Below are 54,740 nucleotides of genomic sequence, written 5' to 3' on the forward strand. Positions count from 1 at the left end.
GACTCGCGGGGGCAGCGGCCGCGCCGCGCGCCCGTCGGGCAGGCGCGCCGTGCCGGCCGCGCGGCGGCGTTTCGCGCTGCGCGCCGCTTCGTGTACGAGACCGGGCTCCGCGTTCCGTCGCGCGGTCGACGGGCCGCCCGCCCGTGGGACGACGGCAGAGACCTCGACATGGCAGTGACCGATCACGACGCGGCACCGGTCTCCACCGGGGTGACCGGCCTCGACCACATCCTGGCCGGCGGCTACGCGTCCCAGCGCTCGCACCTCATCGAGGGGCGGCCCGGCTCCGGCAAGACGACGCTGGCGATGCAGTTCCTGCTCGACGGCGTGAGGCGGGGCGAGCGCTGCCTGTACATCACGCTCTCGGAGAGCCGGCGCGAGCTCCTGAACGTCGCGGAGCGCCACGGCTGGTCCCTCGACGGCATCGAGATCTGCGAGCTCGTCGCGCCGGAACTCAGCCTCGACCCCGGGCAGCAGCAGAGCCTCGTCCACTCGTCCGACCTCGAGCTCGGCGAGACCATCCGGATGGCGATCGCCGAGATCGAGCGGCTCAAGCCGGAGCGCGTGGTCTTCGACAGCCTCTCGGAGATCCGGCTGCTCTCGCAGGGATCGCTGCGCTACCGCAGGCAGGTCCACGCCCTGCGCAGCTTCCTGCTCATCCAGAACACCACGGCGCTGCTCCTCGACGATCTCACCGCCGAGACGGACGACCTGAACCTGCACAGCCTCAGCCACGCCGTGATCCGGCTGGAGCAGCTCGCGCCCCTGTACGGCGGCGAGCGGCGGCGCCTGCGCGTGATCAAGATGCGCGGCACGCCGTTCCGGGGCGGGTTCCACGACTACGTCATCCGGCGCGGCGGCCTCACGGTGTTCCCGCGCCTCGTCGCGGCCGAGCATCTCGGCACCTTCCCCGACGCTCAGTGCGGCACAGGCAGCCCCGAACTGGACCAGCTGCTCGGCGGCGGCCTCGACCGGGGCACCAGCACGATGCTGATCGGGCCGTCCGGTGTCGGCAAGTCGACGGTGGCGCTCACCTGCGTCACCGCGGCGATCGCCCGCGGCGAGCGCGCGCTGATCCTCAGCTTCGACGAGACCACCGGCGTCCTCAGTCGCCGGGCCCGCGGCCTCGCCATGCCGATCGAAGACGCGATCGCCACCGGAGCGCTCATCGTCGAGCAGATCGACCCGGCCGAGGTCTCGCCCGGTGAACTCGCCGACATCGTCCAGAACGCGGTCGAGCACCGGGGCGTGACGACGGTCGTGATCGACTCCCTGACCGGCTATCACAACGCCATGCCGGAGGAGAACTACCTGCTCCTGCAGATGCACGAGCTGCTGACCTACCTGAACCAGCAGGGCGTGCTCTCGCTCCTCGTTCTGGCCCAGCACGGCATGATCGGGGCGATGGGCGCGAATGTCGACCTCACCTACCTCAGCGACACGATCCTGCTGTTCCGCACCTTCGAGGCCGACGGGCGGCTGCGGCGCGCGATCTCGGTCGTGAAGAAGCGGACCGGCAGCCACGAGGACACGATCCGCGAATTGCGGATCGACTCCGGCGGGATCCGCGTTGGCGAACCGCTCAGCGCGTTCCGAGGTATCATGACCGGCGTTCCGACATTCGAGGGTGAGCGGTCGTCGCTCCTGCCGACCCGCGCGGCTGATGACCGAGGCTGAACTGCCGGTTCTCATCTTCGCGCCGGGTGGCCGCGACGCCGCCGTCGCCGCGGCGATCCTCGGCGAGGCGGGGATCGCGACGCAGGTGTGCGACAGCCTCGCGGACGTGGTCTCCCGGCTCGACGCGGCCGCCTGCGCGGTGCTCACCGAGGAGGCGCTGCTGTCCTCGAACCGCCAGGCCCTGGCGGACTGGATCGCCGCGCAGCCGCCCTGGTCCGATTTCCCGTTCATCCTCCTGCGGCTGCGGGGCGCCGAGCCCAACGCGCAGCTGACCGACATGCTCGGCAACGTCAGCGTGCTGGAACGCCCGTTCCACCCGGCGACGCTGGTCATGGCGGCCCGCTCCGCCCACCGCGCCAAGCGCCGGCAGCTCGAGGCGCGCGCCCATCTCGAGGAGCGCGAGCGCACGACCGAGCGGCAGGCGCTCCTGATCCGCGAGCTGCATCACCGGGTGAAGAACACGCTGGCGACCGTGCAGGCGCTGCTCGGGGCCTCGGCCCGGTCCGCCACCAGCGTGGACGCGTTCTACGCGTCGTTCTCGGCGCGGGTGATCTCGCTGGCCAAGACCCACAATCTCCTGACCGAGGATTACTGGCAGCAGGCGCCCCTGCGCGAGATGCTGATGAACGAGCTCGGCCCCTACAACGACGTCGAGGGCGCCCGCATCCGGCTGGAGGGCCCCGCGATCGACCTGATGGGCGACCTCGCGGTCCCGACCGGTATGGCCATCCACGAGCTGACGACCAACGCGGCCAAGCACGGCGCCCTGTCGGTCCCGGAGGGCCGGATCGCGATCCGGTGGGATATCGAGCAGACGCCGGCCGCCCGCATGCTCCACCTCGACTGGACCGAGCGGGGCGGTCCCGCCACGGCGGCGCCGACGCGGAAGGGCTTCGGCTCGACGCTGCTGCAGCGTGTCCTGAAGGTCCAGTGCCAGGCAGAGATCGCCTTCGATTTCCAGCCGGCCGGGCTGCACTTCACCATGCGGGCGCCGCTGCCCGAGACGCGCGTCGTCCCGGCCTACTGAGGCCGTCCGGGTTCCGGACCCGGCGCCGCGCTGGTCGCGGGGTGTGCGCTTTCACACAGAAGTGTCTTGCGTTCCGCGGCCCTGATCGAACTTATCGCAGGTGCGAGATTTGGGATGTCGCAGCACAGCGATATGTCTTGCGATGAATAGATTTGCTCCTCTCGTGGCGGCCGCACTGGCCTGGGCCGTGTTCGGTACCTGGGCCGAAGCCCGCCGCTCGTCCTTGCAGAAGGACATGCCGGCGCTCCGCCCGGGGATCGAGGCCGATCTGGCCGCGAGACACTGTCCGGCCGTCCGGATCGACACGGAGCGCTTCCGTCAGTTCTCGCGCGAGAACCATCTGAATCACGCGGATTTCTTCACGAAGAAGCGCTCGGTCGCCCTGCAGCACGACCTCGACGCGGAGCTGGCGCAGCTCCGCGAGCGTCCCGAGGAGGCCTGCGCGCAGATGTGGACCAAGTACGGCGACGACGGCACCGTGCAGCACCTCCTCGTCCGCAAGTAGGCACCGCCTTCCGATCCGGAGCCGCCCGGGCGCGTCGGCGATGACGGCGGCGATGACGACGCTGACGACGCTGACGACCGCGAGGGTGTCGGAGCGGGCGGCGTTCCGGTCGCGCCGGATTCCCCCGCCGCCCCGGATCCCGGGCTTGGCGATTCGGTTCCAGGTCCGCCCACGTACCGAGAACACGCTTCTCCCGCCGGGCGCTCCAAGAGAATAAAACCCCGCCCCTCGCGCGGATGAACCGCCGGCACGCAAGATCTCGCGCCCGTCCCGCGCGGCGGTCGAGATGAAATTCCATATTTGTCGACCGATTTCGGGGAGAACGTTTTTCCTTCACCGGTCAATTGGGAACGCCGTTTCATTGACGGCGGAAGTCGCAGCCATCAATTCTAGCGGCCTGTTCGGATGTCCGGCCGCGCAACCTCCGTTCTTCGGGATCGGGGCGGTCCGTCATCCTGTCTCACAGCAAGGCATCCGGAATGACACGACCGAGACTCGTCGGGCTGAGCGCCAACGTGCAGCGGCCCTCGAAGACCCGCACGCTGGTGGATGCCGTGCTCCGCGAGGCCAGCGCCCAGGCTTCCCTCGACGCGGAGATCCTCGACTTCGTCGATGCCGGGACCGGCCTCGGCGCCGCCTGGACACGCGACCAGCTCGCGCCGGCCGCGCGCGGCGTGCTCGCGGCCATCGAGGAGGCGGACGGGCTGGTCGTCGGCTCGCCGGTCTACAAGGGCGCCTATACCGGCCTGTTCAAGCACCTGTTCGACCTGGTCGATCCGGGGGCGCTCGCCGGGAAGCCCGTGGCGATCGTGGCCACGGGCGGCGGCGCGCGCCACGCCCTCGTGGTCGAGCACGCGTTCCGGCCGCTCTTCGGCTTCTTCGGGGCGCTCCAGATCCCGACCGCGGTCTACGCCTCCGATCCCGATTTCAGCGACGGCGCGCTGACCGAGGCCGGAGTGCGCGCCCGCGCCCGCGAGGCCGGCGGGCAGCTCGCCGCGCTGCTCGTGCACCGGGCGGCCGCGGCGCCACTCACCCTCGCCGCCGCCGAGTGAGCCGGCCGATGCTCGACCGTCGCGCCCTGCTGGCCGCCCTCGCGGCCCTGCCCCTCGCACCGGCCCTCGCGCCGGCCCTCGTCTCGGGCGCCCGGGCGGGCGAGCCCGGCGTGCTCCGGATCGGCTACCAGAAGAACGGCATCCTGGTCGTCGCCAAGCAGCAGAAGATCATCGAGAAGCGCCTGGAGCCCCTCGGATACGCGGTGCGATGGGTCGAGTTCTCCTTCGGGCCGCCGCTACTGGAGGCCCTGTCGCTGGACGGGATCGATCTCGGCCAGACCGGCGACGCCCCGCCGATCTTCGCCCAGGCCGCGCGCTCCAACCTCGTCTACGCGGCCGCCCAGGAGGCCGGCGGCTCCGGCGCCGGGATCCTGCTGCCGAAGGGCTCGGAGATCCGCAGCCTCGCCGAGCTCAAGGGCAAGCGCGTCGCCTTCGCCAAGGCGTCGAGCTCCCACAACCTGACCATCGCGGCGCTGGAGAAGGCCGGCCTGAGCTACGCCGACATCGAGCCGGTGACGCTGGCGCCCGCGGACGCCGCGGCCGCCTTCGCCCGGGGCAGCATCGACGCCTGGACGATCTGGGACCCGTACTTCGCCATCGCCGAGCAGGGGGAGGGCGTGCGCGTGCTGGTGCGCGCCACCGACGTCACCCCGCAGAACAACTTCTTCCTGGCGAGCCGGCCCTTCGCGGAGAGCCGGGCCCCGGTCCTCACGGCGGTGATCGACGCCCTGGGCGAGGTGGCGGCCTGGTGCACGCAGAATCGCGGCGCAGTGGCGGAACTCCTGTCGCAGGGCACCGGCGTGCCGCTGGCCGCGACGCGGCGGGCGGTGGACCGGACCGACTACGTGATCGGACCGATGACCGACCGCGTCGCCGCCGAGCAGCAGCGGGTCGCCGACCGCTTCCACGCCCTGAAGCTGATCCCCAAGCCGATCCGCATCGCCGACGCGGTCTGGACGCCCCCCGCCCGCAACGGCTGAGACCGACCGCAGAGAGCCATGACCGACCGATCGCCCCGCGCGCTGTCCCTGTCATTCGCCAGCGCCCCGAACCGCCGCCTCCTCCTGTCCGCCGGCCTCGGCCTCGCGGCGGCCGCGCTGCTGCGGCCCGCCCGCGCGGCCGGCAGCATCCGGATCGGCTACCAGAAATACGGGTCCCTCGTGCTGCTGAAGGCCCGCGGCACCCTGGAGAAGGCCCTCCAGCCCCTCGGCACCGCGGTGGCGTGGTCCGAGTTCCCGTCCGGCCCGCCGCTCCTGGAGGCGCTGAATGCCGGGGCGATCGATTTCGGCTCGGCCGGCGAGGCGCCGCCGATCTTCGCCCAGGCGGCGAGCCCGGAGCTGCGCTACGTGGCCGCCGAGCCGCCGGCGCCGCGGGGCGAGGCGATCCTCGTGCCCAAGGACAGCCCGATCCGCAGCGTCGCCGACCTGCGCGGCAAGACCGTCGCCCTCAACAAGGGATCGAACGTCCACTACCTGCTGGTGCGCGCCCTGGAGCAGGCGGGCGTCCCCTACGACGCGGTGACGCTCGCCTACCTCGCGCCGGCCGACGCCAACGCCGCCTTCGTGCGCGGCTCCGTCGATGCCTGGGTGATCTGGGACCCGTTCCAGGCCGCCGCCGAGCGCGCCACGGGCGCCCGGGTCCTGGTCGACGGGCGCGGAGTCGACGGGCACGCGCTCGCCCCCAACCGCCAGTTCTACCTGTCCCGGCGCGGCTTCACCGACACCAGCCCCGCGATCGTCTCGGCCGTGCTGCAGGCGATCGGGGAGATCGACGCCTGGGCCGAGGGACATGCCGACGCCGTGGCGGCGGAACTAGCGCCCTCGGTGGGCATCCCCGCGCCGGTCCTCGCCGTGGCGCTCGGCCGCCTGTCCTACGGCGTCGCGCCCCTCGACGCGGCCGCGATCGCCGACCAGCAGAAGGTTGCCGACAGCTTCCACCGTCTCGGGCTCCTGCCGAAGCCCGTCCGGGTCGCCGACGCGGTCTGGACGCCCCCCCGGCCCGCGGACGCCCTCAAGTCCGAGAAGCGGACGGAGAACCGCTGATGCGCCCCTCGAAGCTCGTTCGCCTGCGCGACTCCGCGGTGCCCTGGCTGCTGCCGGCCGCCATCCTGCTCGGCTGGCAGGCCGCGGTCTCGGCCGGCCTCGTCTCCAACCGCTTCATGCCGGCGCCCCTCGACGTGGTCCGGGCCGGCTGGGAGGCCGGGCGGACCGGGGAACTCTGGACCAATCTCGGCGTCAGCACCCTGCGGGCGCTGGCGGGCTTCGTGATCGGCGGCGGCATCGGCTTCGGGCTCGGCCTCGCCAACGGCCTGTCGCGCCTGTCGGAGCGGCTCACCGACACCTCGGTGCAGATGGTGCGCAACGTGCCCCACCTGTCGCTGATCCCGCTGGTGATCCTGTGGTTCGGCATCGGCGAGGAGGCCAAGCTGTTCCTCGTGGCGCTCGGCGTGTTCTTCCCGATCTACGCCAACACCCTGCACGGCATCCGCTCGGTGGATCCGGGCCTCGTGGAGATGGGCCGGGTCTACGGCATGTCCCGCACCGAGCTGTTCACCCGCGTGGTGCTGCCCGGCGCCCTGCCGTCGATCTTCGTGGGCCTGCGCTACGCGCTGGGCATCATGTGGCTGACGCTGATCGTCGCCGAGACGATCTCGGCTTCGTCGGGGCTCGGCTACATGGCCATGCAGGCCCGGGAGTTCATGCTGGTCGACGTCGTCGTGCTGGCGATCCTGATCTACGCCGCCCTCGGCAAGTTCGCCGACGCCCTGACCCGCCAGCTCGAGCGCGCCTGCCTCGCCTGGAATCCCGCCTACAGGAGCGCCTGATGCTGCTCGACGCCGTCCGCCGCGAGGCGCTTCCCGACCCGGGCACGGACCCGCGCCCGGCGCCCGGCCCCGCCCCGGGGCACAGGCAAGCGGATCTGCCCGCGGATCTGCCCGCGGATTCGCCCCCCTCGCCGCCGGCCCGCGGGATCGCCGTCACCGTCCGCGACCTGGACAAGAGCTTCGACGGCACCGCCGTCATCGAGGGCCTGAACCTGTTCCTACCGGCCGGCGGGTTCACCGCGGTGGTCGGCCGCTCCGGCTGCGGCAAGAGCACCCTGCTGCGCCTCATCCTCGGGCTCGACACGCCCACGGGCGGGCGGATCGACCTGGAGGGGCCGGAGCGCTCCCCGCGCCGGTCCGAGCCGCCGAAGCGGATCATGTTCCAGGAGCCGCGGCTGCTGCCCTGGGCGCGGGTCGTCGACAACGTCGCGGTCGGCCTGTCGGGGCACGGCTCCCGGGCCGAGCGCCGGGAGCGGGCGCTCGCGGCGCTCGCCGAGGTCGGCCTCGCCGACAAGGCCGGGCAGTGGCCCGCCACCCTGTCGGGCGGCCAGCGCCAGCGCGTGGCCCTGGCCCGGGCGCTGGTGAGCCGGCCGGGCCTGCTCGCCCTCGACGAGCCGCTGGGCGCCCTCGACGCCCTGACGCGGATCGGCATGCAGGACCTGATCGAGCGGATCTGGCGGGCGCAGGGGTTCACCGCGCTCCTCGTCACGCACGACGTCGCCGAGGCCGTGGCGCTGGCCGACCGCATCCTCGTGGTCGAGGCCGGCCGGATCGCCCTCGACCTGCGGGTCGACGTGCCGCGGCCGCGCCGGCGCGGGGATCCGGACCTCGCCCGCCTCGAGGGCCGCATCCTCGATCACCTGCTCGGATCGCAGCCGACCGCCTGAACGCGGGCCGCCGTTTCCCGGAAGCGGCGGCCCGCCCTAGCTCTCGAAGATCACCGGATGCGCGCAGTCGGGTCCGGCTTTTCCGCATCCGGCCACCGGGCCGCACAGGAGATTCCGATGACAGCAGCCAATGACGGACGCGCCGACGTCCTCTGGTTCCTGCCGACCCACGGCGACGGCCGCTATCTCGGCGCGCGGGAGGGGGCCCGGGACGTCTCGCTCAGCTATCTCCGGCAGATCGCGCAGGGGGCGGACGAGCTCGGCTATTACGGCGTGCTGCTGCCCACCGGACGCTCCTGCGAGGATTCCTGGATCGTCGCCTCGGCGCTGGCGCCGCTGACCAAGCAGCTGCGCTTCCTCGTGGCGGTGCGGCCGGGCCTGATGGAGCCTTCCGCGGCGGCCCGCATGACCGCGACCCTCGACCGGATCTCGGACGGGCGCCTCCTGATCAACGTCGTCACCGGCGGCGACCCGGTGGAACTCGCCGGCGACGGCGTGTTCCTGTCCCACGACGAACGCTACGCCGTCACCGACGAGTTCCTGACGATCTGGCGCGGCCTGCTCGCGGGCGAGACCGTGACCTTCCGGGGCGATCACCTGCGCACCGAGAACGGCCGGCTGATCTTCCCGCCGGTGCAGAAGCCCTATCCGCCGCTCTATTTCGGCGGCTCGTCGGCGGCCGGCATGGCGGTCGCGGCCGAGCATTGCGACGTCTACCTGACCTGGGGCGAGCCCCCGGCCCAGGTCGCCGAGAAGATCGCCGCCGCCCGGGAGGCCGCCGAGGCGAAGGGTAAGACCTTCTCGTACGGCATCCGCCTGCACGTCATCGCCCGCGAGACCGAGGCCGCGGCCTGGGAGGCCGCCGAGCAGCTGATCTCGAAGCTCGACGACGCCACCATCGCCAAGGCGCAGGAGACCCTGAAGCGGCAGGATTCCGTCGGCCAGAGCCGCATGATGGCGCTCCACGGCGGCAGCCGCGACAAGCTCGTGGTGGCGCCGAACCTCTGGGCCGGCGTCGGCCTCGTCCGCGGCGGCGCCGGGACGGCCTTGGTCGGCTCGGCCGACCAGGTCGCCGACCGGATGAAGGAGTACATCGATCTCGGGATCGACCGCTTCATCCTCTCGGGCTACCCGCACCTGGAGGAGGCCTACCGGTTCGCCGAGCTGGTCTTCCCGAAGCTGCCGCTGCGCGCCACGACCGGGCGGCCGGCCGGCAATGCCCGCAACGACGGCCCGTTCGGCGAGATCATCGCCAACGACCTCGTGCCGACCCGCCGCGTCAGCGCGCACTGACCGGCGGCCCCGCCGGCACGGGGCATGGCTGATCTGCGTTCGAGCGGCCCGGGCGTCATGGTCATGCCATCCTTGGCGCCCATCCGCACCGCCCATCGCCGCGCGACCCGCTCGCGCGGCCTGGACGAGCGTAGGATTTCGATGACTTCGACCAAGACGGCCCTCCTGGCCATCGGTCTGTGCCTCGGCCCCGCCGCGGCCTTCGCGGAGCAATCCCCGGCCCGGGAAGCCCTCAAGCAGTACTGCACCGGCGACTACATGGATTTCTGCAGCGCCTACGCGCCGGGCGGCCCGGAGGTCGAGGCCTGCTTCAAGGCCAACCTCAAGAAGCTCTCCCCGAACTGCTCGGCGGCGATCACCGCCTACAAGAAGGAGCAGCGGGCGACCAAGCGCGTCAGCGAGGCGCGCTGAGGGCCGAACGCCCGTCGCGGCGGCCGCGACCCGGGAGCCCCCGACGGCGCGGCGGATCGGCTGATCCGCCGCGCGATCCACCGCGGCGATCGCACAATGCAGCCGCGCGGAAGCGGCCTGCACGATAATTTAAGCCGGCGCCTGCCATCGGTTGAGAACTGGCGTGGCCAAGGTCAGGTCCTGCGATTCGGCGACGATCCGTGCACGTGATCGCACGGGATCTGCACCGGGATCTGCACCGGGATCTGCGATCTCCGCGCCCATCGGGATTTCGAGACGCGGGTACCGTGCCGATGACGACAACCGACCTGACGTCCGCCGGGACCGCATCCCCGGCCGGCGGCCGCGCGGCGATACTGCGCGGGGCCCGCATCGGAGCGGCGGCGGCCGTCACCGTGATGGTGCTGCTCCTCGACCTCATCAGCTACTCCCAGCTCATCTTCTCGGGGCCGCTGGTGGAGAGCCGCGCGGCCGGCCTGTCGGCGCTGCTTGCGGCCTACGTGCTGGGCAGCCTCGTCTTCATCGCGCTGCGCCGCACCGCGCGGATCTCGCTGTCCTTCATCGGCGCGGCCGCGATCGTGCAGGCGGCGATCGCCGCGGCGGTCGCCGGGCAGCTCGAGGCCGCGGGCGTCACCGATCCGGAGACGGTCGGCCAGCTCGTGCTCGTCGCCTGTGGCGTCTCGACCTTCGCCACCGGCGTGATCTTCGCGTTGCTCGGCACCCTGCGGGCCTCCCTGCTGGTGCAGCTCCTGCCCTACCCGGTGCTCGCCGGCTTCCTCGGCGGCGTCGGCCTGCTGTTCCTGCGCAGCGGCGTGCAGATCGGCGGCCATGTCGACGACCCGCTCGCGGCCCTGCTCCACGCCGTCGATCCGGCGAACCTCGATCCGGGCCGGATCGATGCCGGGGCGCTCGCGCGCATCGCCCTGACCCTCGTGATCGGGTTCTGCGCCTTCTACCTCCCCCGGATCGTCCGGCACTGGGGGACCTACCCGACGGTGATCCTGTCGAGCCTCGCGGTGGTCCATATCGGGCTGGCCTGGACGGGCACCAGCGTCGCCGCCGGGCAGGCATCGGGATGGCTGATCGAGCCGCTGCCGACGGGCACGCTGCTGCGGCCGCCCGCCATCGGCAGCCTGACGGCCTTCGATCCGCACCTGCTCCTGCCGATCTGGCCCAAGATCGCCACCCTGGTCGTCGTGGCGGTGATCATCCAGATCCTCTACGTGGTGAGCGTCGAGCTGGAGATCCGGCGCGACCTCGACATCGACCGGATGTTCGTCGCCTCGGGCGCCACCAACTTGGTCGGCAGCGTGTTCGGCAGCTCCGCGATGGGCTTCGGCCGGACCTCGACGCTGCTGCTGCACAACATCGGCGGCGGCCACTGGCTCGGCTGGTGGCTGACCCTCGCGGTCATGGCGGCGCTCCTCATCGTCGGCGCGAGTCCCCTGGCGCTGCTGCCCCGCCCGCTGGCCGGCGGCGCCCTGATCGCCATCGGCATCGGGCTCCTGTTCAACCTCGGCGTCGCCAGCCGGACCCTGCCGGGCTGGGAGATCGCCATCGCGCTGGTCGTGTGCACCGCCACCGCGTATTTCGGGGCCACCACGGGCTTCCTCGTCGGCGTCCTGCTGGCGATCCTGATCTTCGGGGTCCAGTACGGGCAGATCGGCGCGATCCGCCGGTCGCTCTCCGGGGCGGACCGGCGCAGCAGCGTGATCCGCGGCCCCGACGCCGCCGCGCGGCTCGAGGCGGCCGGCGGCCGGACCCGGATCTACACCCTGCAGGGCTACCTGTTCTTCCTCAACGCGCAGGCGATCTTCCGCCGGGCCGCCGCGGAGGCCGGGGATCTGCGCGTGCTGATCCTGGATTTCCGCGAGACCGTGGGACTCGACAGCTCGGCGCTGATCGCGTTCCGCAAGGTCGGCCAGCTCGCCGAGCAGCGGCGCTTCGAGGTGCTGCTGGTCCACGTGGATCCGGTCGCGCGTCTGCTGATCACCCGCAACGGCCTCACCGCCGACCCTCGTGTCCGAATCCTCGACACGCTGGACGAGGCCCTGCGCGCGGCCGAGGCGACGCTCCTGGCGGAGGCCGGCGGCGCCGGCCCGGGGGAAGTCGCCGTCTTCGCCCGGCACATGGCCGACCGGCTCGGCAGCACGTTCGGCCCGGACGACTTCGCGCCCTACCTGACGGTCCGCGAGCTCGCGGCGGGCGCGGCGCTGATGCGCCAGGGGGAGGCGGCCGATGCCCTCTACTTCCTGGAGCAGGGCCTCGTCTCCATCGAGATGGAGGTCCCCGGCCGCGGCAATCTGCGCCTGCGCACCACCACGGCCGGCACGGTGATCGGCGAGATCGCGCTGGTCCAGGGCGGGCGTCGCACCGCCACCGCCGTCGCCGAGAGCCCCTGCCGGGTGGTCGTCATCGACCGCGCCGCCCTCGCGCGGATGGAGCGGGAGCGCCCGGACCTCGCGCTCGCCTTCCAGCGCTTCCTGATCCTGGAACTGGCCGGCAAGGTCTCCGACACGAACCGGCTGCTCGAGGCCGAGATGCAGTGAGGCGCCCGGCGGCGCCCGCTCTCCCGGTCAGGGGTCAGGCCGCCGCCAGCACCACGGCGAGCCCGAGATGGGTGACTTGGTGCAGGAACTGGTCGATGCCGATCAGCCACCAGAACCGGGCGTCCGTGGCCGGCAGGCGGGTCCGCTGGCCGACCAGCACCTTGCCGCGATCGATCCCCGTGTGGATCGCGAAATCGACGAGCGCCAGCCACCACAGGGCCGGCTTCACCGTCAGCGCGATCGCCAGCGTGCCGAGGCCGTGCAGGCCGGTATGGGCGCAGAGGGGCGCGAGCCAGGCGGACGACCGCTGCTTGCCCTGCGCCATCCAGTTGGTCTGAAGGAAGAAGTCCGCCGCGAGGTGCTTCACGGCGAACGCCAGGACCAGCAGCGCGAAGGCACCCACCGGGACGAGCGTATCGACGGACGGCATCGCGGGCCTGGCTCTCCTGCCGCGATCCTGCGGGGACGGGTTCGGCGGCGCGCACCGCGCCCCGAATCGAGGAAGCGCCAGCATACACGCGCCGACGGACCCTGGCGCGAGCGGAAATCCGGCGCGGCCGCCGGCCCGATCCCGGGCGTGGCACCGCAGGATTCAGGATCCGGAATGACTTCCCGCCCTGCTGCCGGGCGCGCCAAAAGATGTTTCCTCTATTCCCTCAGGCATCCGGCAATCTGTCGAGTTTTAATAATTCCAATCCACGAAGATAGACGTTGTTACACAGAACAGCCGCGTGTTACGCGTCCCACCCACACGCGCCGTGCCGATGGGAGCTTATGAGCGGGACAGTGGCGACCTGGAACTGCGACGCCGCCCCCCCCGGCCACGGGATCGCCACGGTCCCGCCGGGCCGGCCCGGCCGCCCTCCGCCAGGCGGATCTTGGAACCTCGCGGCGTTCGAGCGCCATCGCGCCGCCTATCTGGCGCGGGCGCGCCGCATCCTCGGCTGCCCGGCCCAGGCGGAGGACGTGGTCCAGGACGTGCTGCTCCGGCTGATCGCCGATCCGCCCCCGGCCGAGACCGCGATCCAGGCCGCCTATGTCGGGCGGATGGTGCGCAACCTCGCCCTGGACCGGGCGCGGCGGCAAGGCCTCGAGCGGCGCCTGTTCACCGGCCTCGACGCCGCCCCGGACGCGGCCGATCCCGGCACCGGCACCCCCGAGGCGGCCGCGGCGTCGCGGGAATCCCTGCGGCAGGTGGAGGCCGCGGTGGCCGAGCTGCCGGAGCCGGTGCGCACGGCCTTCCAGCTCCACCGGGTCGAGGGCGTGCCGCAGATCGAGATCGCGGCCCGGCTCGGGGTCTCGCGCGCGCTGGTGTGCGGACTCGTGCGCCGCGGCCACCTGCACTGCCTCGCGGCCCTCGACCGGCGCTGCGCCGCCTGCCCGGCGCGCGCCGAGGCCCCAGGCCGGCAGCGGCGCCGGACCGCGCCCGTCAACTAGGACCTCGGCCGCGGCCCGGCGCAGGTGATCATCAGCCCGCCGGCGACGGACCCGTGGGCGGGGGCGGGGGCGTCACCGGACGCGCACCCCTGTTCGCGGAGGGCGGTCTAGGCGGGCACCGCGGGAGGCCGCGGCGCGGCGTCGGCGGCGGCAGCCCCCGGCACCCAGAGCCGGTCGCGCACGAAGTGCTCGCGCGACAGCGCGACCAGGGCCGCGCGCTTGTGGGGGAAGTCGACGGTCGCGATCGTCGCGAAGCCGGAGCCGTGGAGGTTCCGGATCTGCTGGGCGTGATCGGCCCGCGGCTCGCCGACGACGCGCTGCGTGCGCGGCTCGTCGAGGAACAGGTAGTGCATCAGCGACGGCAGCCAGGCCGAGAGCGCGGGCCGCCCGCGCACGGACGCGTCGCCGATCGCGACGTGCCAGCCGCGGTCGTAGGGGCCGGCCTCGTAGAGCGGCCCGAGGCGGCTCTCCCGCGCCCAGTACAGCTCGAAATAGCCGAACGGCCTGCCGTCGAGGCAGCCGAACAGCGGCAGGGTCGCGGGGTCGGCCTGGAGCCCGGCGATGTAGGCGGCGTGCGCCTCCAGGGTACCGGTCTCCTGCCAGATCGCGGCGATGCGGGGGTCGTTCATCCAGGTCGAGAACAGGGTGACGTCGCCGGGCTCCGTCATCGTGCGGAAGCTCAGACGCCGGTCGAGCCACGGGATCGCCCGCGCGTAGACCGTGCCGGCGGGCGTCTGGGGCCGCAGCGGGTGGCGGCGGCCGGCCGTGGCGGTGAACAGCTCGGGGAAGGGCGGCCGGGCCCGCGGGAGCCAGCGGGCGGCGCATTGCCAGAGGAGCCCCGGCAGGATCTCGACCCCGTCGCCGTCACCGAGGGGCCGGGCCGCGCCGAGGTCGAGCAGCCGTCCGGACGTCGCCGGATCGGCCGCGACGACGATGCGCAGGACATGCATGTCCTGGGCGGTCAGCGCCTCGGCGCGCGCCAGGATCGCCTCCGCGGCCGCCGCCGGCGCGACCGGCTCGGCGAGGCGGATCACCGGCACTTCGCGGGTCCCCTCCAGGGTGAGGGGCACCGGCGCGGCGTCCCGCGCGGTTTCCCGCGCCCCGTCATCGCACGTCCTCGGGGGATGCGCCCCCGCGTCGCGCATCCGCTGGCTCGAAGCGTCCGTCATCCGTCCTCCGCGCGTCGCCGGCACCTCCGCGTCGCCGGCACCTCCCTGACGGATGGGCCCGTCCGGCGTTCAGAGGTTCTGTGCGGGCGCCGTCCGCCGGCGCCGGGTGCGACAGCATGAACGGCGCCCCGCCTCAACCGTCACTCCGTCGAAGCCCGAGCGGCGCAGGAGCGAGCGGATGGACAGGCACGGCCAGGAGGCGGGCGCGGACACGGCTGCGGAGGCAGGTCCGGGCACGGCCGGGGACACGGCCGGGGACGCAGCCAGGGACACTGCCAGGGACACTGCCGAGGCCCGGGCGCCGTCCCCCGCGCGAGCCTCCGCTCGGACGGCCGCCTGACATGCAGGCGCCCGAACCGACCTTCGAGACCCTGCGCGACGCCCATGTGGCCGCGCTCACCGGCTCCCTGATCGACGGCGTCGAGCACGGCCCCGGGGGCGCCGGCTACGTCTGGTCGCGCAGCATCCCGGACCCGACCGTGAACTTCGCCTTCGGCGTGCACCGTCCCGACCAGTTCGCCTGGGCGGGCGCGGCCGCCCTCGGGCGCGCGCGGGCGCCGGCCTTCCTGGCCCGGGACGACGGCGAGATCGCGCTGCTGCGCGCCCTGTTCGAGCCCGCGATCCTCTACCCGGCGCGCTGGATGGTGGCGCGGGAGCTTCCGGCGCCGGCCCCGGCCGGCAGCGCCGTCACCGTGCAGGCGACGCCCGCGCCGGGGCCGGATTTCGAGAGGGTCTTCGCCCACCTGTCCGACGCGCCGGGCGTGCGGACGCATCTGCGCCGCTACTACATCCCGGCGCTGCGCGCGGCCCGGGGCCGGCACGGCCTCGTGACCCTGCACCTCGTCCTGCGCGACGCCGCCGGCCCGGCGGCGTGCGCCAGCCTCTACCTGCGCGGCGAGACGGCGGGCCTGTACAATGTCAGCACGCGGGCCGACCGGCAGCGCCGCGGCCTCGGCACCGCCGTGATGGTCGCGGCCCTGCGCGAGGCGCGGGCGCGGGGGGCGGTTCAGGTCTTCCTGCAATGCCCGGCCGACGGCAGGACCGAGGCCCTCTACGCGCGGGCAGGCTTCCGGACGGCCTGCGCGCCGACCCTGCTGTGCACGACCCCGCCCTGATCCGGACCCGCTCAGAACGGCTCCGCGCCGTACCCGTCGGGCGTGAGGCCGAGGACGAACCCGATCTCCGCATCCGCGTCGCGCAGGACGAGCGCGCTGGCCGGGCCGGTCACGACCTTGCCCCGTCCCTCGATCCGGGCGCCGTAGCGACCGCGGGGTTCGAGGGCGGCCAGCGCCGCGAGGGCACGGCGCACCGCCCGCGGGTGGCGGACGCCGTTCTCGTCGCGCCAAGCCGCCTCCTCGCCGGGCCAGACCCGCCGGGGCAGGTGCTGCACGCCGGCGCGCCCGGGCGGCCGCAGGGCCGCGGCGAGGCGCGCGGGGAGCCTCACGGCCGGCCGATCCAGGCGGCGCGCAGGATCCGCAGGGGCGCGGCCGGCACGGGCCTCCGGACGGGCGCGAGCGGGAGCGCATCGAGCACCACCGCGCTGGCGAGCGCCGCGGCCAGGGGCGCGTAGTCGGCCAGATGCACGCCGTCCCGGTGGAGGCCCGGACCGGCGAGGCCGCCGGTACCGGATCGCCACGGCGCGAACGGGTCGAAGAAGGTGCGGCCCCCCGCGGCGCAGAGTGCCGCGAGGCGATCCGAGAAGACCGCGACGGCGGCGGGATCGCGCCCGGTCGCCCCGGCACCGATCGGCGGTATCGCGGCGACGAAGACCTGCGCGGCCCAGGCCTCCAGGCGGCGCAGGATGTCCCGGACATCGGCCTCGAACCGGTCGACCACCCGGGCCCGCTCGGGATGGCGCCAGCGCTGGATGTCGTTGGTGCCGATGATCAGCACCGCGGCCGCGCAGCGGACCGGGACGCACAGCGCCGCGAGCTGGCGGCCGCAATCGGCCGCGGTGCTGCCGCCGACCGCGACGTTGATGCAGGGCCGGCCGCCGAGATCCGGCGCGCCGACGAGCTCCGCGTGGGAATTGCCGGCGAGCAGCACGCTGCCGGGCGCGGCCGCCCGGAGGGCCGCGCGGATGCCGGGACGCCGCTCGGCGAAGCGGTGCCCGACGATCCGCCCGTGCCGCCAGTGCCGGGCCGCATTCTCGATCCAGTGGGCGCCCATGGCTGTCCTGATCAGGCGTGAGGGAGCGGCCGCTCCCGGACGGCCGGGACCGGAGGATGACGGGCGCGGGCCGGTCCGCAGCCCGGATACAGGGGACGACAGGTCACGCGCGGCCGAACGACTTGCCGCCGCGCGACGGATCACCGGATAAAATTCGCAGAAACACTTGTTAATATAATCCAGTACAGCGGATCATCTTCACCTCGTATATGTGGGAAAAAATCACACGTCAATCGCGGCGCGGACGCGATCGGGCGCATGTGCTGGGCCGGACGCCTTCCGGCGGCCGTGGCGCCGCGCTACCTCGGGACTCGCGGGGCGCCGTCGGCCGCCCGGGAGCGGCGGGGAGCCAGGATGGCGAGCGCGATGATCAGGGACCGGGTCTTCATCGTCACGGGCGCGGGCTCGGGCCTCGGGGAGGCGGCGGCGCGGGGCCTCGCGGCGGCGGGCGCGCGGGTGGTCGTGGCCGACATCGCCCGGGAGGCCGGCGCCCGGGTGGCGGCGGATCTCGGGGCGCAGGCCCGGTTCGCCGAGACGGAGGTCACCCGCGAGGCAGACGGCGCGGCGGCGGTCCGGACGGCGCTCGACGCGTTCGGGCACCTCCACGGGCTGGTGAACTGCGCCGGCATCGCGCCGGGGGAGAAGGTGGTCGGCCGCGACGGGCCGCACCGGCTCGAGACCTTCGCGCGGGCGGTCTCGGTCAACCTCGTGGGCACGTTCAACATGATCCGGCTGGCCGCCGACGCCATCGCCCGCGAGGCGCCGGACGCGGCCGGCGCCCGGGGCGTGATCGTGAACACCGCCTCGATCGCGGCCTTCGACGGCCAGATCGGGCAGGCCGCCTACGCGGCCTCGAAGGGCGGGGTGGTATCCATGACCCTGCCGATCGCCCGGGAGCTCGCCCGGCACGGCATCCGGGTGGTCACCATCGCGCCGGGCATCTTCGAGACCCCGATGATGGCGGGCCTGCCCCAGGACGTGCAGGACACGCTCGGCCAGAGCGTGCCGTTCCCAGCCCGCCTCGGCCGCCCGTCGGAATACGCCGACCTCGTCCGGCACATCTGCGAGAACCCGATGCTGAACGGCGAGACCATCCGGCTCGACGGGGCGCTGCGGATGCCGCCGCGCTGACGGCTCAGCCGATCGACACGCTGGTCAGCACCTCGGCGGCGCGGCGGACCTCGGCGGCGATCATCTCCTCGCTCGGGCCGTCGATCGGCAGGTCCGACAGGATCGCCGCCACGTCGCGCTTCACGTCCTCGCGGATCTCCGGGTTCTCCTCGGAGAGCCGCCCGATCAGGACGCCGAGAACAATCTCCAGGGCGGACAGCTTGGCGTGCAGGCGGGTGAACTCGTCCAGCGGCTCGGGCTCGTGCGCGGTCATGGCCTGCTCCATCGGGGGGACGTCCGCCGTCCCCGAGGGGCGCGCCGGATCGCCCGCGTGTCATACAGGGGCGCCGGCCGTCCGTCTCGCCGGGCGTCGACCCCGCGCAGCCCCAGGCGCCGACCCGGCCCCGCCCGGGCGACGGGACCCGAATTTTTTCCCGATCGCGGGCAACCGGATTTCCGGACCCGACGTTTCACGCATCCGTGAACGAACCCGCGAAGGGACACACCGCCATGATCACCCGTCTCACCGCCGCAGCCGGCCTCCTCGCCCTCTCCACCGGCCTCGCCTTGGCCCAGACGCCCACCGCGACGCCCGCCGAGCCGGCCACGAAGGCCGACAGCAACATGAAGGAGTGGCAGGTCGCCAAGGTCGCCAAGGTCGGCCTCGCCCAGGCGCTGGCCACCGCCGAGTCGCAGGGCGACGAGAAGGGCGGCCGCGCCATCGACGCCGACTTCGAGAAGGCCGGCAGCAAGGATCCGGCCCACTACGCGATCAAGGTCGTCTACCCGAGCGGCAAGCTCGTCGAGTACGGGATCAACGCCGATACCGGCGCCCTCTACAAGACCGAGAACCAGCCGTTCGAGCGCTACTTCACCCGGCTGAAGGCCTCCGACTTCCAGAATGCCAAGACCTCGCTGAAGGACGCGCTGGCCATCGCCGAGCAGAAGGCCGGCGGCGGCAAGGCCTACGAGGCCGAGGTCGAGAAGGACGGCTCCTCGGTCCAGTACGAGATCAAGGTCGCCGGCGCCGACAAGGAGCAGGAGGTCAAGGTCGGACCGGACGGCAAGGTCCTGAACTGAGGCCCTGAACAGAGGTCCCGGGCTGCGGCAGTGAAGGCTGCCGCAGCCCGCCCCGACCTCGCGAGCGCAGCCTCGCGATCCAGGCGGCGCCGCGCTGATCCAGGGCGCGCTGCCCTGGGTCGCGTCGCCGCGCTCGCGAGGACGACCGGGTCGGTTGCTACATCCTGTCGCCCCACCGCCCGGGGAGCCGTCGAGCCCTCACGGCGATTCCTCCCTTTGCAATGCGGCCCGAGCGGCCGCGAACGGGGAGGGCGGCATGGACGCCGGCACGCAGGACACCGACGGCCGTCTCGGCCGCCCCCACACCCGGATCGAGGGACCCGACAAGGTCACCGGCCGGGCGCTCTACAGCTCCGACCTGACCGGCCCGGACCGGGACACGGCCCACGCGGCCCTGGTGACCAGCACCATCGCCCGGGGCCGCATCACCGGGTTCGACCTCGCGGCGGCCGAGCGGGTGCCGGGACTCCTCCGGATCTTCACCCACCGGGACTTCGCGGGCGCGGTGGCGCCGGTGAAGCACCTGATGGCCGGCGGGTACGCCAACAGCTCGCACCGTCCGCTCGATTCCGACGCCGTCGCCTATGCCGGCCAGGTCGTGGCCCTCGTGGTCGCCGGGAGTCAGGCGGCCGCCGAGGCGGCGGCCCATGCGGTGAAGGTCGCCTACGCGGAGGAACCCGCCGCCGGCGGCTTCGACGCCCCCGGGGCCGAGACCGTGCGCCTCGCCGACCTGAAGCCCCACCACGCGGACATCGCCCGGGGCGATGCCGAGGCGGGGTTTAGGGACGCTGCGCTCCGCGTCGAGGCGCGCTACGCGACGCCGGTCCAGCACCACAACCCGATCGAGCTGTTCACCACCCGGGCCGCCTGGGACGGCGAAAGGCTCGCCGTCCACGAGCCGACCCGCTACGTCGGCGCCGTGCAGCACGGGCTCGCGGCGCAGCTCGGGCTCGATCCCGCGCAGGTGCGGGTGGTGGCGGGGCTGATCGGCGGCCATTTCGGCTCGAAATTCGCCCTGTCGCAGCACACGGCCCTGGTCGCCCTGGCGGCCAAGCGCCTCGGCCGGCCGGTCTCGCTGGTGCCCAGCCGGCGACAGTGCTTCACCATCGCCAATTACCGGCCTGAATCGCGCCACCGCATCCGACTCGGCGCCGACCGGACGGGCCGGTTCACCGCCCTGGTCCACGAGGCCGAGACCGTGACGTCGCGCTTCGATCCCTTCGTCATGGAGGGCGCGGAGGTGACGGCGAGCCTCTACGCCTGCCCGAACATCCGCACCGAGGAGCGGGCCGTGCGGGTCGATCGCAACACGCCGGGGCCGATGCGGGCGCCCCCGGAGGTGCCGTTCCTGTTCGCCCTGGAGAGCGCCGTCGACGAGATGGCGGTCGCGCTCGGCATGGACCCGATCGCGCTGCGCCGCCTCAACGACACGGCGGTCGATCCGGTCTCCGGAAAACCGTTCTCGACCCGGCCGCTGATGGCCTGCTTCGACGCCGGCGCGAAGGCCTTCGGCTGGTCGCGCCGGGTGCCGCGCCCGGGCGCGATGCGCGACGGGCCCTGGCGGGTGGGTCTCGGCTGCGCGACTTCGGTGCGGCCCACCAAGATCGCGGCCGCGACCCTGCGGGTCCGGCTCGGCCCGGACGGCGCCGCGGAGGTCGCCTGCGCGCACCACGAGATCGGCAACGGCATCACCACGCTGCTGGCGATGGGCGCGGCGGACGGGCTCGGCGTGCCGGTGGAGCGGGTCACCGTCCGGCTCGGCGACACCGACCTGCCGGCGGCGGGGATCTCGGGCGGGTCGAGCACGACCACCAGCCTGATGAGCGCCCTGGCGCTCGGCTGCCGCCAGATCCGCGAGAGCCTGGCGCAGGCCGTGACCGGGCAGGGCGGGCGCCTCGCCGGCCGCGATCCGGGCAGCCTGCGCCTCGCGGGCGGCCGGCTCGCGGCGCCGGACGGGGCCGGGATCGCGCTCGGCGAGGCCGTCGGCCCGGAAGGCGTCGAGACGGTCGCGGAGTTCGTGCCGGCGGGCGGCGACCGGGAGAAGGCGCTCGCGGGCCTGCGGCAGGGCCATATCGGGCTCGCCCTCGGTGGGAGCGGGAAGGCCGTCTCCTGGGGCTTCGGCGCGCAGTTCGCCGAGGTCCACGTCCACGCCGAGACCGGGGAGATCCGCGTCGCCCGGCTCACCGGCGCCTTCGCGGCGGGGCGCATCTTCAACCCGCTGACCGCGCGGAGCCAGCTCACGGGCGGGATGATCTGGGGCCTCGGCTCGGCGCTGCTCGAAGAGACGGTGGTGGACGGCGCCGCCTACCGCAACCCGGATCTCGCCGAGTACCTCGTCCCCACGGCGGCCGACGCGCCGGAGGTGGAGGCGCTGCTGGTGCCCGACCCCGACGATCAGGTCGACGCGCTGGGCCTGAAGGGCCTGGGCGAGCTTGGGATCATCGGGGTGAACGCGGCCATCGCCAACGCCATCCACCACGCCACCGGCCGCCGGATCCGCAGCCTGCCGATCCGGCTGGAGGACGTGGCGTGAGGGATGACGGCGCGGACATCCGACCCCGCCTTCATCCTGAGGTGGAGCGCTGGACGTCGCCCGAGAGCCGGACGTCCTACTCCATCGTCGGCGCGAGCTTCTTCACGCTTGCCACGTCCTCGCCGAGCCACGCCGCATTCTTGGCGGTGCCGTCGAAGGTCGCGCTCGTCTTGAACAGCTCGTACTTGCCCTCCAGCGCGTAGGGCTTCGAGCGCGACAGCAGCTCGGCCACCGTGGCCTTGTCCATCGGCTTGAAGGTCTTCACCGCCTCGAAGGCTTGGTCGAGGTCGCGCTGGTTCTGGATGCCGGTGATCACCACCGAGACCGGCAGGTTCAGCGAGAAGTGCAGGTACTCGAGCGGCTTGATCGGCGCGTCCGCCTTCAGGATCACCCCATCGCCGAAGGTCTTCATGGCGAGCGGCGCGATGCCGTTCTGCACGAGGTAGGGCAGGACGAGGTGGCTGAACGAGCGGAAATGCGCGTCCATCACGTTGACCGGCATCTGCACGGCATCGAAGTGGAAGCCGCGCTCGGCGGCGACCTCCAGCATCTGCAGGTGGATGCGCGGGTCCTTGTGGCCGGTGAAGCCGATGTAGCGCAGCTTGCCCTGCTTCTTCGCCTCCAGGAAGCCCTCCATGGCGCCGCCCTCGGCGAAGACCCGGTCCGGGTCGTCGTAGCGCAGGATCTCGTGGTGCTGGACGAGGTCGATCCGGTCCGTGCGCAGGCGCAGGAGCGACTGGTCGATCTGCTTGAGCGCCTCCTCCTTGGTCCGCCCGTCCATCTTGGACATCAGGAAGACCTTGTCGCGGTAGCCGCCCTGGGCCAGGGCCGCGCCCATGCGCAGCTCGGAGCGCCCCTCGTTGTAGTCCCAGCAATTGTCCATGAAGGTGATGCCGCGGTCGATCCCGGCATGGATCAGCCGCGTCGCCTCATCGTCCGTCACGGCGCTCTTGCCGAGATGGAACCCGCCCATGCCGATCGCCGAGATCTTTTCGGAGCTCTTCCCGAACGGGCGGTAGAGCATCTCGCCCCGGCGCTCGCCGGGATCGGTGACGAAGGGCAGGTCCGCGGGGTCCTGCGGGCGGTTGCCCGGGAGGACGGGGGCGTTCACGGCCGCACCCGCGCTGCCCGCGCCCGCGAGGCCCGCGCCGAGCACGGCGCCCTGGAGGAAGCTGCGGCGTTCCATCGGCTGTCTCCGTTCGAGGATGTGGGGATCGGCAACGGCAGGCCTCGTGTCGGCGGCGCGACCGTAGAAGAAGGCGGCGTGGGTCCCCTCTCCCGTGCGGGAGAGGGTGAGGGATCAGGTCTTTCCGGACAGCGCGCACCCCTCACCTCAACCCTCTCCCACACGGGAGAGGGGGCTCGTCGCGCGGCCTGCCCTGTGGCGTGGGACAACGATCCGCGCCGGGTCATCGTTCGGTCTCCGCGGCGAGGCGTCCCGCCGCGTGCAGCAGGCGCAGGGCGGCGCAGGCGGCGCCGTAGCCGTTGTCGATGTTGACCACCGTGATGCCCGGCGCGCAGCTCGCCAGCACGGCGTCGAGGGCCGCGCGCCCGCCCGCGGCGACACCGTAGCCCACGGAGGTCGGGACCGCGATCACCGCGCCCGCCACGAGGCCGCCGACGACGCTGGGCAAAGCCGCGTCCATGCCGGCGGCGACGATCACCACCGGGTGCGCGCGGATCTCCTCGAGCCGCGACGTCAGCCGCCACAGGCCGGCGACGCCGACATCGGCGAAGAGCGAGACCGCCCGCCCGGCATAGGCCAGCACCCGCAGGGCCTCGCGGGCGACCGGCACGTCCGAGGTGCCGGCCGCCACCACGGCGACCCGGGCTGGACCGGTGACCCGTGGGGCCTCGCCGAACACGGCCGTGCGCGAGACCGGGCAGTAATCGAGCCGCGCGGCGTCCAGGAGCCGGTCGCGCTTCTCCGGGTCGAGGCGGGTGAGGAGCAGCGAGGCGCCGCGCGCCCGGGCGGCGTCCAGGATCGCGTCGATCTGCTCCGGGCTCTTGCCGGCGCAGAAGATCGCCTCCTCCAGCCCGATCCGCTCGGGCCGGGCGAAATCGAGGGTGAACTCTTCGGAGATGCTCACGCCCGGGCCTCCCGCGGCTCGACCAGGAAGGCGCTGCCGACCCGGTAGGGGGCGAAGCGGACCGGGCCGGTGAGACGGGCCGGCGCCATGTCCCGGATGCCCGCCCCGAGCGTCTCGCGATCCTCGGCGTCGAGGGCGGCGAGGCTCGCCGGATCGAGCTCCACCACCACGCCCTCGGCGCGGACCCGACAGCGGACGGCCCGTCCGGCGCCGTCGGTCGCCAGCGCTCCGCCGACCAGCCGCTCGACCGCGTGGATGAAGGTCAGGGTCTCCGGCTCGATGGCGATGCCGGTCTCGACCCGGCTCGACAGGCAGGGCGCGGCCGGCAATTCCGCCACGGCCCCGAGGCCGAGGTCGCGGGCGAGCGCCCGGACCGACGCCTTGTCGAACCCGGCCTCCACGTAGGGGTGGCGCACGCCGTGTTCCCGGGCGGCGTCGAGGCCGGGGCGGTACTCGCCGAGGTCGTCGCGGTTCGCGCCCGACAGGATCTGCCGGTCGGTGACGCGCCGGACCGCGCCGTAGAGGTTGGTCTTGCAGAAGAAGCAGCGGTTGACCGGGTTCGCCCGGTAGGCCGGGTCGGCGAACTCGCCGGCCTCGATCACCCGCAAGGACCAGCCCTCGCGGGCGCCCTCGGCGCGCACGCGCGCGGTCGCTTCCTCCGGCACCGCCGGCGAGACCGCGTGGACCATGAGAGCCGCCCCCGGCGCCAGCCGGTGGGCGAGGGTGGCGAGCGTCAGGCTGTCGACCCCGCCGCTCACCGCCACCGCGACGGGGCCGAGCCCGGCGAGGACGGATTCCAGATGCTGGCGCGTCATCGCTCCTCCTGCTCCTGTTCCAGGGCGAGGCGCTCGGCCTCGCGGCGTAGGGCGGCCCGGGCCGCGTGGCCCGCTCGGTCGCGGGCGTCGTCGGCCTCGGCCTTGGCGGTGCGCCCGCCCGGCCGCGCCACGATCTTCACGCGAACCGACCGGCCGTCGTGCTCGACCGTGCGGGCGGCGCGCGCGAGCACCGCGCCCTCCACAGGGTGGTAACGCAGGCCGATGGTCGTGGTCTCCCGGAAGCAGGCCGCGACCGCCGCCTCGAGATCCGCCGGGCGGACCAGGACCTGGATCCGGGCCATCATCCGGCCTTTCTTGCCGATGACCGGCATTTGCACGACGTCCACGATGCCGGGCTCGGCGCGCAGCCGGTCGAGGCCCGTGGCGAGATCCTCGCCGGACTGGTCGTCGACCTCGAAGGCGATCACCGCGAGCTCCCGCCGGCCCGGGCGGGACGCGGCGGCGTCCTCCAGCACGAGGGCGCGCAGGCAGTTGCTCAGGCCCGGCAGGACCTTCGTGCCGAAGCCGATGCCGGTGCGCCCGAGGATTCCCCGGGGGCGACCCCGCCCGGGATCGTCGCCGCAGAGGTGGCGCAGAATCGCCGCGCCGGTGGGGGTGACGCGCTCGCCGGGGATCCCGTCGTCGAGGGTCGCGAAGCCCGCCAGCAGAAGCGTCGTGGCGGGGGCCGGGACGGGGAGGGGACCGTGCTGGGTCCGCACCCGGCCTGAGCCCAGCGGCAGGGCCGAGACGCTCCAGCTGCGCGCCTCCAGGGCGGCGATCAGGTGGGCGGCGGCGACGATGTCGGCGATCGAGTCGGCGGCGCCGACCTCGTGGAACGCCACCGCGTCGACCGCGATGCCGTGGACGCGGGCTTCCGCCGCGGCGAGGTGCCCGAAGATGCCGAGCGCGTGCGCCCGCACCGCCGGCGCGAGATCCGCCGCCTCCAGCGCAGCGCGGATCTCCGACCAGGGCCGGTGGCCGTGGTCGTGGCCGTGGTCGCGGCCATGATCATGGGCATGATCGTGGCCGTGCCCGTGCTGATGGCCGTGATCGTGGGCATGCGGATGGTCGTGGTGCGTAGGGTGGGCGTGCCGGTGCGGCGCGGGCCCGGGCTCCGCCCCGGGCGCCGACACGGTGAAGCGCGCGCCGCTGAGGATCCCGTCATTGTGCGCGCTGACCGCGCAGGCGATGCGCGCGTCGACCGCCCGGATGCTGGCGGACACGCCGGCCCGATGCTCGGGGAAGGCGTCCAGCAGGGCGGCGGCGAACATGTCGCCGGCGACGCCGCCGAGCGCGTCGAGGTGGATGTGCATCGTGGGTCGCGCGGGCGCCGGTGGCGGGTGACGGGTCCGCCTCAGATCGGCCGCGGCCGCCCCGCGGCAAGGCGCGCGCGGCCTCCGGTGCCGCGGCGTATCGCCCGCGCCGCTCAGGAGAGCTGCAGGTAGGCCGGGTCGAACAGCCCGCGCTCCCGCAGCCCGTCGAGGTCGCGGATCGTCAGGCGGCGGCTGCGCAGGGCGACGAGGCCGCCGGTGCGCAGCTCCTTCAGGGTGCGGTTGATGTGCACGCTCGTCTGGCCGAGGGCGTCGGCGAGGTCGGGCTGGGTCACCGGCATCGGCAGCGTCGTCCCGTCCGCGAGGCCGACCCGCGTCAACCGCAGGTGCAGCTCGCAGAACAGGTGCGCCAGCCGCTCGATCGCCGAGCGCCGGCCGACGCTGGCGATCCACTCGCGGTGGATCGCCGTGGCGGCGAGCAGCTCCCGCCACAGGCACTCCTCGACGGCGGGCCGGCCGCGGACCGCCTCGCCGATCTGCTCCGGGGCGATCCGCGCCACGGTGACGGGCGTCAGCGCGCCGATGGCGTGGTCCATGCGCGCCCGGCGGAACACGAACGGGTCGCACAGGTCGCCCGGCAGGAGCAGCGCGACGATCGCCCGCCGGCCGTCCGGGAACTGCTTGTACCGGCAGGCCCAGCCGTCGAGGATCAGGTGCGTGTGGTACGGGTCGCTCTGCTGCCCCTCGATATCCTGCCGGGCCGCGACGTGGCGGACGTGCAGGCGCCCCAACCCGTCGAGGATCGCGCGGTCCTCGGGCGCGAGCCGGACATGCCGCTCCATCTTCCGTACGAACGGGTTGTCCACGTCCGCCTCCGGTCAGATCACCGCGGCGCCGGCGTGCCGGCGGCCGGACGGCGGCGCGCGGCCGGGCAGGCGCCGGGGCAGGCGCGAGGGCGGGCGACCGCGGCGGATCGGGCGATGTCGCGCCCGTCCGAAGCGTCCCGCACGACGGCGCCGCCAAGGGTATCAGTCAAATAATGAGGCACGGATATTTCTATCGGCAGGGGGCCAAACCGTCGCCCGAACATCGAAGTCCGGATCTTCTTGATCGGCTTGTGCCTGCAGCAGAAAAACGCGCGCCAACCTGTGTTAAGTCGGGGTTCTCGCCGGCGACGCGCTCCGTGAGCCCCCGTCGCTCAGGAGGCCGTGCCCGCCGGTGAGGGCCGGGCGCCGCGCTACTCCGCGGCGGCGCCCACCGTATCGGCCATGCGCGCCCGGCGCGTGCCCAGGGGCTGCGGTTCGCCGACGGTCGTGTCCTCGGCGGTCTGATGCTCCATCTCGGCGTTCACCTGGGCGCCGGCCAGCACGATCATGGTCGAGAGCCAGATCCAGGTCATGAAGCCGATCGCCGCGCCGAGCGAGCCGTAGGTCTTGTTGTAGCTGCCGAAATGGCCGACGTACCAGGAGAACAGCAGCGACGCGACGATCCACAGGACGGCCGCGAGGGCGCCCCCGGGCGTGACCCAGCGCCAGCGCGGCGCGTCCCGGCTCGGCCCGTAGCGGTAGAGCAGGGCGAGGCCGAGCAGCACCGCCAGGAGCAGGACCGGCCAGCGCAGCAGCGCCAGCCACCACGCGTCCGCGCCGAGCCCGACGAATTCCAGCACCACCGGCACCACCACCACCGCGGCCAGCGCCAGGAGGAGGAACAGGAGCGCCCCCGCCGTGAAGGCGAGGGAGACGAGATTGAGCACCAGGAAGTTGCGCTTCTCACGCTCGTTGTAGACGAGGTTGAGGGCGTCGAAGACGTGCTTCACGCCACCGTTGGCGCTCCACACGGACAGGGCGATGCTGATGAGCAGGCTAAACCCGAGGGTGGTGTTGCCCTGCTCGTTCAGCCGCTTCACCTGGTCGCCGACGATCTCCAGGGCGCCCTGGGGCAGGATGCCCTGGAGGCTGGCGAGCTGGTCGTTGATGGTCGAGGCGTCGGCCACGAGGCCGTAGCAGGAGACCAGGGCCGCCACCGCCGGGAAGATCGCCAGGAGCGTGAAGAAGGTGACGCCGGCCGCGATCAGCGACAGGCGGTTCTCGCCGATGTCGTGATAGGCGCGCAGCGCGATGTCCTTCCAGCCCTTGGCGGGGATCTCGGTCGGCGTCGAGGCCTGCCGCCCGCGATCGGCCTCGGCCCGGGCCACGGCGTGGGCCTCCCGTCCCGCATGCGCGGGCGACGTCCGGCGCGCCCCGTCCCGGTCGGCGGACCGGCCGGGCGCACGGTCGACCGAGGCACCGACCGCCCCGCGCGCCGACCGGCGGGGGAGGGCGACGAGGCCGATCAGCGCGGTGGCGAGGGCGAGCGTCCAGACCGTCGAGGCGCCTCCCTCGGGCGCGGCGGCCCTGGCGGGGGCTGGATCGGGGGCAGGCATCGGCGACCTCGGCAGGGTTCGGGCAGACGGGGGCGGGCCTTCGGGGCCGCGCGTCGCGGCGTCCGGGTCGGCGCGCCCGGGACGGCGCGTCCGAATGGCCGCAGCTGCGAGGGGGAACGCCGCGGCGCGGGGAAGGGTTCGCCGTGCAGTTGCAACTCGACGACACACGACGCGGAGAACCGGCATGGCACGCCTGGACGGCGGGACGGTGGTCATCACCGGGGCCTCGAGCGGCATCGGCCGGGCGGCGGCCGAGGCCTTCGCGGCGCGGGGCGCCCGGGTGGTGCTGGCGGCGCGGCGGGCCGACGTGCTCGACGGGATCGCCCGCGACCTGCGCGCGTCGGGGGCCGAGGCCGTCGCGGTCCCCACCGACGTCACCGAGCCCGAGGCGGTGGACGCCCTGGCCCGGGCGGCGCTCCGGGCCTTCGGCGGCATCGACGTCTGGATCAACAATGCCGGGGTGGGGGTGTTCGGCCCCCTGCTGGACGCTCCCCTGGACCTGCACCGGCAGACGATCGCGGTGAACCTGCTGGGCGCCGTGCACGGGGCCTACGCGGTGCTGCCGCACTTCCTCGACCGCGGCCGGGGGACGCTGATCAACACGGTCTCGATGGGCGGCTGGGCGCCGACGCCCTTCGCCGCCGCCTACACGGCCAGCAAGTTCGGCCTGCGCGGCTTCTCGGCGAGCCTGCGCCAGGAACTCGCCCGGCACCGCCACATCCGCGTCTGCGCCGTATTTCCCGCCATCGTCGACACGCCGGGCCTGGAGCACGGCGCCAATGTCAGCGGCCGGCGGCTCAATCCCGGGCACCTGTACTACGCCCCCGAGGCCGTGGCGGAGACCTATCTCCGCCTCGCGCGCCACCCGCGCGATGAGGTCGCGGTCGGCTGGCCGGCCCGCCTCGCGCAGGTCGGCTACGCGCTGGCCCCGTACCCGACCGAGCACCTGATGGGGGCCGGGTTCCGGTGGGCCCTCGACCGGGCCGAGCCCGGGCCGCGCACGCACGGGTCCCTGCGCGCGCCGACGCCGGAGGGCACGCGGGCCGACGGCGGCTGGCGCGCCCGCAAGGGCGTCCCCGATGCCGGAACCCTGAGTACGGCGCTCGGCACGGGGCTCGCCGCCGCGGGGGCCTGCGCGGCCGTCCTCGCCGGCCTCGCGGCGGCGCGGCGGTTCGGCGCCCGCGGCTGAGCCCCGTTCGGGACAGGCGTTAACCCATGTTGCGGCATGGGCGACCCGGGCGCGCCACAACCGCTCCTCTGGGCTTGACCGGCCCGCCCGCCGACACCGGACCGTATGCCCGACACCGAAGGCCCATCGCTCCTCGATCCCATCGCGGACGTCGCAGAGGAGGCCGGGGACGAGACCCGCTTCGGCCTGCCGGAGGCCGTGCGCGCCCATCTCGGCACGCTCCTCGGTCGCGCCTACGACCGGATCGACCTCGACTCGGACAGGGATGCGAACCCCTTCGCCGACCTGCTCGCGCGCCTGGAGACCGCCCTCGCGCAGGCCGAGGGCGAGCGCGACAGGACCTTCCGCGCCGGCCTGCTGCAGGTGGTGCCGGCGCTGCACCGGTTCGCGGTCTCGTTGACGCGCGACCCGGCCGCGGCGGACGATCTCGTGCAGGACACCCTGCTGCGCGGCTGGCGCGGCCGCGGCGGATTCACCCCCGGGACCAACTTGGAGGCGTGGCTGTTCACGATCCTCCGCAACGTCTTCTACAGCCAGCACCGCAAGCAGGGCCGCGAGGTCGCCGACACCGACGGCAGCTACGCCGAGCGGCTGACCAGCATCCCCGAGCAGGGGGGCCATCTCGACCTGCAGGACGTGCGCGCGGCCCTGGATCGGCTCGCGCCGGTGATGCGGGAGGCGCTGGTCCTCGTGGCGATCGAGAACCTGAGCTACGAGGAGGCCGCCGTCGTCATGAATTGCCGGATCGGCACCGTGAAGAGCCGGGTCTGGCGCGCCCGCGAGCAGCTCGCGCGCATGCTCGGCTACGGCGGCGACGAGATCGGCAGCGACGGGGTCATGCTCTCGGTGACCGGCACCTCGGCCTGATCGCGACGATTCTCACGATCGAATACGCCAATTCGACACTTCGACGGCCGTATTCGCAGGCAAATTGACTTAGGTGAAAGCGCCCGGGCCGCCGCCTGGGCGATATGGAGCGGGTTGGGTCGATCCGTCGACTCGGCCGGGCTCCCATCGGTGTGACATCCCCCCGATCCACCGATGGGAGCCTCTTCACCGGCAGCCGCAGCAAACGCGCGGACCGGACACCCCGCCTCCGATCTCAGGTCGAGCCGCCCCGATCCGCGTCGAGCTGCTGCAGCAGCTCCGCCAGCCGGGGATCCAGCGCTTCGTCGATCACCGGATCGTACATCGCCCGCATCTGGTGGCCGAGCCGCACGCGCGTTTGCGCGTCGAGGGTTGGGCCGCCCGCGATGGGGATCACCCGCAGGGCGGCGGGTGCAGCGCCGGGGGCGTAGCGCTCGGTCGGTCTCGGGGCGGCACGCCGGTTCTCGGGCCGCGGTTCAGGCCGGTGTTCGGGATAAGGCATGCCTCCTACATCGGCCCGCACCCCCGCCGCGGCAACCACCGGTCCGCCCGATGGCACGTCCGACGGCACGACCGGCGGCGTGTCCGGCGGCGTGTCGTCGTCCGCCTCAGGCATCGTCCTCCGGGGCGAAGACCTCGCCCTTCTCGGCCAGCACGGTGTTGGCCGCGTCGCGGGCCAGCTCGTCCCGCGCGGCCGCGGGATCGGCGCGGCCGAGGGCCCGCGCCAGGGCCCCGTCCCAGCCGGGCGCCGGCGCCTGGCCCTGCCCGGCGAGGATCGCGCCGGCCCGGCGGCAGACCCGGTCCCAGTCCGGCGCGCCGAGGGCGGCCCAGTCGGTCCCGAGGCCGAGTTCGGTGGCGGCTTCGGTGGCGGCCTGGGTCGCGGCCCGGGTCGCGGCGTCGGCCGGGCCCGGCGGCGGGGCAGGGATGTCGGTCATGGCGATGCGGCCTCCTGCCGGGCTGTCGATGCTCCGGTGCACGATGTAGCGCGCCGGCCCCCGCCCATCAGCGCAGGCCGTGGGCCGCGAGTTCCTCCGGCACGCAAGCGGCCGCGTCCTGGCGCTCCAGGATCGCCTCGAGGGTGACCGGGCGGTCGTCCCAGGCATCCACGCCGACATCGCAGGAGCGCGTGGTGTCGGCGAGCCAGCCGTGGCTGTGCCCGTAGAGGTGGCGCGTCTCCCGCCACAGGCCCGGCCAGGCCCGGTGCGCGTAGTGCGACAGGAACAGGCGGTGCGGCCGCCCGCGTGCGTCCGCGACGGAGAGGCGGGCGCTCTCCACTGGCGGCTCGGCCCAGGGCAGGTCCAGGACACGGTTCGAATCGTGGTTGCCCCGGACGAGGCGCTTGGTGCCGTTCAGCCGCGCGAAGATCGCCGCGCAATGCGCCCGGCTGGCATGGGCGGCGAAGTCCCCGAGGTGCCAGACGACGTCCTCCGGGCCGACCACGGCGTTCCAGCCGGCGACCAAGGCCTCGTCGTGGGCCTCGACGCTGCCGAACCGCGCACCGCGGTGGCGGAGGATATGCGGGTCGCCGAAATGCGTGTCCGCGGTGAAGAAGATCGCCATGGTGTCGAGACCTGGGCCGCGGGCGCGTCCCGTCCAGGCCGGCCGGCGCGGGGCGCGCGGCCGCACCGCCGCTTCGGGCCCGCTTCCAGCCCGACTCGGGCCCGCTTCCGGGAAGCCGCACGGGCCGGTAAGGCTGCGGCGATGCTGGATCCCGCCATCTACGCCCATCTCCTGGACGCGGCGCGCGCACATCCGCCGCTGCGGGCCGCCCTGGAGCGGCCCGGTCCGATCCGGATCGAGCCCTCGGCGCATCCGTGCGTCGCCGACCGCCTGTTCGTCGAGGTGGTCAACCAGCAGCTCTCCGTCCGGGCGGCGGCGGCGATCTGGGCCCGGATCGAGGCCGCGGCAGCGGCGGTGGGCGCGAGCCCGAGGGGCCTGTTCGAGGCCGGGGACGCGGCGCTGCTGCGGGCCTGCGGCATCTCGGGCAACAAGGTGCGGGCGCTCCAGGCGATCGTGGCGGCCGAGACGGCGGGCCTTCTCGGGCCGGGCCTCGCCGCCCTGCCGCATCCCGAACGGTCGGCGATCCTGTGCGGCATCCGCGGCGTCGGCCCCTGGACGGCCGACATGGTCGGCATCTTCCACTTCCACGACCCGGACATCTGGCCCGCGGGCGACGTGGCGGCGGTGGGCTGCCTGCGCCGCCTCACCGCGCAGGCCGACACCGCCGCGGTGGCGGCCGCCTTCGCGCCGTACCGCTCGATCCTGGCCCGCTACCTGTGGCGGATCAAGGACACGGCGCCCGCACCGGCGGACCTACCGGCGGACCTGCCGACCCGGACGGAACCGGCGCCCTGGGCCCGGCGCCCCCGCGGCACGGCGAAATCCGGGTGACGGCCGGCCGGAGATCGGCTATCCGTCGGCGCCTCCCGGGCCCGTAGCTCAATGGTTAGAGCCGGCCGCTCATAACGGTCTGGTTGCAGGTTCGAGTCCTGCCGGGCCCACCACCAATTAGCTAAGGCGCTGCAAACGCTTAAAGATCGTCGACCATCTCGCTTGCAATCGGGCCGGGATGCATCACAAATTGCCTAACATGGGCGACGACGTTCCTGAGGGTCGCCCAGATCTTGATCCGGCCGGAAGGTGAGCTTCCAAGTCTCATTAGGCGGCTTGCAAGGCCGTTTCCAGGGCCATTCCTGGGCCGTTGGCCACCCCAGGGCGGTCTGAGGACCGCTCTCGTTGTAGTGCCGCCGCCTCGTCTCGATCTTGTTCCTCATGTCGGCCAGCGACAGGGACGCAGTTCGCGTTCAGGCACTCGTCGCGTCGGCGGCCGTCTTGTGTGGATGGCTCCCGCATTGCAAGTGGCGAATTGAGCTTCTGACGCGTTGGTCGGGTGCAGTCTTGTGTCCGGCCTGTTGATGCAGTCGTTCATGTTGACCGCTGGCCCTGATGGTATCCGCGAGCTGGGTCCCACTCTGCTTTGCGGGCTATGACGCCCTGGACAGCCGGCGGGGTGTCCCGGCTCCCGGTCTGACCGGTTCGCCATCAACTCTCATCGTCCTCGCAACCCGGAAACGTCTCCGCTACGTGCTGTCAGGCAGCCCTGGCCGCAGGTGCGCGGTAGGTGCCGCCGCGGGTCATGATCGCCCAGGCGACCCGCGCCGTGCGATTGGCCGCCGCCACTGTCACCACGCGCACCGGCTTGCGCTGCAGTAGCGTCGGCAGCCGCGGGTCGACCGAGGTCGGCGTCGTCTTCGCACGCCGGATCAGAGAGGTCATGCCGACCACGAGCAGGCGACGCAGGTAGCGGTCGCCCATGCGCGAGATCCGGCCCAGGCGCTCCTTGCCGCCACTGCAGTTCTGCAGCGGTGTCAGGCCCAACGAGGCCGCGAACTGCCGACCGGAGCGGAAGCGTTCGGGCTCGCTCACCGAGGCGGCCAACGCGGTTGCCGAGACGATGCCGACACCCGGGATCGTCGCCAAGCGCTGCGACAGGTCGCTGTCCCGATGCCAGGCGAGCAACTCCTTCTCCAGCCGGGTGAGCTGAATCTGCAAGGCACCGATCTGATCGGCCAGCCCGGTCACCACGCGCTGGGCTAACGGCGGCACCTCGGCCGCGTCTCCGGCCGAGAGCCGGGCCGCCAGTTCGAGCGCGTGCCGCAGGCCCCGCGCCATCTCGATCCCAAACTCGGCGAGCAGGCCTCGGATCATGTTCACCAGCTGCGTGCGTTGCTTGACCAGCAGGTCGCGCGTCCGGTGCAGCGCCAGCGCCGCCTGCTGCTCGGTCGCCTTCACGGGCACGAAGCGCATGCTGGGGCGCGTGACCGCCTCACAGATGGCAGCGGCGTCGTTCGCATCGGTCTTGCCGCGCTTGACGTACGGCTTCACGTAAGCCGGCGGCATCAGCCGCACGTCGTGGCCGAGCTTCATGAGCTCCCGGGCCCAGTGATGCGCTGTGCCGCACGCCTCCATGCCGATCAGGCACCGCGGCAGCTTGGCGAAGAACGGCGTGACCTGCGCCCGCCGCAGCGCCTTCCGAACGACGACGTGCCCAGCTGCATCGACGGCGTGAACCTGAAAGATGCTCTTGGCCAGATCGATGCCGACGGTGGTGATCTCCATGGGAATGGCTCCTGCATCTGCGTGGCTGCTGTTTCGACAGCAACCTCATCTTGGCATCGAGATGCCGTCAGTCGGAGCGGGAGCCATCCACCCCATCTGCTTTCTCTGCCCCCCATCTCCAAAGCAGCCGTTCCATTATCGGCCAGACTACGTCACACCGGATTATCAGCGCGGGCAGGAGCAGACATTCGGCTTTGCGCCCATCTCGGCCGTTACAGTCACCGTTAGCCGCTTCCAAGAGCGGACATCGACGGCTCGGCGTGCTTCGGCTTCCGCGGAAGCCTCACGGAGCTAGCCAGGAACAGCTTCTCTGTCGCGCGCGTCGTTGTCGGTGGGTACCTCGCCAGGCCGGAAACCCGCCCCCATGATGCAGCTTGTCATCCCGGGATGGGATGGCGCCGCAGGAACTCGAGTAGAATGGCGTTGAACCGCTCGGGCTGCTCCTGCTGCACCCAATGACCGGTGCCCTCGATTAGGTGAATGCCGTCCATGCGGGTGCAGGTCGTGGCGCGCATGCGCTCGATCGCGCCGGGCTTGCGGTACGTACCCCAGTCCGCAGCGCCGGAGATGAAGCAGGACGGCACATCGATCGAGCGACCGGCGAACAGCTCGATCTCCGAGCGGCCGATCGGGCCGGTGTGGCAGCGGAACCAGTTGAGCCCGCCCTGGAAGCCCGTGCGACCGAAGGCGGCCGCGTAGGCGGCCAGATCCGCCTCGGGCAGCCAAAGGTTGGCGGCGATCTCGGCCGGCGTCGGCATGTCGGGCGCGACGGTCGCGGCCATGCCGACACCAGCGTCCATGATGTAGTAGGTCGGCAGCGTGGCGAGCTCGGCCGCAGATCCGGTGGCGAGCGGGTGCGGGCGGTTGCCGGCCCAGTCGGCGCTCTTCACGTGGAAGTAGGCGCGCAGGAAATCGTGCAGGCCCTGAGGGGCATGGAGCATGTCGCCATTCGCGCCCGGCGTGCCGAACCAGGCCATGCTGTCCTGTCGGGGGGGCGATAGGGCCGCGAGTTGGGCAGCCATCGACGGCTCCGGCGGTCCGGGGGGCTTGCCGGCCGTATCGAACGGGATCGTGGGCGGTCCGTCGAACGGGAAGCTCATCATCACGAGGGCGCGGAACACGTCGGGACGCACGAGCGCGCAGTAGGCGGCGACCATCGATCCGAAATCGTGTCCCACGACCGCGGCGACCAAGCGGTGCCCCAAAGCTTCCACGACGCCGAGCGCGTCGCGGGCGTAGCTGTGCGTGCGGAAGGACGCGACGTCGCCGTCATAACGGTCGTCCCACCCCGTGGTCCCGCCGTAGCCGCGCTGGTCGGGGGCGATCACGTGGTAGCCGGCTGCGGCGAGCGGCAGCATCGTCCGGCGCCAGCTGAAGGCGAGATCCGGGAAGCCGTGCAGCAGCAGGACCGCCGGACGCGCGGGTGTCTCGTAGCCCGCCTCGAGCACGTTGACGGTCAGCCCGTTGATGCCCGCAAGGCTGCGTTGCCGGATTCCGTCGGGGAGCTTGAGGTTGTCTCGATCTTCCGATGTCATGGGTATGGCTCCGGCGAATGTGACAAGGCGTGACGAGGCCCTCGCTCGGCCAACGGGCCAGGAGAGCGATGACGCGGCCGCGATACCTCGCAGAACGATCCGGCGCGTCAGGACGGCTCGGGAAACCGGTCGGTCCCTCACGGGGCGCACCGGTCACGGACCGGCGACGGACCGCCGCCCGCACCAGCCTGGACGATGCGGTCGGCGACGGTGCCGAGATCGTCCGCCACGATGTCCGGTGCGCGACCGAGCGCGACCGGCGCGTTCCCGGGACGCAGCACGAGCGCCGTCCGGTAGCCGGCTGCGGCAGCCCCCAGCGTGTCGAAGGCGTGACAGGAGACGAGCCACAGGTCGGACGGCGCGACGCCCAGCGTCGCGGCGAGGTCCGTGTAGCTCTCCAGCGCCGGCTTGTAGCGGCGGACGCGGTCGTCGATGCTGTGGAGCGTATCGAAGAAGGGCCTGATCCCGGCCTGCGTGAGCTGGGCCTCCACGGCGGCCGTGGGATTGTTGCTCAACGTGACGAGGCGGTAGCCGGCGCTCTTCAGATCGGCCAGGGCCTTCGGGGTATCGGCGTAGGTCGGCATCTCTGCCGAGAGGCGCCGCAGCGAGTCGAGATCCGCCGGGGCCACCGTGCGGCCGCTCGCCTGGGCCAGCATCCGCAGGACGGCCACGCCGACCGCGCCGGAATCGGCGTAGTCGCCCGATAGGGTCAGCGCCTCGGAATAGAGGATGACGTGGTTGAACCACGTGCGCAGCGCGCGCGCATCGCCGAAGACGCGGACGAAGACCGGGGCGAGCACGCCGAAGTCGAGGAGGGTCTCGTTGACGTCGAAGACGATGACCGGATCGACCGAGGCAGCGCTCGTGTTCATGAAGCGACTCGTCTTGGATGGGGAACGCATCGGCGCTCGCAGGATCGGCGCTGCGGCCAAGCCCGCGACCAGCGTACGACGATCCGGCACGGTGGCGTGGGTGTGCTCCGACATTCGAACCGACCCCTTGTGTGTCGTGAACCCCATCGACGGCACCCGCTCGACGCACTCGTCTAAGCGGCCAAGTCACTCGCGAAAATTCGAAACTTCTGAAGAAACTCTTCCGCTCAATCGAACCTACATCTGCCACGCTACGATGATGTCGCTGACCTGCCGGAGCACGGCTTCCTGCCTGGCCAGCGTCAGGCCCGGCGCCTCGTAGTAGGCGCTCACGAAAAGCGGTGGCTTTCCGGGCCGCCTCGCGAGCGCGTAGTCGTTGCAGTAGCCGTTGCCCGTGCCCGTCCGATCGCCGGCCGCCCAGTCGGCCGGGAAAGCCGCCCGCAGCCGTGACCGGCCGACCTCGTTGCCGGCCATCCAGGCCTCGAGCGTGGCGCGCGACGGTGCGCTCAGAACGTCGCCCAGGAGCAGCGCATGGACGGTCGACACGATGGCGCGCGGCGTCGTCGTATCGCGGATGCCCGAAGGCGTGCCGGCCGCTGTCTCGTATCGGTCGAAGCGCGTGACCGCGTCGCCGAGCCCCCGCACGAAGGCGGTCAGGCGCTCCGGGCCGCCGTGCCGCGCGAGGAGGAGGTTGGCGGCCGCGTTGTCGCTCCGATGCATGATGGCGAGGCACAGCGCCTCCACCGTCAAGCTTCCTTCGTCGAGATGGGCCCGCGTGACCGGCGAAGCCGGCAGGAGATCCGCTGCCGTGTAGGACACGCGGGCGTCAAACGCCTCCGTCCCGGCGTCGACGTCGGCCAACACGGCGGCAGCCAACACGCCCTTGAACGTGCTGAAGAGCATGAAGCGCTCGTCGGCGCGATGAGCCAAGGTCCGGCCGGAGCCCGCATCCACGGCGAAGACGCCCAGCCTTCCACCCTGCCGCCGCTCGAGAGCGCCGAGCGCGTCCTCATCGGCCGCCCGGGCGGTCCCTCCTGGAACAGCGAGGGCGCCACATGCGAGGACGATCTGGCGGCGGGATATCACGGGTCTCAAGCGTCCAAGCTCTTCTGCGAGCCCATCCAGCCTGACGTCGACCACTTGGCCCCGTCGCAGTCAGAGGCACGGACGCGCGCGGCATCGAACATCGAAGCCAGGCGGGGCAACCGCTCAGGCATGGTAATCCGGGCGGTCGATATCGGCGATGAGGCTTCTCTCCCGCGGTTGCCAGCCGAGGGTCGACCGCGTCCGCGCGCTGGAGGCCGGCCCGTGGCCGGCCACCCACATCGCCAAGCCGCCGAAATGCGCCTCCGCCTGCTCGGGCGTGAGGGACAGGGCCGGCACGCCGACCTGCCGGCCGATCGCCTCGGCGATCAGTCGGAACGGCACGCCCTCATCCGCGACGGCGTGGTAGGCCTCGCCCCGGGCGCCGCGTTCGAGGGCATGGCGGAACACGCGCGCCGCATCGAGGCGATGCACGGACGGCCACAGGTTCTGCCCGTCGCCGACATAGGCGGAGACGCCCCTCGCGCGCGCCACGGCCGCCAGCATGGGGATGAAGCCGTGCCGCTCGCCTCGCCCGTGCACGGAGCGCGGCAGGCGGACCACGGAGGCGCGCAGCCCGCGTTCGGCCAGCGCGAAGGTCGTCTGCTCCGTCGCGCGAGGGAACGCGGGGTCGACCGGGGGCCGTGCGTCCTCGCGAAACATCTCTCCGCGGGGCAGCAGCAGGAAGCCGCTGACCGACACGATGGGCCGATCGGTGCCGGCGAACAGCGCACCGAAGGTCTCGATCGCCCGCCGATCGTCCTCGGCCATCGCGGCGATCTGCGCCAGATCGAGGCCGAACGCCAGATGGATGATGCCGTCGGCCTCGGCGGCACCGGTCCGGAGCACGTCCGGATCCCCGATCGCGCCAATCAGCGGTGTGCCGCCCAGGGCCGAGAAGGCGGCGGCCTTGTCCGTCGTGCGCACGAGCCCGGTGACCGCATGGCCCGCGTCGAGCAGATCGCGGGCGACCGCGGAACCGACCCAGCCATTCGCTCCAGTCAGAAAGACGCGCATGCTAGATCCCTCGTCATGGCCGGCGGCTGCCGTGCGGCTCACCGTGTCAGTGACTGACATAGCGCTGATGTCAGTCACTGACAACAGGAGGTTCGAGTCTTGGATCGCTCGGAAGACGATGTGCGCGTCCGCCTCCGGCAGGCCGCCATGGCGCTGTTCGAGGAGCGCGGTTACGAGCGGACCACGGCCGCCGCGATCGCCGCGCGCGTCGGCGTGACGGAGCGGACCTTCTTCCGGCACTTCCCGGACAAGCGGGAGGTGCTGTTCGACGGCGAGGCCGTGCTGCGAACCGCCCTCACGGCCGCCATCGCCGAGGCCCCCGGCGCGCTCGGACCGCTCGCCACCCTGTTCTGGTCGTTCCGGTCCATCCGGCCGCTGCTCGAGAGCAACCGGCCCTATTCCGGGCCGCGGCACGTCCTGATCGCCCGCACGCCCGCCCTCTACGAGCGCGAACTGGCCAAGACGGCCGCCTTGACCGACGCGCTGGCCGACGCGCTGCGGCTGCGCGGTGTCGCGGATCTGCGGGCGGCGCTGGCGGCCCGGACCGGGATGGCGGCCTTCGTGCACGCTGTGATCTCCTGGCTGGAGGATCCCGAACCGGGTCTGGGCGAGCGCCTGGAGCGGACCTTCGCCGAGACGGTCGCGCTGGTCGCGGAGGCCGGGCGCTGAGAAGTCCGCGGCAAAGGCCCACCGCTCCCGATCTCACGCTTCCGGATCGAACCAAGTGCGCAGCGGATCCAGGGTGGTCTCATGGGCCAGCGGGGGCGCCACCCCTTCGGGGGCCACCATGCCGACCCGGTCGTGCCAGTACGTCGCCAAGCCCACCTGCGCCGTGCCCACGAGGTCGTAGGCCGAGCCGGCGACGAACAGGCAGCGCTCCGGCGCGACCCCGAGCGCCTGAAGACCGAGCCGATAGGGCCGCGGGTCGGGCTTGTAGAAGCCGGCTTGCTCGGCCGTGACGACGGCGTCGAACGCGACCCCCACGCAATCGGCGGCGATGCGGCCCAGGCGCTCGGAGCAGTTCGTCACGACGCCGAGCCGCACGGATCGCCCCGCGAGCGCCCGCAGGGCCTCGGTCACCCCGGGCCACGGTCGGAGTTCTCCGTAACGGGCCTCGAGATCGTCCGCGACGCGGCGCTGCAGCCCCACTGCCTCGGCGGCCTCGGCCACGAGGGTCTCGTAGGGTCGGTACGCACCCGTCCGATAGGTGATCCGCAGGTACTCCGCCCGCCACCGGCGGCCGGCCTCCTCGCCGCCGGCGACCGCGTTCCACAGGGACCAGCTGTCGAGGAGCGCCGTCAGGAGATCGAACAGGACGGCATCGAACCGGTGGGGTGTCATGATCGGCATCTCCCTGGCCGCTTCCGGCGGACGGTGTCGTAGGGCCGGACCGTGCGCCGAGGCTTCGTCAAATCCCGGGCGCCCGGCCGGCACCGCGCGGCGCCTCCCGTCAGGCCGCCTCGGAATGCGGCGCCCGGTCCGCCTCCGCGGTGATCGCCCGCAGGATCGCCGCGAAGGCCAGGTCGGCGGACAGGTGAAGCTCGGCCGTGGTCTTGTTCTGCATCGGATGCGAGACGTAGACCGAGGCGGCGTCGAGGCCGATCGTCGCTCTCTGCGACTCGAATGCCTGTTCGAACTCGGTCGTCAGGACGCTGACGCCGGCCAGGCCGCGCTTGTCGAGGTCGTTGAGATCGTGCGTCGAGCACGAGGTGCACGAGCCGCAATCGGACAGGGCGATGATGACGGCCTGGCAGTGCGCCGCGATGTCCAGGATCATCTCGCGGGGCGCCACGCGCGTGTTCGTCGGCTTCTTGTAGCGGCGCGTGGCGATGCCGCGCGCGCGGCACAGGACCTCCAGGCGGTCGATGAACTCGTCGCCCCGCATCTTGCCGATATCCATGAGGGCGACGGTCCGGCCCTGCAGGGTGTCGAGCGGCTCGACGCGGGGGCGCAGGGCCGATGCGGTCTCGGCGGTCGGGTCGCGCAGCAGGATACCTTCGGTCACAGCACAATCTCCCTGGTGACGGGTTGGGACTCGGTGCGGAAGCGTCCGCCGGTCCAGCCGGCGCAGATGGCGGAGAACAGCCCCGCCTGACCGCCCGCCTGGACGATGAGGAGGCCCTCGGGCCAGAACTTGTTGACCATCTCGTCCCGGCGGCTGACAGCGATGCCTTCGCCGACCCCGTGGGCGCCCTGGATCACGTCCACGCCGGGACGGACCATGGCCCCGTGCAGTTCCGCGGTGATCCGGGCCCGGTCCCATCCGGCATCCCGGAAGATGGCGTAGTGCTCGGGCACCAGGACAAGCATCGCGTTGGTGAACTCGCACAGCTTGTAGTGGCCGACCGCGAGCAGCGACATGGCCAGGGACTTGGTCAGCTCCTCCGGCGTCCGGGAGCGCTGATCGAGGAAGCCCTGGATGCCGTCGCCCTGGAACAGCGTCACCGCGTTCGTTCCCGGCGCGATGCCGCGGGCGACGGCGAGGGGCTGCCAGGTCGGATCCGACTCGTCCTCGGCGAAGCAGAACGTGTACTTCCCGGGGCCGCCGAGGACCGCCCGGTCGAGCTCGCCCGGTCGACCGCCGCCGACGTTGCGGATGATCAGCTGCAGCGCCCGGCCGATCGTCGCGTTGGCGCGGTTGCCCTGGCCCAGGCAGTTGATGCCCGAGTTCATGCCGATCTCGCGGGCGATCGGCCCGTTCACCACGATGATCGGCCCGGAGAAGCACGTGGTGCACAGGAGCCCGTGCATCGTGAACAGCGGGTCGAGCGCCGCCTCCAGCGCCGCCAGGACGACCGGCATGTATTCAGGGCGGCAGCCGGCCATCACGGCGTTGATGGCGACCTTCTCCACGGTGATCGGGGAGAGATTGGGGGGCACCTCGCCGATGACCTCGTCGGCCTTTCGCGACGTGCCGTCGAGCATGCGGAGGATGCGCGCGTCGGTCGGCGGCACCACCGGGAGGCCGTCGCTCCAGCCCCGGTCGTAGGTGGCCTCGAATTCGTCGTCCCAGGCGCCGAGCCGGATCGGCCGCGACTGGAAATCGACCTGTCCGAACTTGGCCCGCAGCACGTCGTGCACGCCGGGCTCCCGGGACTTCGAGCCGCATCCGGGACGCATCGCGGGGAGATCCGCCCCGAGATCGCCGAGGCCGGTCATGTCCTGCCAGTCGCCACGATGCCAGCCGAAGGTGCGCGCCACCTCCTGACCGTCCTTGAGGCGGACGAGCGTCGGCACGGCCTCGATGTCGAAGGCGAAGGACTGCTCCAGCGACGTGTCGTCGATCGCCGCGACGCCGGAGGGAAAGCCCGGATCGTCCTGCGTGTAGACGCGGGTGGGCAGGGCGCCGGCGATGCGCCCGACGACGTCCTCCAGCATCTGGCACGTCTCGCACCCGTGCTTGACGAAGATGACGAGCTGATCGCCCTGTCTCACATGCGTGTTCACGGCCTCTCTCCTTGCTGCAGCCAGATTTCCGAAGGGCGGCGCCGATGAGCCCGACGGCTTACGGACACTGTTCCCACGTGCTCTTGGTCAGGACCGCTTTCCGGTCGCCGCGGGCGGCCGGGCCATCGACCGGCGGCGAGACGGCGGCCGGACGGCGCGACCGCCCCTGCTGGAAGGGGACATCCGGCCCGAAGGCCTCGGCGTAGGCCGCCTCGGCCGCTGCCGGGTCGAACTCGCCGCTCATCTTCGCGACGACGACCGTCGCGAGGCTGTTGCCGATGATGTTGGTGACCGACCGCGCCTCGGACATGAAGCGGTCGATGCCGATGATCAGCAGCAGGCCCTCGACCGGCAGGACATGCGTCGCCGAGAGCGTCGCGGCGAGCACGACGAAGCCGGAGCCGGCCACCGAGCCCGATCCCTTCGACGTCACGAGCAGGAGCAGGAGCAGGCCGAGCTGCTGGCCGAAGCTCATGTCGATGCCGTAGGCCTGCGCGATGAACAGCGACGCCATCGACAGGTAGATCGCCGTCCCATCGGCGTTGAACGAGTAGCCGACCGGCAGCACGAGACCGACGCTCGACTTCGAGCATCCGAGGCGCTGGAGCTTGGTCATGAGGCGCGGCAGCACGCTCTCGGAGGAGCAGGTGCCGAGGACGACCAGGACCTCCGCGCCGATGTAGCGGATGAACCGGAAGAGGCTGAACCCGTAGGCGCGGGCGATCGCCCCCAGCACCACCCCGACGAACAGCGCGCAGGTCAGGTAGACGCTCAGGAGCATGTGCCCGAGGACGAGGATGGACCCGACGCCGTAGCGGCCCACCGTGAACGCCATGGCGCCGAACGCGCCCAGCGGCGCGAGGCGCATGATCAGGGCCACGAGCTGGAACAGGATGTCGTTGACGGCCTGCGCCACCACGACGAACGGCTTCGCCCGCTCGCCGATCAGGACGGCCGCGCAGCCGAACGCGATGGCGAAGAACACGATCTGAAGCAGATCGCCCTTGGCGAACGCCGCGACGGCGTTGTCCGGCACGATGTTCGAGAGCAGATCCACCATGTACCGGTCGGCCGACGCGCTCGCGTATTTCGTGACATCGACCGCCACCGCGCCGACGCGGCTCCTGTCGAAGCCGTCGCCGGGCCGGACGAGGTTCACGACGATCAGGCCGATGATCAGCGCCAGCGTGGACGCGACCTCGAAATAGAGGAGTGCGCTCCCGCCGATGCGGCCGACTTTCTTGAGGTCGCTGACCTCCGCGATGCCGATGACGATGGTCAGGAAGGCGATCGGCGGGATCACCATCTTGATCAGCTTGATGAACGTGTCGCTCAGCGCCTGCAGGGAGACGGCAAAGCTGGGCCAGAGCAAGCCCAGGGCCGCTCCGGCACAGAGTGCGACGACGACCTGCAGCGTCAGATTGGAGGATGTGCGTCGGATCGCGTGCAGCATGGGAACCCCCGCTCGGTGGTGTCGCGCGCTTCTGCCGCCAACTGATATGCCAGTTTAGGTATTGACGCGCAATACCGCTGGATTGATATTCCAATCATGAGCGAGATCGATAATCTGAGCCTCCGTGCCGAGGCCCTTATCCGCGAGGCCATCGTCAGCGGCCGCTTCGCCTTCGGGGAGCGGCTGTCGGACCGGGCCCTGGCCGACGAGCTTCAGATCAGCCGGACACCCGTGCGCGAGGCGCTCGCTCGCCTCGCGCAGGACGATCTCGTCGTGGTGCGCCCGCAGAGCGGGACCTTCGTGATGAGCCTGGATGCCGCCGACGTGCGGCGCATCTGCGAGATGCGGGCCGTGCTCGAGCTGGGCGCGCTGCGCATCGCTGCCGCCCGCGATCCGGACGTTCTCGTCGCCGCCGTCTCGGTTCCCCTGTCCGGGGGCGCCCTGGCGGTGGAGGACGAGGATCTCGCGCGGGCCGAGGCGATGGACGGCGCGTTCCACGAGGCTCTGATCGCGGCGGCGGACAACGCGCTGCTCACCCGGGCCTATCGCGGGATCGCCGATCAGGTCGGCGCCCTGCGCCACAGGCTGCCGCGCGAACTCGCGCGCATGCGGGCGGCCGTGGAGCAGCACCGCCGGATCATCGACCTCGCCGTGACGGGGCGGCTTCCGGAGGCCGAGACCCAGCTCTCCACGCATGTCCGCATCGTCGAGCGGCTCGCGACCGAATTTCTCTTCCAGGACGTCAAGGCCACCGGGCGCTCGCGCCGTCGGTCCCATCCCTCGGAGCGCACATGACGGTTCATCGCACGAAGCTGCTGATCATCGGCGCCGGTCCGGCCGGCTACACGGCAGCGATCTACGGGGCGCGGGCGAACCTGCGGCCGCTCCTGGTGACCGGGCTTCAGCCGGGCGGACAGCTCACCATCACCACGGAGGTCGAGAACTATCCGGGCTTCGCGCGCGCCATCCAGGGGCCCGACCTCGTCGAGCAGATGCGGGAGCAGGCCGAGCACGTCGGAACCCGGATCCTCTCCGACACCATCGTCTCCGTCGATCTCTCCAGGCGGCCGTTCGAGGCCGTCGGCGACAGCGGCGACACCTACCGCGCCGACACGCTCGTCGCCGCCACCGGCGCCCAGGCCCGCTGGCTCGGGCTGCCCTCCGAGCTGGCGTTCAACGGCGCGGGGGTCTCGGCCTGTGCGACCTGCGACGGCTTCTTCTACCGCGGCAAGGAGGTCGTGGTCGTGGGCGGCGGCAACACCGCCGTCGAGGAGGCGCTGTACCTCGCCAACCTCGCCGCGAAGGTGACCGTGGTCCATCGGCGCGACCGCTTCCGGGCGGAGCCGATCCTGCAGGACCGGCTGGCGGCCCATCCCAGGATCGCGGTCGTCTGGAATCACGTGGTCGAGGAGATCCTCGGCCGGGACGAGCCCGTGAAGGCGGTCACGGGCGTGCGGCTGCGCGATGTCGGGACCGGCGGCATCCGCGACCTGGCAGCCGACGGCGTCTTCGTCGCCATCGGACATGATCCCGCGACGGCGCTCTTCCGAGGGCAGGTCGAGATGGAGGCTGGCGGCTACATCCGGATCTCCCCGTGGTCCACGAGAACGTCGGTCCCGGGCTTCTTCGGGGCCGGCGACTGCGCGGAGAGCGTCTACCGGCAGGCGGTCGTAGCCGCCGGGATGGGCTGCATGGCGGCCCTGGAGGCGGAGAAGTTCCTCGCCGACCACGCCGCCGATCCCGCGGTCAGGGCCGAGGCACGGAGCACGCGCGCGATGATCGGCGCCTACGCCTGATCCGGCTGCGGACCGTCGAGCCCGAAGGAGTCCCCGCATGGTGTCGTTCAGTCGCCGCGATGTCGTGGCTGCCCTGGCCGGGGCGGCCGCCAGCGACCTGATCCCGGGGCGCGCCGACGCGGCGCCCGATCCGTCAGGCGATCCGGCCGTCAGGCGCATCTGGGCAGGCGTCCTCGACGTGGCCTATCGCGAGTCCGGTCCGCCGGACGGGCCTCCGGTCATCCTGCTCCACGGCTTCCCCTACGACGTCCATGCCTACGGGGCGGTCGCACCCGTTCTGGCGAAGGCGGGAAGGCGCGTGATCGTGCCCTACCTGCGCGGCTTCGGGCCGACCCGGTTCATCGAGGCCGCCACGCCGCGGGTCGGTCAGCAGGCTGCATTGGGCAACGACCTCCTCGCCCTCCTCGACGCGCTCGGCCTGCGCAGGGCGACGCTCGCCGGATTCGACTGGGGCGCCCGCGCGGCGTGCGTGGTGGCGGCGCTCCATCCCGAACGGGTCAGCGGTCTCGTGAGCAGCGGCGGTCCCGGCTACAATATCCAGAATCGCGCGGACTTCCTGAAACCGCGCGACACCGCGTTCGAGCGCCGTCACTGGTTCTACTGGTACCTGAACGCGCAGCGCGGCAGGACGGCCTTCTCGAACGATCCCGCCGGCTTCTGCCGCTATCTGTGGCACGAGTTCTCGCCGAGCTGGGCCTTCGACGACGCGACCTTCGCCCGGACCGCCGCGGCGTTCGAGAATCCCGATTTCGTGACCGTGGCGCTGCACTCCTACCGCTTCCGCATCGGCGAGGTGCCGGGCGATCCCGCGCTGGAGCCGATCGAGCAGCGGCTCTCCGCCAGTCCGCGGATCACGGTCCCGACGATCGTGCTGGAAGGCGCCGACGAAGGTGTCGATCCGCCGGAAGCTCCGGGGACCGCAGCCCCGCATTTCACGCAGCTGCGCCGAACGACGGTGCTGAATGGTGTCGGTCACAACGCGCCCCAAGAGGCGCCGGACCTGTTCGCCGCCGCGATCCTGGACCTTGACCGATGACCACGCCGGGACCCCGGCATTGGCGTAAGGCGGTCAGCCTTCAATCTTCGGATGCGGCTCTGGCTGTCATCCCGGGTGTGGCGACTTGCCCTGGAACCGGACGTGATCGGTCGAAGCCCGGACGGGTGGGGCGGTCAGTCCCGTCGGCAACGGTCCTGCCACGGGCTTTCGCCGCCGCCCCCGCTCAGGTCTCGACAGCGGCTCAGCAGTCGCCTTGATCGCCACGGTGCACGACGAGCGGGCCGAAGGCTTGGCTCACCGGCATAAGCTCGATGACGTTGATGTTGACGCGAGCCGGCCTCGTAGCGGCCCAGAACACCGTGTCGGCGATGTCCTCGGGTGTGAGCGCGTCGGCGCCGTCGTAGACGCCCGCGGCCCGGGTATCGTCGCCGCGGAACCGCACGTTGGAGAACTCGGTGCCGCCGACGAGGCCCGGATCGATCTCCGTGACGCGCACCCGCGTGCCGACGAGATCGGCGCGCAGGTTCAGCGAGAGCTGCCGGACGAACGCCTTCGTGGCCCCGTAGACGTTGCCGCCGGGATAGGGGTAGCTCGCCGCCGTCGAGCCGATGTTGACGACGTGGCCTGTGTCGCGCGCGACCATCCCCGGCAGCACCGCGCGGGTTACGTACATCAGGCCTTTGACGTTGGTGTCGACCATCGCCTCCCAGCCGTCGAGGTCCGCCGCCTGCGCGGGTTCGAGGCCGACGGCGAGGCCGGCATTGTTCACCAGCACGTCGATCGCGGCGTAGGCCGCCGGAAGGCCGGCGACGGCGTCCTCGACCGCCCGCCTGTCCCGGACGTCAAGTTCGAGGATGTGGACCATCTGGTTGCCGAGTTCATCGCTGAGCGCCTGCAGGCGGTCCCGACGACGGCCGGCCGCGACAACTTTGTGGCCGGTCCTTGCGAAGCGCCGCGCGATCGCGAGGCCGAAGCCCGACGTCGCGCCGGTGACGAGGATGCTCATGCGATCTCCTGCCTGTTCTGGGGATGTCCGGCGGCGCGCTCGCGAGACCGTCAGGCTGCGTCGTCCTTGACGTAGGACGCGAGGCCGTTGCCGAAGGACCACTCGTCGCGCGAATTCGGCGAGAGGACGATCAGCACGTCCTCCGGGCGCAGCCCGGGATTCGCCACGAGGTTGTCGGCGATCGCCCGGTAAAGCGCCTTCTTCTGCGGCGTCTCGCGCCAGTTCCCGGCGACGATGTTGATGATCACGAGGTCGTCGGTGCGGTGAAGGCCCAGGTAATCCGGGTCGTAGACCAGCTCGTCCCGCGCGTGCTGGTGGATGAGCTGGAAGCGGTCGTCGGCCGGCGCGCCGTAGGCTTCCATCAAGCCGCGATGGACGCCATCCGAAATCGCTCGGATATGCTCTGACGACTTGCCCTGGATCAGTGAAATACGAACGAGAGGCATGGAAATGGTGTCCTCTGGCAGCTTCCGTCGTGTCTCTACGGACTTGACGCGACCCATCTATCGCGGCACCATCATTCTGAAAATTTGAAACTATTGAACGATCATATCGGTCAAATCGAACTATGATGATCCGCACCAACCTCGATATGGACGTGCTCCGGACCTTCGTGACCGGCTTCGAGCTCGGCAGCTTCGCCCGGGCGGCCGAGCGTCTGGGCCGCTCGCAATCCGCCGTCAGCACGCAGCTCCGGAAGCTCGAGGAGCAGGTCGGGCAGCCGCTGGTGCAGAAGGCCGGGCGCGGCCTCGCCCTGACCGCCGCCGGCGAGAGCCTGCTCGGCTACGCAAAGCGGCTGCTGGACCTCAACGACGAGGCGGTCGATCGTCTTCGCGGCACGGAACTCGAAGGCTGGGCGCGGCTCGGTCTCGTACAGGACTTCGCCGAGAGCTGGCTTCCGGCGGTGCTCAAGCGGTTCTCCCGGGCCTATCCACGGGTGCGCATCGAGGTCCAAGTCGGCCTCGGCGCGCAGCTCGCCGAGAAGACGCTGAAGGGCGAACTCGACACGGCGCTGGTCTGGGGTGACGGCGGCGATGCCCCACATGCACAGCGGGTCGCCGAAGTGCCGATCCACTGGATCGGTCAGCCCGACTGGCCGGGCCTCGCGAGACTCGGACGGGAGCCACTGCCGTTCGCCGCCTTCGCGCCGCCCTGCACGTTTAGGTCCGCGGCCGTGGCGGCCCTGGACGGCGGCGGCCTGCCCTGGCGTCTGGTGTTCACGAGCCCCAGCCTCTCGGGCCTCTGGGCCGCGGCCGAGGGTGGGCTCGGCATCACCGCGCGGACAGCCGTCAGTCTGCCGAAGACGCTGAGCGTGCTCGACCCGGTCGAGACAGGGCTGCCCGCCCTTCCGTGCGCGCCGCTGTCCCTCCATCAGGCGGAAGCCGACCTCTCGCCGGCCGTCGCACGGCTCACGGATATCCTGCTCGAGACCATCCGGGAGCACGCCCCTTAGAACGGGCACCTCCGCTCCTGCTACCCGTCGGACACCGTCCCTCCCTCAGTCTGGCGCGAACAGACCTGCAAGCACCAGCGGACTGGTTGCGCTTCAATCATTCGATTTCTCGAAACATTTGCTCCCGTATTTTCAAATTTTCCTAATGATTGCCTGCCACTAGGACTCTCTTGCGGATTGCCGCCGGGACGGTAGCGAACAGTAACGAGAGGCAACCATGCCCTTCATTAACGTCAAGGTGGCAGGCCAGAAGCTGGGGCAGGGCCAAGTCGAGCAGATCCAGGCGGGCATCACGACCCTGATGACCGACCTCCTGCACAAGGTCGGTCCACTCGTCGGCGTGCTGGTCGAAGAGGTGCCGCTGACGGGGTGGAGCGTCGGCGCCGCGCCGGTCGCGTGCGCCGCGCAGGTCGATGCCATCATCAGCGCGGGAAGCAACACAGCGGAGGAGAAGAGCCGGTTCATCGCCGAGGCGAGCCGCCTTCTGAAAGACGTTCTCGGCTCCCAGCTCGCGGAAGTCTCCTATGTCGTCATCCACGAGGTGCCGAAGGACAGTTGGGGCTATGGCGGCCTGACTCAGGCTCACCGTGCACAGAACCGCTGAACGCGACGCGCGTCTCGCCGCGGCCAACCTCAGGACCTGAGCACTGCGGTTCCCAACGCCTCATCGGGCCCCGCGCGGACGCTCGTTGGGCCGATGATTGCGGTATCCCAAGGCGCGGCCTCTCTATCGCTTGGCAAGTCCGGTACTCAGAGCAAACCTTCCGGGAGATCGGCGTGTGCCATTCGGTCGACCATCCAGAGTCGGCGAAGGATGCGGGCCGGTCCGCTATCAGCTGCGCGCGCCAGGGGACTGGCGAGAGCGGATCTGACCGTCTGGCCGCACCGGATCGATCCAGCCCGGTTCTGCTCGACGCGGAAGGCATCAGTGTACTGGCCAATCAGAACCATTCGAGCCCGTGTGGATCTGTGCCGCAGCGAGGACATCTTCGATGAGACGCGTGAGACGCACGGCATGCGCGAAGTCCGCGACGTTCGCGGTGCCGCACACGATGTCGTCGCGCAGCGCAGCGTAGACGCCCGCCACGTTGATCGCGGCATCTGACAGGGGCGCGAACGGCCCTTCATCGATGGCTTGCCGGTTGCCGTCCCGGATCAACCCGATCCGACCTGCCTGGAGACCACGCGGTGCGCCGCCATCGAGGCGCAGATGCCCCTTCTCGCCGACGAGATCGAGGTGGAAGGGCGTCTCTCCGGGCCGCCCGCCCGCAACCTCCAACGCGAACGGTGCACCGGTGGCGTGACGGCCCTGCATGAGAAGGTGGTCGAAGGTGATGCGCGCTCGAGACTGACACGGCGCCCCGACCGCGATCCGCGGGAACTGGCGCGAGCCGAGTGCGCTCATCGAGGCCAGCGGGCCGGCCAGGGCAATGAGCAGGTCGACGGTGTGCGCGCCCTGGATCGTCACCATGTTGGCGAACGTGAGCGGATCCTCCAGATAGGCGAATTGAGATGGGACGTCCGGCCCGAAGCCAGCCGTGGTGGACGAGACGCTGACGCTTAAGGTGCGGCCCAGCGCGCCCGAAGCGACGATGTCCTGCGCCATCCGCACGGCGGGACTCTCACGCAACTGCAAGCCGATGGCGTGCCTGACCCCGGCAGATCGGGCCGCGTCGGCGATCTCGCGGGCTTGATGCGAGCCTGCTCCAAGCGGCCATTCGCTGTAGACGTGTTTGCCGGCGGCAAGGGCGGCGAGCAGCAGATCCCGATGTCCGGGCACGCGGGTCGCCACCGTCACCACGTCGATGTCGGGATCGGCGATCAAGGCGAGGCCGTCTCCATAGGCCTTCGCCAAGCCGAAGGCCTGTGCGGCTTCGTCGGCGGCGACCTGCGAGCCGGCGGCGACTGCCGTCAGGTGAAGTCCGTCCACGGCCTGCACGGCAGGGATATGGGCCTCGGTCGCCCAGCCACCCGAGGTGTTGACGCCAATGATGCCAACCTTGAGGTCCATCGCGATCCTTTCGGTCTTCCGTCCGCGTGCCTTCGATGTTTGGCTGCGCTGGACGTAAGGACGACCGACGCCATCATTAAGCTGTCTCCGTTTTCATCAATCGAAACATCGGGTTTCGAATGACCGATCGCCTGACCAGCATGGCCGTGTTCGTGAAAGCGACTGACCTCGGATCGCTGACGGCAGCCGCGACGGCCCTCGGGATGTCGGCCCAGATGGCCGGCAAGCACGTCAGGTCTCTGGAGGACCGGCTCGGTACGCCCCTGATGCGCCGATCGACCCGGCGGCAGAGCCTCACCGATGCCGGACGGCTCTTCTACGAGCGCTGTCGCCGCGTGCTCTCCGAGGTCGAGGCCGCGGAGGCGGTGGTCGAGGATGTCAGTGCCACGCCGCGCGGCCGCCTTCGCGTCAGTGCCCCCGTCGGCTTCGGCGCGACCCGCCTCGCCCCCGTGCTGATCGACTTGATGGCGCGCCACGCCGGGCTCGAGATTGAGCTGGTCCTGACGGATCGTTACGTAGACCCGGTGGACGAAGGCTACGACGCCGTGGTCCGGCTGGGCCCGATCGCGGAGACATCCCTGGTTGCGCGTGAACTCGTTCCCCATCGACAGGTCATCTGCGCGTCGCCTGCCTATCTCGCCGCGCATGGAGCGCCCGAGACACCGGAAAACCTCGCCGATCACGCCTGCCTCGGCTTCGTCAATGCTTCGGGCCTGCCCTACGCGGTTTGGCGGTTCACGAAGAACGGAGCGGATCACGCGGTCAGGATCCGAAGCCGCTTCCAGGTGAATGATGGCCGGGTGCTGGCCGCTGCGGCGATGGCAGGCCACGGCATCGTCCTGCAACCTGAAGCCGTCCTACGGGACGCGATCGAGCGAGGGTCGCTCGTGCCTGTGCTCACGGACTATCGAGCCTCTGGGCGATCGATGTTCCTGATGTTCACGGCCGGCCGCCCTCAGCCCCCCAAGCTGCGAGCCCTCATCGATGAGGTTGTCAAAGCATTTCCCCATACCGACGATACGTCTATTTTTGGGTAAGGCCCGATATGGCCGGAGAGAGCCAGGCTCGTTTGCTGGAGATCCGTCCGCTCTGCCAATGTACCTGCTCTGAAGCGGACGGGCCGCTTTCGGCCACCTCCGGCCGAGTTGGCCGGCGGCACTGAACGACCGGGTTGGGTGGATTTCTGCCCGTCTGCTTTTGGGCAACAACCAAGTAGAACCGGACAACTTGTGATTGGCTGAATATGGTCAAAAATCTTTAGCATTCTTTTAGATGATCCGAGAAAACAGCTGGCAATTTCCTACCGATCACATTCTATCGTCGAAAGTGAAAACAATGGATCTATTAAGACATATCTGAGGTTAAAATTTTCTTGCTATACGATTTAGGTGCATTCCATCGACTCAACCTGCATCTTACGCCGCAGAAACGTCCAATTGATGAGGGCCTCGATGGAGGGGCCCAGTGCCAGGCCCAATTCACTCAGGGCGTATTCTACCTTTGGAGGCACCTGAGGATAGACCCTGCGCGTGACGATCCCGTCCTTCTCCAACTCCTTGAGTTGTTGGATCAGCATCTTCTGGTTCACGCCCTCGACCCGCCGCTCAAGCTCCGAGAAGCGCAGCGGCTCCTGCGCGGCGAAAAGCTGGACGACGATGATGATCTTCCACTTGCCCTCCAGGACCCGGAGAGCTTCTACCGCAGCGCCCTCGCAGGGCAGTTCACGTTCCATTCTGACTTACCTTCTGGTGGGTTACCCACATTTCGGTAGGTTCTTGCTGATTTCTCCGCATGCTCATAGTTCAAGCGCCATCTGAAATGAAGAGATGAGCAAAGCGCATGAAGATCGGCATTCTGGGAGTTGGACATATCGGCAAGTCCCTCGCGCTCAAGCTCAGCGCGGCAGGGCATGACGTGAAGGTCGCCAACGCCCGCGGCCCTGAGACGATCGAGCCCGAACTTCTGTCGACAGGCGCTCGCGCGGTCACGACCACGGAGGCGATGGCAGACGTCGAGGTCCTGATCCTCTCGGTCCCGTTCCATCGTCTCGCTGGCCTCGCGCCCAAGATGGCGGGGTTGTCCGACGAGACGGTGCTTGTCGACACGTCGAACTACTATCCGCTGCGGGACGGACGGGTCGAGGCCATCGATGCGGGTCAAGTCGAGGGCATCTGGGTCTCCGAACAACTCAACCGCCCCGTCGTCAAGGCCTGGAACGCCATCGGCTCTGGTTCCCTTGCCAGAAGGGGCCAGCGTCCGGGTACGCTTGGACGCATCGCCATCCCCGTGGCGGGTGATCGTGAACGGGACCGACAAGTCGCGATGGCACTGGTCGAGGATACGGGATTCGATGCCGTCGATGCGGGCACGCTGGCGGAATCGTGGCGACAGCAGCCCGGCGCACCTGCCTACTGCACTGACCTGACCAACGACGAGGTCCCGGCCGCGCTCGCCGCTGCCGAAAGGAGTCGTTTGACGAAACGTCGAGATCTCGTGATCAGCGTGATCAGCGAGAGAATGGGCGACACCACGACCAATCCGCACGAGGACTGGGTCGTCCAGTTGGCCCGGGTGATCCAGATTTAGAAAGGGCCCCCAAACGGGGCGTTCCTGGCGCAAGAACGTCGGCTTGCGAGCGTGCAATTGCCAGCAGCAGACAACCTCGCGCCGTCACAGGCCGCCTACCACCCAAGGTCTTGGCAATTGTTCCGTTCGAAGTCATCGCCAACCGAGCGAGCTTCTACCTTTAGTACGGCTTCGAAACTGACTTTCCGTGCCTGATGCAGGCTCTCTACCCTGCGGCGACAAGGAGAGCTGAACGAAGTTGATGGTCGAGATCGCGAGCGACCAGATCGATATCCGGATTGTGCAGCTGTCCGAAGGTCGTTACAGGACGATCGTACTCAATCACTGCGCGCTTGTCGGCATCCTCCCGAAGCAGCACACGGATCGGAGCATTAAGGGCGGCTGATATCGCGTGTTGCGTCATGCGTGCTGCGGTCAATGGATTGCCGATGTCATACTGGATGGCCTTTTGCTCGTGTCCTGCAATCCGCAGCAGGCCTCCGTGATTGATTGAGCCGAAGATCGAGAGGGGCGCCCCCTGAGACAGGAGGGTCCGCGCGGCATCGATGTGTCCGCTTGCGACGAGCGATGCATAGCGATGATCGATTTTTGGAAGTGCGGCTTCCAATGCCGTGCGAACTGCGTCGAAGGAGCGACGTGAGTGGATCACAACGTGCTTGATTGAGATGGTCGTCGATGTCGCCTGAGCGTTCATCGATTTGTTCCCTGTATCCGAGGCGTTGACCGACTCGGCAAGACAAGAAACAGCCTGCCCGCAGGCGACGAGAAAGATTCCGGCTCGCAGGAAGCGGCGGCGGACAAGAGCGAGTATGTGGTTCATTGGACGGCACCGGTCCTTGAATTCGCATATGGCGCAAGAGGTGGGCAGGCTCGAAGCCCTTACAGACATCTGAACTATGCTGAATTTACGACGATACCGGCGAAACCGCGCGGCCTCCTGACAGATAGTCTAGATTATTTGCTTCTGAAATCGAGGTCAGATAATATT

Annotated in this window: 55 protein-coding genes, 1 tRNA gene and 1 pseudogene; 28 read left to right on the forward strand and 29 right to left on the reverse strand. The window is 71.3% G+C overall.

The genetic code is table 11. The features are described from left to right. Positions 1–168 precede the first annotated feature (168 nt). The 11 genes from ACLBYE_RS01990 (at position 169) to ACLBYE_RS02040 (ending at position 12,225) form a co-directional block, all read left to right on the forward strand. Positions 169–1,677 carry an ATPase domain-containing protein gene (locus ACLBYE_RS01990; RefSeq protein WP_447692826.1) on the forward strand — a complete coding sequence of 503 codons (1,509 nt, stop codon included), beginning with the start codon at positions 169–171 and terminating at the stop codon, positions 1,675–1,677. Further along, a complete protein-coding gene (locus ACLBYE_RS01995) occupies positions 1,664–2,704 on the forward strand; it encodes a sensor histidine kinase (RefSeq protein ID WP_447692827.1) in 1,041 nt (346 codons plus the stop codon). Before ACLBYE_RS01990 ends, ACLBYE_RS01995 begins: the two co-directional genes overlap by 14 nt. A 142-nt stretch (positions 2,705–2,846) precedes the next feature. Further along, a complete protein-coding gene (locus tag ACLBYE_RS02000; RefSeq protein WP_447692828.1) occupies positions 2,847–3,209 on the forward strand; it encodes a hypothetical protein in 363 nt (120 codons plus the stop codon). Positions 3,210–3,688: 479 nt separating this feature from the next. After that, the gene (gene msuE / locus ACLBYE_RS02005) at positions 3,689–4,261 is read left to right on the forward strand and encodes an FMN reductase (protein ID WP_091928616.1); all 573 of its coding nucleotides are present in this window, start codon (positions 3,689–3,691) and stop codon (positions 4,259–4,261) included. Positions 4,262–4,269: 8 nt separating this feature from the next. Then, a complete protein-coding gene (locus ACLBYE_RS02010; protein ID WP_447692829.1) occupies positions 4,270–5,241 on the forward strand; it encodes an aliphatic sulfonate ABC transporter substrate-binding protein in 972 nt (323 codons plus the stop codon). An 18-nt stretch (positions 5,242–5,259) separates the two neighbouring features. Continuing rightward, a complete protein-coding gene (locus tag ACLBYE_RS02015) occupies positions 5,260–6,303 on the forward strand; it encodes a sulfonate ABC transporter substrate-binding protein (RefSeq protein WP_447692830.1) in 1,044 nt (347 codons plus the stop codon). Then, a complete protein-coding gene (ssuC, locus tag ACLBYE_RS02020) occupies positions 6,303–7,085 on the forward strand; it encodes an aliphatic sulfonate ABC transporter permease SsuC (protein ID WP_056527222.1) in 783 nt (260 codons plus the stop codon). Before ACLBYE_RS02015 ends, ssuC begins: the two co-directional genes overlap by 1 nt. Then, the gene (locus ACLBYE_RS02025) at positions 7,085–7,972 is read left to right on the forward strand and encodes an ATP-binding cassette domain-containing protein (RefSeq protein WP_207904149.1); all 888 of its coding nucleotides are present in this window, start codon (positions 7,085–7,087) and stop codon (positions 7,970–7,972) included. Before ssuC ends, ACLBYE_RS02025 begins: the two co-directional genes overlap by 1 nt. Positions 7,973–8,089: 117 nt before the next feature. Continuing rightward, positions 8,090–9,265 (forward strand): FMNH2-dependent alkanesulfonate monooxygenase, encoded by a 1,176-nt coding sequence (gene ssuD / locus ACLBYE_RS02030; RefSeq protein WP_020094784.1) that lies wholly within the window; start codon positions 8,090–8,092, stop codon positions 9,263–9,265. Positions 9,266–9,406: 141 nt separating this feature from the next. Further along, the gene (locus tag ACLBYE_RS02035) at positions 9,407–9,676 is read left to right on the forward strand and encodes a hypothetical protein (RefSeq protein WP_012318328.1); all 270 of its coding nucleotides are present in this window, start codon (positions 9,407–9,409) and stop codon (positions 9,674–9,676) included. 293 nt (positions 9,677–9,969) lie between these two features. Next, entirely contained in the window at positions 9,970–12,225 is a 2,256-nt protein-coding gene (locus ACLBYE_RS02040; protein WP_447683566.1) for a cyclic nucleotide-binding domain-containing protein, read from the forward strand. Positions 12,226–12,259: 34 nt separating this feature from the next. Here the strand turns inward: ACLBYE_RS02040 and ACLBYE_RS02045 are convergent, their stop codons facing one another. Further along, a complete protein-coding gene (locus ACLBYE_RS02045) occupies positions 12,260–12,655 on the reverse strand; it encodes a DUF3307 domain-containing protein (protein WP_447692831.1) in 396 nt (131 codons plus the stop codon). Positions 12,656–12,999: 344 nt separating this feature from the next. Here ACLBYE_RS02045 and ACLBYE_RS02050 point away from each other — a divergent pair, with 344 nt between their 5' ends. Continuing rightward, positions 13,000–13,662, forward strand: a complete 663-nt coding sequence (locus ACLBYE_RS02050) for a sigma-70 family RNA polymerase sigma factor (protein ID WP_447692832.1) — start codon at positions 13,000–13,002, stop codon at positions 13,660–13,662. 107 nt (positions 13,663–13,769) lie between these two features. Here the strand turns inward: ACLBYE_RS02050 and ACLBYE_RS02055 are convergent, their stop codons facing one another. Further along, on the reverse strand, positions 13,770–14,831 hold the full coding sequence (locus ACLBYE_RS02055; RefSeq protein ID WP_447692833.1) for a GNAT family N-acetyltransferase: 1,062 nt from the start codon (positions 14,829–14,831) through the stop codon (positions 13,770–13,772). Positions 14,832–15,172: 341 nt separating this feature from the next. On the opposite strand from ACLBYE_RS02055, the gene ACLBYE_RS02060 reads away from it, so the two are divergent. After that, a complete protein-coding gene (locus ACLBYE_RS02060) occupies positions 15,173–15,946 on the forward strand; it encodes a GNAT family N-acetyltransferase (protein ID WP_447692834.1) in 774 nt (257 codons plus the stop codon). Between the two features lie 11 nt (positions 15,947–15,957). Here ACLBYE_RS02060 and ACLBYE_RS02065 read toward each other — a convergent pair whose 3' ends face one another. Then, positions 15,958–16,275, reverse strand: a complete 318-nt coding sequence (locus ACLBYE_RS02065) for a hypothetical protein (RefSeq protein WP_447692835.1) — start codon at positions 16,273–16,275, stop codon at positions 15,958–15,960. Continuing rightward, a complete protein-coding gene (locus tag ACLBYE_RS02070; protein ID WP_091928578.1) occupies positions 16,272–17,000 on the reverse strand; it encodes an SGNH/GDSL hydrolase family protein in 729 nt (242 codons plus the stop codon). Before ACLBYE_RS02070 ends, ACLBYE_RS02065 begins: the two co-directional genes overlap by 4 nt. Positions 17,001–17,354: 354 nt before the next feature. Between ACLBYE_RS02070 and ACLBYE_RS02075 the strand changes: the two genes are divergently transcribed. After that, entirely contained in the window at positions 17,355–18,131 is a 777-nt protein-coding gene (locus ACLBYE_RS02075) for an SDR family NAD(P)-dependent oxidoreductase (RefSeq protein WP_447692836.1), read from the forward strand. Positions 18,132–18,135: 4 nt separating this feature from the next. On the opposite strand, the gene ACLBYE_RS02080 is transcribed toward ACLBYE_RS02075, so the two are convergent. Further along, positions 18,136–18,384, reverse strand: a complete 249-nt coding sequence (locus ACLBYE_RS02080; protein ID WP_026605197.1) for a hypothetical protein — start codon at positions 18,382–18,384, stop codon at positions 18,136–18,138. Between the two features lie 236 nt (positions 18,385–18,620). On the opposite strand from ACLBYE_RS02080, the gene ACLBYE_RS02085 reads away from it, so the two are divergent. Together ACLBYE_RS02085 and ACLBYE_RS02090 are read left to right on the forward strand one after the other, a co-directional pair. Beyond that, positions 18,621–19,190, forward strand: coding sequence for a PepSY domain-containing protein (locus ACLBYE_RS02085; protein ID WP_020094795.1), 570 nt, complete (start codon positions 18,621–18,623; stop codon positions 19,188–19,190). A gap of 256 nt (positions 19,191–19,446) precedes the next feature. Next, entirely contained in the window at positions 19,447–21,723 is a 2,277-nt protein-coding gene (locus ACLBYE_RS02090; RefSeq protein ID WP_447692837.1) for a xanthine dehydrogenase family protein molybdopterin-binding subunit, read from the forward strand. A 76-nt stretch (positions 21,724–21,799) separates the two neighbouring features. Here the strand turns inward: ACLBYE_RS02090 and ACLBYE_RS02095 are convergent, their stop codons facing one another. The 6 genes from ACLBYE_RS02095 to ACLBYE_RS02120 all read right to left on the reverse strand — a co-directional run bounded on the left by ACLBYE_RS02095 (position 21,800) and on the right by ACLBYE_RS02120 (position 28,321). Continuing rightward, positions 21,800–22,909 carry an aldo/keto reductase gene (locus ACLBYE_RS02095; protein WP_447692838.1) on the reverse strand — a complete coding sequence of 370 codons (1,110 nt, stop codon included), beginning with the start codon at positions 22,907–22,909 and terminating at the stop codon, positions 21,800–21,802. A gap of 223 nt (positions 22,910–23,132) precedes the next feature. Then, positions 23,133–23,813 (reverse strand): nickel pincer cofactor biosynthesis protein LarB, encoded by a 681-nt coding sequence (gene larB, locus ACLBYE_RS02100; protein ID WP_447692839.1) that lies wholly within the window; start codon positions 23,811–23,813, stop codon positions 23,133–23,135. After that, entirely contained in the window at positions 23,810–24,628 is an 819-nt protein-coding gene (locus ACLBYE_RS02105; protein ID WP_447692840.1) for an adenine nucleotide alpha hydrolase, read from the reverse strand. Before ACLBYE_RS02105 ends, larB begins: the two co-directional genes overlap by 4 nt. Beyond that, entirely contained in the window at positions 24,625–25,941 is a 1,317-nt protein-coding gene (locus tag ACLBYE_RS02110) for a LarC family nickel insertion protein (protein ID WP_447692841.1), read from the reverse strand. Before ACLBYE_RS02110 ends, ACLBYE_RS02105 begins: the two co-directional genes overlap by 4 nt. A 113-nt stretch (positions 25,942–26,054) precedes the next feature. After that, positions 26,055–26,765: a Crp/Fnr family transcriptional regulator gene (locus ACLBYE_RS02115; protein WP_447692842.1), complete on the reverse strand. Its 711-nt coding sequence runs from the start codon at positions 26,763–26,765 to the stop codon at positions 26,055–26,057. 371 nt (positions 26,766–27,136) lie between these two features. Next, positions 27,137–28,321 (reverse strand): YihY/virulence factor BrkB family protein, encoded by a 1,185-nt coding sequence (locus tag ACLBYE_RS02120; protein ID WP_056527178.1) that lies wholly within the window; start codon positions 28,319–28,321, stop codon positions 27,137–27,139. A 184-nt stretch (positions 28,322–28,505) separates the two neighbouring features. Here ACLBYE_RS02120 and ACLBYE_RS02125 point away from each other — a divergent pair, with 184 nt between their 5' ends. Together ACLBYE_RS02125 and ACLBYE_RS02130 are read left to right on the forward strand one after the other, a co-directional pair. Beyond that, positions 28,506–29,510, forward strand: coding sequence for an SDR family oxidoreductase (locus ACLBYE_RS02125; protein ID WP_447692843.1), 1,005 nt, complete (start codon positions 28,506–28,508; stop codon positions 29,508–29,510). A 105-nt stretch (positions 29,511–29,615) separates the two neighbouring features. Next, complete coding sequence (locus ACLBYE_RS02130; RefSeq protein ID WP_447683531.1) at positions 29,616–30,377, forward strand: sigma-70 family RNA polymerase sigma factor; 762 nt, start codon at positions 29,616–29,618, stop codon at positions 30,375–30,377. Positions 30,378–30,612: 235 nt separating this feature from the next. Here the strand turns inward: ACLBYE_RS02130 and ACLBYE_RS02135 are convergent, their stop codons facing one another. From ACLBYE_RS02135 to ACLBYE_RS02145, 3 genes are all read right to left on the reverse strand, one after another. Further along, complete coding sequence (locus ACLBYE_RS02135; RefSeq protein WP_447692844.1) at positions 30,613–30,993, reverse strand: hypothetical protein; 381 nt, start codon at positions 30,991–30,993, stop codon at positions 30,613–30,615. After that, on the reverse strand, positions 30,986–31,312 hold the full coding sequence (locus tag ACLBYE_RS02140; RefSeq protein ID WP_447692845.1) for a hypothetical protein: 327 nt from the start codon (positions 31,310–31,312) through the stop codon (positions 30,986–30,988). Before ACLBYE_RS02140 ends, ACLBYE_RS02135 begins: the two co-directional genes overlap by 8 nt. A gap of 67 nt (positions 31,313–31,379) precedes the next feature. Further along, entirely contained in the window at positions 31,380–31,937 is a 558-nt protein-coding gene (locus ACLBYE_RS02145) for a metallophosphoesterase (RefSeq protein WP_447692846.1), read from the reverse strand. 141 nt (positions 31,938–32,078) lie between these two features. Here ACLBYE_RS02145 and ACLBYE_RS02150 point away from each other — a divergent pair, with 141 nt between their 5' ends. Further along, a complete protein-coding gene (locus ACLBYE_RS02150; RefSeq protein ID WP_447692847.1) occupies positions 32,079–32,768 on the forward strand; it encodes a DNA-3-methyladenine glycosylase 2 family protein in 690 nt (229 codons plus the stop codon). 37 nt (positions 32,769–32,805) lie between these two features. Continuing rightward, a tRNA-Ile gene (locus ACLBYE_RS02155) sits at positions 32,806–32,881 on the forward strand. A 154-nt stretch (positions 32,882–33,035) separates the two neighbouring features. Here ACLBYE_RS02155 and ACLBYE_RS02160 read toward each other — a convergent pair. The 6 genes and pseudogenes from ACLBYE_RS02160 to ACLBYE_RS02185 form a co-directional block, all read right to left on the reverse strand. Continuing rightward, positions 33,036–33,287: pseudogene (locus ACLBYE_RS02160) on the reverse strand (integrase core domain-containing protein); the annotation flags it as partial. A gap of 180 nt (positions 33,288–33,467) precedes the next feature. After that, positions 33,468–34,496, reverse strand: coding sequence for an IS110 family transposase (locus ACLBYE_RS02165; RefSeq protein ID WP_447692848.1), 1,029 nt, complete (start codon positions 34,494–34,496; stop codon positions 33,468–33,470). 377 nt (positions 34,497–34,873) lie between these two features. Then, positions 34,874–36,031: an alpha/beta fold hydrolase gene (locus ACLBYE_RS02170; protein WP_447692849.1), complete on the reverse strand. Its 1,158-nt coding sequence runs from the start codon at positions 36,029–36,031 to the stop codon at positions 34,874–34,876. 137 nt (positions 36,032–36,168) lie between these two features. Beyond that, positions 36,169–36,903: a haloacid dehalogenase type II gene (locus ACLBYE_RS02175; RefSeq protein ID WP_447692850.1), complete on the reverse strand. Its 735-nt coding sequence runs from the start codon at positions 36,901–36,903 to the stop codon at positions 36,169–36,171. A gap of 237 nt (positions 36,904–37,140) precedes the next feature. Continuing rightward, a complete protein-coding gene (gene bla / locus ACLBYE_RS02180; RefSeq protein ID WP_447692851.1) occupies positions 37,141–38,043 on the reverse strand; it encodes a class A beta-lactamase in 903 nt (300 codons plus the stop codon). A gap of 69 nt (positions 38,044–38,112) precedes the next feature. Beyond that, the gene (locus ACLBYE_RS02185) at positions 38,113–39,003 is read right to left on the reverse strand and encodes an SDR family oxidoreductase (RefSeq protein WP_447692852.1); all 891 of its coding nucleotides are present in this window, start codon (positions 39,001–39,003) and stop codon (positions 38,113–38,115) included. Positions 39,004–39,102: 99 nt separating this feature from the next. Between ACLBYE_RS02185 and ACLBYE_RS02190 the strand changes: the two genes are divergently transcribed. Beyond that, entirely contained in the window at positions 39,103–39,672 is a 570-nt protein-coding gene (locus tag ACLBYE_RS02190) for a TetR/AcrR family transcriptional regulator (RefSeq protein ID WP_447692853.1), read from the forward strand. 33 nt (positions 39,673–39,705) lie between these two features. Here ACLBYE_RS02190 and ACLBYE_RS02195 read toward each other — a convergent pair whose 3' ends face one another. The 4 genes from ACLBYE_RS02195 to dctA form a co-directional block, all read right to left on the reverse strand. Continuing rightward, positions 39,706–40,344, reverse strand: a complete 639-nt coding sequence (locus tag ACLBYE_RS02195) for an HAD-IA family hydrolase (RefSeq protein ID WP_447692854.1) — start codon at positions 40,342–40,344, stop codon at positions 39,706–39,708. 109 nt (positions 40,345–40,453) lie between these two features. After that, the gene (locus tag ACLBYE_RS02200) at positions 40,454–41,008 is read right to left on the reverse strand and encodes a UGSC family (seleno)protein (protein WP_447692855.1); all 555 of its coding nucleotides are present in this window, start codon (positions 41,006–41,008) and stop codon (positions 40,454–40,456) included. Next, positions 41,005–42,450: a thioredoxin family protein gene (locus tag ACLBYE_RS02205; protein WP_447692856.1), complete on the reverse strand. Its 1,446-nt coding sequence runs from the start codon at positions 42,448–42,450 to the stop codon at positions 41,005–41,007. Before ACLBYE_RS02205 ends, ACLBYE_RS02200 begins: the two co-directional genes overlap by 4 nt. 58 nt (positions 42,451–42,508) lie before the next feature. Further along, on the reverse strand, positions 42,509–43,903 hold the full coding sequence (gene dctA, locus ACLBYE_RS02210) for a C4-dicarboxylate transporter DctA (RefSeq protein ID WP_447692857.1): 1,395 nt from the start codon (positions 43,901–43,903) through the stop codon (positions 42,509–42,511). A gap of 96 nt (positions 43,904–43,999) precedes the next feature. Here dctA and ACLBYE_RS02215 point away from each other — a divergent pair, with 96 nt between their 5' ends. From ACLBYE_RS02215 to ACLBYE_RS02225, 3 genes are read left to right on the forward strand one after another with little or no spacing between them, the layout of a single operon-like run. Further along, positions 44,000–44,698, forward strand: coding sequence for a GntR family transcriptional regulator (locus ACLBYE_RS02215; RefSeq protein ID WP_447692858.1), 699 nt, complete (start codon positions 44,000–44,002; stop codon positions 44,696–44,698). Further along, positions 44,695–45,699 carry a thioredoxin-disulfide reductase gene (trxB, locus tag ACLBYE_RS02220; protein WP_447692859.1) on the forward strand — a complete coding sequence of 335 codons (1,005 nt, stop codon included), beginning with the start codon at positions 44,695–44,697 and terminating at the stop codon, positions 45,697–45,699. The genes ACLBYE_RS02215 and trxB overlap by 4 nt, the downstream gene beginning before the upstream one ends. A 37-nt stretch (positions 45,700–45,736) precedes the next feature. Next, positions 45,737–46,735, forward strand: a complete 999-nt coding sequence (locus ACLBYE_RS02225; protein ID WP_447692860.1) for an alpha/beta fold hydrolase — start codon at positions 45,737–45,739, stop codon at positions 46,733–46,735. Positions 46,736–46,937: 202 nt separating this feature from the next. Here ACLBYE_RS02225 and ACLBYE_RS02230 read toward each other — a convergent pair whose 3' ends face one another. Next, a complete protein-coding gene (locus tag ACLBYE_RS02230) occupies positions 46,938–47,702 on the reverse strand; it encodes an SDR family NAD(P)-dependent oxidoreductase (protein ID WP_447692861.1) in 765 nt (254 codons plus the stop codon). Between the two features lie 50 nt (positions 47,703–47,752). After that, positions 47,753–48,205: a tautomerase family protein gene (locus ACLBYE_RS02235; RefSeq protein ID WP_447692862.1), complete on the reverse strand. Its 453-nt coding sequence runs from the start codon at positions 48,203–48,205 to the stop codon at positions 47,753–47,755. 65 nt (positions 48,206–48,270) lie between these two features. On the opposite strand from ACLBYE_RS02235, the gene ACLBYE_RS02240 reads away from it, so the two are divergent. Both ACLBYE_RS02240 and ACLBYE_RS02245 read left to right on the forward strand, forming a co-directional pair. Beyond that, on the forward strand, positions 48,271–49,155 hold the full coding sequence (locus ACLBYE_RS02240; RefSeq protein WP_447692863.1) for a LysR substrate-binding domain-containing protein: 885 nt from the start codon (positions 48,271–48,273) through the stop codon (positions 49,153–49,155). Between the two features lie 217 nt (positions 49,156–49,372). Then, complete coding sequence (locus ACLBYE_RS02245; RefSeq protein ID WP_447692864.1) at positions 49,373–49,759, forward strand: tautomerase family protein; 387 nt, start codon at positions 49,373–49,375, stop codon at positions 49,757–49,759. Positions 49,760–50,080: 321 nt separating this feature from the next. Here ACLBYE_RS02245 and ACLBYE_RS02250 read toward each other — a convergent pair whose 3' ends face one another. Beyond that, entirely contained in the window at positions 50,081–51,166 is a 1,086-nt protein-coding gene (locus ACLBYE_RS02250) for a Gfo/Idh/MocA family protein (RefSeq protein ID WP_447692865.1), read from the reverse strand. 119 nt (positions 51,167–51,285) lie between these two features. Here ACLBYE_RS02250 and ACLBYE_RS02255 point away from each other — a divergent pair, with 119 nt between their 5' ends. Beyond that, the gene (locus ACLBYE_RS02255) at positions 51,286–52,203 is read left to right on the forward strand and encodes a LysR family transcriptional regulator (protein WP_447692866.1); all 918 of its coding nucleotides are present in this window, start codon (positions 51,286–51,288) and stop codon (positions 52,201–52,203) included. Positions 52,204–52,550: 347 nt separating this feature from the next. Here ACLBYE_RS02255 and ACLBYE_RS02260 read toward each other — a convergent pair whose 3' ends face one another. Continuing rightward, positions 52,551–52,898, reverse strand: a complete 348-nt coding sequence (locus ACLBYE_RS02260; RefSeq protein ID WP_447692867.1) for a winged helix-turn-helix transcriptional regulator — start codon at positions 52,896–52,898, stop codon at positions 52,551–52,553. Positions 52,899–53,005: 107 nt separating this feature from the next. On the opposite strand from ACLBYE_RS02260, the gene ACLBYE_RS02265 reads away from it, so the two are divergent. Further along, on the forward strand, positions 53,006–53,752 hold the full coding sequence (locus ACLBYE_RS02265) for an NADPH-dependent F420 reductase (protein ID WP_447692868.1): 747 nt from the start codon (positions 53,006–53,008) through the stop codon (positions 53,750–53,752). A gap of 205 nt (positions 53,753–53,957) precedes the next feature. Here the strand turns inward: ACLBYE_RS02265 and ACLBYE_RS02270 are convergent, their stop codons facing one another. Further along, the gene (locus tag ACLBYE_RS02270) at positions 53,958–54,572 is read right to left on the reverse strand and encodes a DUF302 domain-containing protein (protein WP_447692869.1); all 615 of its coding nucleotides are present in this window, start codon (positions 54,570–54,572) and stop codon (positions 53,958–53,960) included. Between the last annotated feature and the right edge of the window lie 168 nt (positions 54,573–54,740).

The organism is Methylobacterium sp. A52T (genome assembly GCF_053346095.1).

Excerpts from the sequence above, each read along its gene's own strand:
- ACLBYE_RS01990 (WP_447692826.1), top strand. The coding sequence starts at position 169 with ATGGCAGTGACCGATCACGACGCGGCACCGGTCTCCACCGGGGTGACC.
- ACLBYE_RS01995 (WP_447692827.1), top strand. The coding sequence starts at position 1,664 with ATGACCGAGGCTGAACTGCCGGTTCTCATCTTCGCGCCGGGTGGCCGC.
- ACLBYE_RS02000 (WP_447692828.1), top strand. The coding sequence starts at position 2,847 with ATGAATAGATTTGCTCCTCTCGTGGCGGCCGCACTGGCCTGGGCCGTG.
- msuE (WP_091928616.1), top strand. The coding sequence starts at position 3,689 with ATGACACGACCGAGACTCGTCGGGCTGAGCGCCAACGTGCAGCGGCCC.
- ACLBYE_RS02010 (WP_447692829.1), top strand. The coding sequence starts at position 4,270 with ATGCTCGACCGTCGCGCCCTGCTGGCCGCCCTCGCGGCCCTGCCCCTC.
- ACLBYE_RS02015 (WP_447692830.1), top strand. The coding sequence starts at position 5,260 with ATGACCGACCGATCGCCCCGCGCGCTGTCCCTGTCATTCGCCAGCGCC.
- ssuC (WP_056527222.1), top strand. The coding sequence starts at position 6,303 with ATGCGCCCCTCGAAGCTCGTTCGCCTGCGCGACTCCGCGGTGCCCTGG.
- ACLBYE_RS02025 (WP_207904149.1), top strand. The coding sequence starts at position 7,085 with ATGCTGCTCGACGCCGTCCGCCGCGAGGCGCTTCCCGACCCGGGCACG.
- ssuD (WP_020094784.1), top strand. The coding sequence starts at position 8,090 with ATGACAGCAGCCAATGACGGACGCGCCGACGTCCTCTGGTTCCTGCCG.
- ACLBYE_RS02035 (WP_012318328.1), top strand. The coding sequence starts at position 9,407 with ATGACTTCGACCAAGACGGCCCTCCTGGCCATCGGTCTGTGCCTCGGC.
- ACLBYE_RS02040 (WP_447683566.1), top strand. The coding sequence starts at position 9,970 with ATGACGACAACCGACCTGACGTCCGCCGGGACCGCATCCCCGGCCGGC.
- ACLBYE_RS02045 (WP_447692831.1), bottom strand. The coding sequence starts at position 12,655 with ATGCCGTCCGTCGATACGCTCGTCCCGGTGGGTGCCTTCGCGCTGCTG.
- ACLBYE_RS02050 (WP_447692832.1), top strand. The coding sequence starts at position 13,000 with ATGAGCGGGACAGTGGCGACCTGGAACTGCGACGCCGCCCCCCCCGGC.
- ACLBYE_RS02055 (WP_447692833.1), bottom strand. The coding sequence starts at position 14,831 with ATGACGGACGCTTCGAGCCAGCGGATGCGCGACGCGGGGGCGCATCCC.
- ACLBYE_RS02060 (WP_447692834.1), top strand. The coding sequence starts at position 15,173 with ATGCAGGCGCCCGAACCGACCTTCGAGACCCTGCGCGACGCCCATGTG.
- ACLBYE_RS02070 (WP_091928578.1), bottom strand. The coding sequence starts at position 17,000 with ATGGGCGCCCACTGGATCGAGAATGCGGCCCGGCACTGGCGGCACGGG.
- ACLBYE_RS02075 (WP_447692836.1), top strand. The coding sequence starts at position 17,355 with ATGGCGAGCGCGATGATCAGGGACCGGGTCTTCATCGTCACGGGCGCG.
- ACLBYE_RS02080 (WP_026605197.1), bottom strand. The coding sequence starts at position 18,384 with ATGACCGCGCACGAGCCCGAGCCGCTGGACGAGTTCACCCGCCTGCAC.
- ACLBYE_RS02085 (WP_020094795.1), top strand. The coding sequence starts at position 18,621 with ATGATCACCCGTCTCACCGCCGCAGCCGGCCTCCTCGCCCTCTCCACC.
- ACLBYE_RS02090 (WP_447692837.1), top strand. The coding sequence starts at position 19,447 with ATGGACGCCGGCACGCAGGACACCGACGGCCGTCTCGGCCGCCCCCAC.
- ACLBYE_RS02095 (WP_447692838.1), bottom strand. The coding sequence starts at position 22,909 with ATGGAACGCCGCAGCTTCCTCCAGGGCGCCGTGCTCGGCGCGGGCCTC.
- ACLBYE_RS02105 (WP_447692840.1), bottom strand. The coding sequence starts at position 24,628 with ATGACGCGCCAGCATCTGGAATCCGTCCTCGCCGGGCTCGGCCCCGTC.
- ACLBYE_RS02110 (WP_447692841.1), bottom strand. The coding sequence starts at position 25,941 with ATGCACATCCACCTCGACGCGCTCGGCGGCGTCGCCGGCGACATGTTC.
- ACLBYE_RS02120 (WP_056527178.1), bottom strand. The coding sequence starts at position 28,321 with ATGCCTGCCCCCGATCCAGCCCCCGCCAGGGCCGCCGCGCCCGAGGGA.
- ACLBYE_RS02125 (WP_447692843.1), top strand. The coding sequence starts at position 28,506 with ATGGCACGCCTGGACGGCGGGACGGTGGTCATCACCGGGGCCTCGAGC.
- ACLBYE_RS02130 (WP_447683531.1), top strand. The coding sequence starts at position 29,616 with ATGCCCGACACCGAAGGCCCATCGCTCCTCGATCCCATCGCGGACGTC.
- ACLBYE_RS02135 (WP_447692844.1), bottom strand. The coding sequence starts at position 30,993 with ATGCCTGAGGCGGACGACGACACGCCGCCGGACACGCCGCCGGTCGTG.
- ACLBYE_RS02140 (WP_447692845.1), bottom strand. The coding sequence starts at position 31,312 with ATGACCGACATCCCTGCCCCGCCGCCGGGCCCGGCCGACGCCGCGACC.
- ACLBYE_RS02145 (WP_447692846.1), bottom strand. The coding sequence starts at position 31,937 with ATGGCGATCTTCTTCACCGCGGACACGCATTTCGGCGACCCGCATATC.
- ACLBYE_RS02150 (WP_447692847.1), top strand. The coding sequence starts at position 32,079 with ATGCTGGATCCCGCCATCTACGCCCATCTCCTGGACGCGGCGCGCGCA.
- ACLBYE_RS02165 (WP_447692848.1), bottom strand. The coding sequence starts at position 34,496 with ATGGAGATCACCACCGTCGGCATCGATCTGGCCAAGAGCATCTTTCAG.
- ACLBYE_RS02170 (WP_447692849.1), bottom strand. The coding sequence starts at position 36,031 with ATGACATCGGAAGATCGAGACAACCTCAAGCTCCCCGACGGAATCCGG.
- ACLBYE_RS02175 (WP_447692850.1), bottom strand. The coding sequence starts at position 36,903 with ATGAACACGAGCGCTGCCTCGGTCGATCCGGTCATCGTCTTCGACGTC.
- ACLBYE_RS02185 (WP_447692852.1), bottom strand. The coding sequence starts at position 39,003 with ATGCGCGTCTTTCTGACTGGAGCGAATGGCTGGGTCGGTTCCGCGGTC.
- ACLBYE_RS02195 (WP_447692854.1), bottom strand. The coding sequence starts at position 40,344 with ATGACACCCCACCGGTTCGATGCCGTCCTGTTCGATCTCCTGACGGCG.
- dctA (WP_447692857.1), bottom strand. The coding sequence starts at position 43,903 with ATGCTGCACGCGATCCGACGCACATCCTCCAATCTGACGCTGCAGGTC.
- ACLBYE_RS02215 (WP_447692858.1), top strand. The coding sequence starts at position 44,000 with ATGAGCGAGATCGATAATCTGAGCCTCCGTGCCGAGGCCCTTATCCGC.
- trxB (WP_447692859.1), top strand. The coding sequence starts at position 44,695 with ATGACGGTTCATCGCACGAAGCTGCTGATCATCGGCGCCGGTCCGGCC.
- ACLBYE_RS02225 (WP_447692860.1), top strand. The coding sequence starts at position 45,737 with ATGGTGTCGTTCAGTCGCCGCGATGTCGTGGCTGCCCTGGCCGGGGCG.
- ACLBYE_RS02230 (WP_447692861.1), bottom strand. The coding sequence starts at position 47,702 with ATGAGCATCCTCGTCACCGGCGCGACGTCGGGCTTCGGCCTCGCGATC.
- ACLBYE_RS02235 (WP_447692862.1), bottom strand. The coding sequence starts at position 48,205 with ATGGGTCGCGTCAAGTCCGTAGAGACACGACGGAAGCTGCCAGAGGAC.
- ACLBYE_RS02240 (WP_447692863.1), top strand. The coding sequence starts at position 48,271 with ATGATGATCCGCACCAACCTCGATATGGACGTGCTCCGGACCTTCGTG.
- ACLBYE_RS02245 (WP_447692864.1), top strand. The coding sequence starts at position 49,373 with ATGCCCTTCATTAACGTCAAGGTGGCAGGCCAGAAGCTGGGGCAGGGC.
- ACLBYE_RS02250 (WP_447692865.1), bottom strand. The coding sequence starts at position 51,166 with ATGGACCTCAAGGTTGGCATCATTGGCGTCAACACCTCGGGTGGCTGG.
- ACLBYE_RS02255 (WP_447692866.1), top strand. The coding sequence starts at position 51,286 with ATGACCGATCGCCTGACCAGCATGGCCGTGTTCGTGAAAGCGACTGAC.
- ACLBYE_RS02260 (WP_447692867.1), bottom strand. The coding sequence starts at position 52,898 with ATGGAACGTGAACTGCCCTGCGAGGGCGCTGCGGTAGAAGCTCTCCGG.
- ACLBYE_RS02265 (WP_447692868.1), top strand. The coding sequence starts at position 53,006 with ATGAAGATCGGCATTCTGGGAGTTGGACATATCGGCAAGTCCCTCGCG.
- ACLBYE_RS02270 (WP_447692869.1), bottom strand. The coding sequence starts at position 54,572 with ATGAACCACATACTCGCTCTTGTCCGCCGCCGCTTCCTGCGAGCCGGA.